Annotated in this window: 57 protein-coding genes and 1 pseudogene (2 of these 58 only partly in view); 37 read left to right on the forward strand and 21 right to left on the reverse strand. The window is 65.6% G+C overall.

What is annotated here, in order from left to right; genetic code table 11:
- Together ACQ86A_RS04090 and ACQ86A_RS04095 are read right to left on the reverse strand one after the other, a co-directional pair.
- On the reverse strand, positions 1-784 hold the 5' portion of the coding sequence (locus ACQ86A_RS04090) for a DHA2 family efflux MFS transporter permease subunit (protein ID WP_431279344.1). 707 nt of this gene lie to the left of the window's left edge; the window shows 784 of its 1,491 coding nt (coding positions 1-784); the start codon lies at positions 782-784; its stop codon lies beyond the left edge, outside the window.
- Positions 785-884: 100 nt separating this feature from the next.
- The gene (locus ACQ86A_RS04095; RefSeq protein WP_431279345.1) at positions 885-1,715 is read right to left on the reverse strand and encodes an alpha/beta fold hydrolase; all 831 of its coding nucleotides are present in this window, start codon (positions 1,713-1,715) and stop codon (positions 885-887) included.
- A gap of 162 nt (positions 1,716-1,877) precedes the next feature.
- On the opposite strand from ACQ86A_RS04095, the gene ACQ86A_RS04100 reads away from it, so the two are divergent.
- From ACQ86A_RS04100 to ACQ86A_RS04120, 5 genes are all read left to right on the forward strand, one after another.
- Positions 1,878-2,474, forward strand: coding sequence for a hypothetical protein (locus ACQ86A_RS04100; protein WP_431279346.1), 597 nt, complete (start codon positions 1,878-1,880; stop codon positions 2,472-2,474).
- Positions 2,475-2,585: 111 nt separating this feature from the next.
- Positions 2,586-3,473 carry an RNA polymerase sigma-70 factor gene (locus ACQ86A_RS04105; RefSeq protein WP_431279347.1) on the forward strand — a complete coding sequence of 296 codons (888 nt, stop codon included), beginning with the start codon at positions 2,586-2,588 and terminating at the stop codon, positions 3,471-3,473.
- Between the two features lie 152 nt (positions 3,474-3,625).
- Positions 3,626-3,886 (forward strand): hypothetical protein, encoded by a 261-nt coding sequence (locus tag ACQ86A_RS04110; protein WP_431279348.1) that lies wholly within the window; start codon positions 3,626-3,628, stop codon positions 3,884-3,886.
- A gap of 336 nt (positions 3,887-4,222) precedes the next feature.
- Complete coding sequence (locus ACQ86A_RS04115; RefSeq protein WP_431279349.1) at positions 4,223-5,176, forward strand: alpha/beta hydrolase; 954 nt, start codon at positions 4,223-4,225, stop codon at positions 5,174-5,176.
- Positions 5,177-5,193: 17 nt separating this feature from the next.
- A complete protein-coding gene (locus ACQ86A_RS04120) occupies positions 5,194-5,931 on the forward strand; it encodes an alpha/beta fold hydrolase (protein ID WP_431279350.1) in 738 nt (245 codons plus the stop codon).
- Positions 5,932-5,995: 64 nt separating this feature from the next.
- On the opposite strand, the gene ACQ86A_RS04125 is transcribed toward ACQ86A_RS04120, so the two are convergent.
- Complete coding sequence (locus tag ACQ86A_RS04125) at positions 5,996-7,669, reverse strand: PucR family transcriptional regulator (RefSeq protein ID WP_431279351.1); 1,674 nt, start codon at positions 7,667-7,669, stop codon at positions 5,996-5,998.
- Positions 7,670-7,810: 141 nt separating this feature from the next.
- On the opposite strand from ACQ86A_RS04125, the gene dnaK reads away from it, so the two are divergent.
- The 8 genes and pseudogenes from dnaK to ACQ86A_RS04165 all read left to right on the forward strand — a co-directional run bounded on the left by dnaK (position 7,811) and on the right by ACQ86A_RS04165 (position 16,629).
- Entirely contained in the window at positions 7,811-9,685 is a 1,875-nt protein-coding gene (dnaK, locus tag ACQ86A_RS04130; protein WP_431279352.1) for a molecular chaperone DnaK, read from the forward strand.
- Positions 9,686-9,698: 13 nt separating this feature from the next.
- Positions 9,699-10,253 carry a nucleotide exchange factor GrpE gene (locus tag ACQ86A_RS04135; RefSeq protein ID WP_431279353.1) on the forward strand — a complete coding sequence of 185 codons (555 nt, stop codon included), beginning with the start codon at positions 9,699-9,701 and terminating at the stop codon, positions 10,251-10,253.
- Between the two features lie 4 nt (positions 10,254-10,257).
- Positions 10,258-11,210 (forward strand): annotated as a pseudogene (locus ACQ86A_RS04140) (DnaJ C-terminal domain-containing protein).
- Positions 11,207-11,524, forward strand: a complete 318-nt coding sequence (locus ACQ86A_RS04145) for a chaperone modulator CbpM (RefSeq protein WP_431279354.1) — start codon at positions 11,207-11,209, stop codon at positions 11,522-11,524. Before ACQ86A_RS04140 ends, ACQ86A_RS04145 begins: the two are co-directional and overlap by 4 nt.
- The gene (gene clpB / locus ACQ86A_RS04150) at positions 11,515-14,160 is read left to right on the forward strand and encodes an ATP-dependent chaperone ClpB (protein WP_431279355.1); all 2,646 of its coding nucleotides are present in this window, start codon (positions 11,515-11,517) and stop codon (positions 14,158-14,160) included. The genes ACQ86A_RS04145 and clpB overlap by 10 nt, the downstream gene beginning before the upstream one ends.
- The gene (trxA, locus tag ACQ86A_RS04155) at positions 14,157-14,663 is read left to right on the forward strand and encodes a thioredoxin (RefSeq protein WP_431279356.1); all 507 of its coding nucleotides are present in this window, start codon (positions 14,157-14,159) and stop codon (positions 14,661-14,663) included. The genes clpB and trxA overlap by 4 nt, the downstream gene beginning before the upstream one ends.
- A complete protein-coding gene (locus ACQ86A_RS04160; RefSeq protein ID WP_431279357.1) occupies positions 14,660-14,923 on the forward strand; it encodes a UBP-type zinc finger domain-containing protein in 264 nt (87 codons plus the stop codon). The genes trxA and ACQ86A_RS04160 overlap by 4 nt, the downstream gene beginning before the upstream one ends.
- Positions 14,920-16,629 (forward strand): FAD-dependent oxidoreductase, encoded by a 1,710-nt coding sequence (locus tag ACQ86A_RS04165; protein WP_431279358.1) that lies wholly within the window; start codon positions 14,920-14,922, stop codon positions 16,627-16,629. The genes ACQ86A_RS04160 and ACQ86A_RS04165 overlap by 4 nt, the downstream gene beginning before the upstream one ends.
- Here the strand turns inward: ACQ86A_RS04165 and ACQ86A_RS04170 are convergent.
- Complete coding sequence (locus ACQ86A_RS04170; RefSeq protein WP_431279359.1) at positions 16,599-17,612, reverse strand: AraC family transcriptional regulator; 1,014 nt, start codon at positions 17,610-17,612, stop codon at positions 16,599-16,601. The genes ACQ86A_RS04165 and ACQ86A_RS04170 overlap by 31 nt on opposite strands.
- A 727-nt stretch (positions 17,613-18,339) precedes the next feature.
- Here ACQ86A_RS04170 and ACQ86A_RS04175 point away from each other — a divergent pair.
- From ACQ86A_RS04175 to ACQ86A_RS04235, 13 genes are all read left to right on the forward strand, one after another.
- On the forward strand, positions 18,340-19,425 hold the full coding sequence (locus ACQ86A_RS04175; RefSeq protein WP_431279360.1) for a nitrilase-related carbon-nitrogen hydrolase: 1,086 nt from the start codon (positions 18,340-18,342) through the stop codon (positions 19,423-19,425).
- Positions 19,426-19,581: 156 nt separating this feature from the next.
- The gene (locus tag ACQ86A_RS04180; protein WP_431279361.1) at positions 19,582-20,682 is read left to right on the forward strand and encodes a sugar ABC transporter substrate-binding protein; all 1,101 of its coding nucleotides are present in this window, start codon (positions 19,582-19,584) and stop codon (positions 20,680-20,682) included.
- Positions 20,683-20,787: 105 nt separating this feature from the next.
- The gene (locus tag ACQ86A_RS04185; protein ID WP_431279362.1) at positions 20,788-22,296 is read left to right on the forward strand and encodes a sugar ABC transporter ATP-binding protein; all 1,509 of its coding nucleotides are present in this window, start codon (positions 20,788-20,790) and stop codon (positions 22,294-22,296) included.
- Between the two features lie 64 nt (positions 22,297-22,360).
- Positions 22,361-23,428: an ABC transporter permease gene (locus ACQ86A_RS04190; RefSeq protein WP_431279363.1), complete on the forward strand. Its 1,068-nt coding sequence runs from the start codon at positions 22,361-22,363 to the stop codon at positions 23,426-23,428.
- Positions 23,429-23,483: 55 nt separating this feature from the next.
- Complete coding sequence (locus tag ACQ86A_RS04195; RefSeq protein ID WP_431280360.1) at positions 23,484-24,497, forward strand: LacI family DNA-binding transcriptional regulator; 1,014 nt, start codon at positions 23,484-23,486, stop codon at positions 24,495-24,497.
- A 12-nt stretch (positions 24,498-24,509) separates the two neighbouring features.
- Entirely contained in the window at positions 24,510-25,451 is a 942-nt protein-coding gene (locus ACQ86A_RS04200) for an aldo/keto reductase (RefSeq protein ID WP_431279364.1), read from the forward strand.
- Positions 25,452-25,497: 46 nt separating this feature from the next.
- The gene (locus ACQ86A_RS04205; protein WP_431279365.1) at positions 25,498-27,147 is read left to right on the forward strand and encodes a GMC family oxidoreductase; all 1,650 of its coding nucleotides are present in this window, start codon (positions 25,498-25,500) and stop codon (positions 27,145-27,147) included.
- A 56-nt stretch (positions 27,148-27,203) separates the two neighbouring features.
- Positions 27,204-27,920 carry a gluconate 2-dehydrogenase subunit 3 family protein gene (locus tag ACQ86A_RS04210; RefSeq protein ID WP_431279366.1) on the forward strand — a complete coding sequence of 239 codons (717 nt, stop codon included), beginning with the start codon at positions 27,204-27,206 and terminating at the stop codon, positions 27,918-27,920.
- 121 nt (positions 27,921-28,041) lie between these two features.
- Positions 28,042-29,061, forward strand: a complete 1,020-nt coding sequence (locus tag ACQ86A_RS04215) for a LacI family DNA-binding transcriptional regulator (protein WP_431279367.1) — start codon at positions 28,042-28,044, stop codon at positions 29,059-29,061.
- 109 nt (positions 29,062-29,170) lie between these two features.
- Positions 29,171-29,752, forward strand: coding sequence for a Dps family protein (locus tag ACQ86A_RS04220; RefSeq protein ID WP_431279368.1), 582 nt, complete (start codon positions 29,171-29,173; stop codon positions 29,750-29,752).
- 13 nt (positions 29,753-29,765) lie between these two features.
- The gene (locus tag ACQ86A_RS04225; RefSeq protein ID WP_431279369.1) at positions 29,766-30,755 is read left to right on the forward strand and encodes an acyl-CoA dehydrogenase family protein; all 990 of its coding nucleotides are present in this window, start codon (positions 29,766-29,768) and stop codon (positions 30,753-30,755) included.
- The gene (locus ACQ86A_RS04230) at positions 30,749-32,014 is read left to right on the forward strand and encodes a PIG-L family deacetylase (RefSeq protein ID WP_431279370.1); all 1,266 of its coding nucleotides are present in this window, start codon (positions 30,749-30,751) and stop codon (positions 32,012-32,014) included. The genes ACQ86A_RS04225 and ACQ86A_RS04230 overlap by 7 nt, the downstream gene beginning before the upstream one ends.
- Positions 32,011-32,685, forward strand: coding sequence for a glycosyltransferase (locus tag ACQ86A_RS04235; protein ID WP_431279371.1), 675 nt, complete (start codon positions 32,011-32,013; stop codon positions 32,683-32,685). The genes ACQ86A_RS04230 and ACQ86A_RS04235 overlap by 4 nt, the downstream gene beginning before the upstream one ends.
- On the opposite strand, the gene ACQ86A_RS04240 is transcribed toward ACQ86A_RS04235, so the two are convergent.
- Positions 32,661-34,007 carry an MFS transporter gene (locus ACQ86A_RS04240; protein WP_431279372.1) on the reverse strand — a complete coding sequence of 449 codons (1,347 nt, stop codon included), beginning with the start codon at positions 34,005-34,007 and terminating at the stop codon, positions 32,661-32,663. The genes ACQ86A_RS04235 and ACQ86A_RS04240 overlap by 25 nt on opposite strands.
- A 168-nt stretch (positions 34,008-34,175) precedes the next feature.
- On the opposite strand from ACQ86A_RS04240, the gene ACQ86A_RS04245 reads away from it, so the two are divergent.
- Both ACQ86A_RS04245 and ACQ86A_RS04250 read left to right on the forward strand, forming a co-directional pair.
- The gene (locus tag ACQ86A_RS04245; RefSeq protein WP_431279373.1) at positions 34,176-35,132 is read left to right on the forward strand and encodes a manganese catalase family protein; all 957 of its coding nucleotides are present in this window, start codon (positions 34,176-34,178) and stop codon (positions 35,130-35,132) included.
- Between the two features lie 79 nt (positions 35,133-35,211).
- Complete coding sequence (locus tag ACQ86A_RS04250; protein WP_431279374.1) at positions 35,212-35,550, forward strand: hypothetical protein; 339 nt, start codon at positions 35,212-35,214, stop codon at positions 35,548-35,550.
- A 147-nt stretch (positions 35,551-35,697) separates the two neighbouring features.
- Here the strand turns inward: ACQ86A_RS04250 and ACQ86A_RS04255 are convergent, their stop codons facing one another.
- Both ACQ86A_RS04255 and ACQ86A_RS04260 read right to left on the reverse strand, forming a co-directional pair.
- Positions 35,698-35,877 carry a hypothetical protein gene (locus ACQ86A_RS04255; protein ID WP_431279375.1) on the reverse strand — a complete coding sequence of 60 codons (180 nt, stop codon included), beginning with the start codon at positions 35,875-35,877 and terminating at the stop codon, positions 35,698-35,700.
- Positions 35,878-35,981: 104 nt separating this feature from the next.
- Positions 35,982-36,410 (reverse strand): Hsp20/alpha crystallin family protein, encoded by a 429-nt coding sequence (locus ACQ86A_RS04260; protein ID WP_431279376.1) that lies wholly within the window; start codon positions 36,408-36,410, stop codon positions 35,982-35,984.
- Positions 36,411-36,546: 136 nt separating this feature from the next.
- Between ACQ86A_RS04260 and ACQ86A_RS04265 the strand changes: the two genes are divergently transcribed.
- The 4 genes from ACQ86A_RS04265 (at position 36,547) to ACQ86A_RS04280 (ending at position 38,703) form a co-directional block, all read left to right on the forward strand.
- Positions 36,547-36,873: a MerR family transcriptional regulator gene (locus ACQ86A_RS04265; RefSeq protein ID WP_431279377.1), complete on the forward strand. Its 327-nt coding sequence runs from the start codon at positions 36,547-36,549 to the stop codon at positions 36,871-36,873.
- A 137-nt stretch (positions 36,874-37,010) separates the two neighbouring features.
- On the forward strand, positions 37,011-37,721 hold the full coding sequence (locus ACQ86A_RS04270; protein ID WP_431279378.1) for a hypothetical protein: 711 nt from the start codon (positions 37,011-37,013) through the stop codon (positions 37,719-37,721).
- Positions 37,718-38,134 (forward strand): phage holin family protein, encoded by a 417-nt coding sequence (locus ACQ86A_RS04275; RefSeq protein WP_431279379.1) that lies wholly within the window; start codon positions 37,718-37,720, stop codon positions 38,132-38,134. The genes ACQ86A_RS04270 and ACQ86A_RS04275 overlap by 4 nt, the downstream gene beginning before the upstream one ends.
- Positions 38,131-38,703, forward strand: coding sequence for a DUF3618 domain-containing protein (locus tag ACQ86A_RS04280; protein ID WP_431279380.1), 573 nt, complete (start codon positions 38,131-38,133; stop codon positions 38,701-38,703). The genes ACQ86A_RS04275 and ACQ86A_RS04280 overlap by 4 nt, the downstream gene beginning before the upstream one ends.
- Positions 38,704-38,781: 78 nt before the next feature.
- Here ACQ86A_RS04280 and ACQ86A_RS04285 read toward each other — a convergent pair whose 3' ends face one another.
- The 3 genes from ACQ86A_RS04285 to ACQ86A_RS04295 all read right to left on the reverse strand — a co-directional run bounded on the left by ACQ86A_RS04285 (position 38,782) and on the right by ACQ86A_RS04295 (position 41,052).
- Complete coding sequence (locus tag ACQ86A_RS04285) at positions 38,782-39,723, reverse strand: DUF389 domain-containing protein (protein WP_431279381.1); 942 nt, start codon at positions 39,721-39,723, stop codon at positions 38,782-38,784.
- Positions 39,724-39,796: 73 nt separating this feature from the next.
- Positions 39,797-40,018, reverse strand: a complete 222-nt coding sequence (locus ACQ86A_RS04290; RefSeq protein ID WP_431279382.1) for a CDGSH iron-sulfur domain-containing protein — start codon at positions 40,016-40,018, stop codon at positions 39,797-39,799.
- Positions 40,015-41,052 (reverse strand): iron-containing redox enzyme family protein, encoded by a 1,038-nt coding sequence (locus tag ACQ86A_RS04295; RefSeq protein WP_431279383.1) that lies wholly within the window; start codon positions 41,050-41,052, stop codon positions 40,015-40,017. The genes ACQ86A_RS04290 and ACQ86A_RS04295 overlap by 4 nt, the downstream gene beginning before the upstream one ends.
- A gap of 93 nt (positions 41,053-41,145) precedes the next feature.
- Here ACQ86A_RS04295 and ACQ86A_RS04300 point away from each other — a divergent pair, with 93 nt between their 5' ends.
- Positions 41,146-42,216, forward strand: coding sequence for a carboxylate-amine ligase (locus ACQ86A_RS04300; protein WP_431279384.1), 1,071 nt, complete (start codon positions 41,146-41,148; stop codon positions 42,214-42,216).
- A gap of 10 nt (positions 42,217-42,226) precedes the next feature.
- Here the strand turns inward: ACQ86A_RS04300 and ACQ86A_RS04305 are convergent, their stop codons facing one another.
- From ACQ86A_RS04305 to ACQ86A_RS04315, 3 genes are all read right to left on the reverse strand, one after another.
- A complete protein-coding gene (locus tag ACQ86A_RS04305; RefSeq protein ID WP_431279385.1) occupies positions 42,227-43,369 on the reverse strand; it encodes a glutathione-independent formaldehyde dehydrogenase in 1,143 nt (380 codons plus the stop codon).
- A 113-nt stretch (positions 43,370-43,482) separates the two neighbouring features.
- Positions 43,483-44,358 carry an NAD(P)H-hydrate dehydratase gene (locus ACQ86A_RS04310; protein WP_431279386.1) on the reverse strand — a complete coding sequence of 292 codons (876 nt, stop codon included), beginning with the start codon at positions 44,356-44,358 and terminating at the stop codon, positions 43,483-43,485.
- Positions 44,345-45,064, reverse strand: coding sequence for a histidine phosphatase family protein (locus tag ACQ86A_RS04315; protein ID WP_431279387.1), 720 nt, complete (start codon positions 45,062-45,064; stop codon positions 44,345-44,347). The genes ACQ86A_RS04310 and ACQ86A_RS04315 overlap by 14 nt, the downstream gene beginning before the upstream one ends.
- A 179-nt stretch (positions 45,065-45,243) precedes the next feature.
- On the opposite strand from ACQ86A_RS04315, the gene ACQ86A_RS04320 reads away from it, so the two are divergent.
- Positions 45,244-46,614: an ABC transporter substrate-binding protein gene (locus tag ACQ86A_RS04320; RefSeq protein ID WP_431279388.1), complete on the forward strand. Its 1,371-nt coding sequence runs from the start codon at positions 45,244-45,246 to the stop codon at positions 46,612-46,614.
- Positions 46,615-46,627: 13 nt separating this feature from the next.
- On the opposite strand, the gene ACQ86A_RS04325 is transcribed toward ACQ86A_RS04320, so the two are convergent.
- The 4 genes from ACQ86A_RS04325 to ACQ86A_RS04340 form a co-directional block, all read right to left on the reverse strand.
- On the reverse strand, positions 46,628-47,833 hold the full coding sequence (locus ACQ86A_RS04325; protein ID WP_431280361.1) for an MFS transporter: 1,206 nt from the start codon (positions 47,831-47,833) through the stop codon (positions 46,628-46,630).
- A gap of 54 nt (positions 47,834-47,887) precedes the next feature.
- Positions 47,888-48,838, reverse strand: coding sequence for a carbohydrate ABC transporter permease (locus ACQ86A_RS04330; RefSeq protein WP_431279389.1), 951 nt, complete (start codon positions 48,836-48,838; stop codon positions 47,888-47,890).
- Entirely contained in the window at positions 48,838-49,824 is a 987-nt protein-coding gene (locus ACQ86A_RS04335; RefSeq protein ID WP_431279390.1) for a carbohydrate ABC transporter permease, read from the reverse strand. Before ACQ86A_RS04335 ends, ACQ86A_RS04330 begins: the two co-directional genes overlap by 1 nt.
- A 145-nt stretch (positions 49,825-49,969) precedes the next feature.
- Entirely contained in the window at positions 49,970-50,275 is a 306-nt protein-coding gene (locus tag ACQ86A_RS04340) for an ATP-dependent DNA ligase (RefSeq protein WP_431279391.1), read from the reverse strand.
- Positions 50,276-50,534: 259 nt separating this feature from the next.
- Here ACQ86A_RS04340 and ACQ86A_RS04345 point away from each other — a divergent pair, with 259 nt between their 5' ends.
- A complete protein-coding gene (locus ACQ86A_RS04345) occupies positions 50,535-51,632 on the forward strand; it encodes a YihY/virulence factor BrkB family protein (RefSeq protein WP_431279392.1) in 1,098 nt (365 codons plus the stop codon).
- 72 nt (positions 51,633-51,704) lie between these two features.
- Positions 51,705-52,223: a GyrI-like domain-containing protein gene (locus ACQ86A_RS04350; protein WP_431279393.1), complete on the forward strand. Its 519-nt coding sequence runs from the start codon at positions 51,705-51,707 to the stop codon at positions 52,221-52,223.
- Here the strand turns inward: ACQ86A_RS04350 and ACQ86A_RS04355 are convergent, their stop codons facing one another.
- Complete coding sequence (locus ACQ86A_RS04355; protein WP_431279394.1) at positions 52,224-52,388, reverse strand: hypothetical protein; 165 nt, start codon at positions 52,386-52,388, stop codon at positions 52,224-52,226.
- Positions 52,389-52,479: 91 nt separating this feature from the next.
- Here ACQ86A_RS04355 and ACQ86A_RS04360 point away from each other — a divergent pair, with 91 nt between their 5' ends.
- Entirely contained in the window at positions 52,480-53,163 is a 684-nt protein-coding gene (locus ACQ86A_RS04360) for a response regulator transcription factor (protein WP_431279395.1), read from the forward strand.
- Here the strand turns inward: ACQ86A_RS04360 and ACQ86A_RS04365 are convergent.
- The 3 genes from ACQ86A_RS04365 to ACQ86A_RS04375 form a co-directional block, all read right to left on the reverse strand.
- Positions 53,160-53,825: an alpha/beta fold hydrolase gene (locus ACQ86A_RS04365; protein WP_431279396.1), complete on the reverse strand. Its 666-nt coding sequence runs from the start codon at positions 53,823-53,825 to the stop codon at positions 53,160-53,162. The genes ACQ86A_RS04360 and ACQ86A_RS04365 overlap by 4 nt on opposite strands.
- A 124-nt stretch (positions 53,826-53,949) precedes the next feature.
- Positions 53,950-54,468 (reverse strand): hypothetical protein, encoded by a 519-nt coding sequence (locus tag ACQ86A_RS04370; protein WP_431279397.1) that lies wholly within the window; start codon positions 54,466-54,468, stop codon positions 53,950-53,952.
- A gap of 348 nt (positions 54,469-54,816) precedes the next feature.
- Positions 54,817-55,793, reverse strand: the 3' portion of a protein-coding gene (locus ACQ86A_RS04375; protein ID WP_431280362.1) for a zinc-dependent alcohol dehydrogenase family protein. 43 nt of this gene lie beyond the right edge of the window; 977 of the gene's 1,020 nt are visible here — the last part of the coding sequence; its start codon lies beyond the right edge, outside the window; it ends in the stop codon at positions 54,817-54,819.

A 55,793-nucleotide genomic window follows, 5' to 3' on the forward strand; every position in this document is an offset into this window, starting at 1 on the left:
CGCGGAAGATGCTCAACGGGAGCATCGGCTGGGGTGTCCTGCGCTCCCACAGGATGAACGCGACAATGCACGCTAGTCCGACAACGAGCGGTCCTTCGATGATCGGCGAACCCCACCCGTAACGCGACTGCTCGATCAGGGCAAAGACGGGCAGCCCGAGGCCGACGATTCCGAGGCTTGCTCCGACCAGGTCGATGCGGGTATTCGCCGGCGCGGCCGCATCCCGCTGCAGTGCCCGTGTTCCGAGCAGCGCGAACGCGATAGGCAACACATTGATGGCGAAGACCCATCGCCACGAGAGGGAGTCGACCAGCACTCCACCGAGCACGGGACCGGCGACACTGGCGACACTCGTGTACGCGGTCCAGGCGCCGATGGCCCGACCCTGGCTGCCTCCGGAGAACGCGTCGAGGATGAGCGCGAGTGAGCTCGGGACAAGGAGCGCCCCCGCGATCCCCTGCACACCGCGGGCCACGATCAGCAGCTCGATCGTCGGCGCGACCGCGCACGCGATCGACGCCGCACCGAAGCCGAGGAGCCCCCACACCAGCACCCTTTTGCGCCCGAATGCGTCCGATAACGACCCGGCGAGCAGGATCACCGACCCGAGGGTGAGCAGGTACGCATCCACGACCCACTGCTGCGAAGCAAGGCCGCCGCCCAGGTCTCGGCTGATGGCTGGCAAGGCGACGTTCACCACGCTGCCGTCGAGGAATGCGATGAAGCTGGCGAGTACCGCCACCGCGAGGACCGCGCGCTGATGCTTTGTGGTCCACCTGGTCAACTCAGATCCTCCTGTCGGCGTGCGGAGAGGGCGGCCACTTCGACGATCGCCGCCGCGAACGCTTCGGGTGCCTCCTGAGGAAGGTTGTGCCCGGCGTCTGTCACCTGACGGTGAACGCGCGGGCCGGTGAAATGCTGGGCGCCCGTCGACCCATCCGTCGCCGGGAAGTTGCCGTCCGCGGTTCCATCGAGGGTGACCGTGGGAACGGGGATCGGGGGGCAGCCGCGAGCATCCGCTCATCCGTGTCATAGACCGCTGCGCCCGGAGCATGGCCGAGGCGATGCCGGTACGAATGGATGACGACATCCACGTAATCCGGGTTGTCGAACGCAGCCACTGTACGTTCGAGCGTCTCCTCGTCGAAGTCCCACCGGGGTGAGTTGCGGCGCCAGATCACTTGGGCGATCCCTCGGCGATCGGCGGTGAGGCCGGCCGTGCCGCGCTCGGTCAAGAAATAGAAGAAGTACCAGAACCCCGCTTCGAGAGCCGGGGCCAGGGGCTTCATCGACGCGGCGATGTCTTGAATCAGGTATCCGTTCACTGCGACGAGCCCCATCACGCGGTCCGGGTGCAGGGCAGCAACGACGCAGGCGGCTCGGCCACCCCAGTCGTATCCGGCCAGGACCGCTTGAGGGATGCGCAATGCATCCATCAGTTCGATGACATCCGCGCCGAGCGCTGCCTGCTGTCCCGTGCGTGGGGAGTCCGGCTCGGCGAATCGGGTGGGACCGTGCCCGCGCAGGTATGGCACGATCACGCGGAACCCGTGCTCGGCGAGGAGGGGTGCGACGTCCGCGTAGCTGTGGATGTCGTACGGGAAGCCGTGCAGGAGCAGCACCGGCTGCCCGGAAGGGTCACCGGTCTCGTAGTAGGCGACATCGAGAGTCGCCGTCCGGATGTGTTTGATCGGCTCGAGCCGTGTGATGGCCATGGGTGTCCGTTCTGGATGGTCGGTTTCGTCGTGCGGGCGGTGCCGCCTTCGTGAGCTATGACCGTGCATCCCCTTCGACTGTGACCGCGCTGTCACGAGAGGGGCCGCTTCCTGGTCTTCCTTATCGAGACCGCCGAGTTCAGGCGGCGCAGAGAGGACGAGATGGAAACCCCGGACGAATCGCCAACACTTCTGGGTGCGCTGAGCAGCGAGCAGTTCATGCTGGAGTCGATCGCTGGCTCCACCATCAGCGAGGGCGGCACGCGCTCGTCGATCTATCTGTCGACGCTGTCCGGTGGACTCGTCGCTATCGGGTTCGCAAGCTCGTCGCCCGACCTGCTGACCGCGTTCGCGCTGACAGTGCTGCCGACGATCTTCGTGCTCGGCTGCTTCACGGTGGTCCGTCTCGTCGACACGAGCATCGAGAACATTGCCGTCAGCCAGCGCATCGAGCGCATCCGCTCGTACTACGCGACTCTCGGGCCGACCGCGGCCATCGTGTTCGCGGCCGAGGATCCCCTCACCAACGGCAAGTTCGGCGTCCGCTACACACGGTGGTCGGTCCTGTTCACGATGGCGAGCATGATCGCGGTGGTGAACTCAGTCGTCGCCGGAGCGATCTGCGCCCTCATCCTCTCGCTCCTCCTGGGCGCGGCGACGCCGCTTGCTGTGCTCGCAGGGGTGGTGTTCGGCGGCATCCTTCTCGCAGCCACTTTGGTCTACCAGCGTCGCCGCATAGCTCAACTCGAGAAATCTTGAGGAGGCTGTCACAAGCCAGTCCCCTGTCCGGTCTCCCTTATGAGGAGTTCTGTGCCCGACGCCTACGCCGAGCGCCCGAACAGCCAGAATCGATGACGGAACGGGGAACGGATGAACGGGAGAACGCACGCTGAGAATGAGTCGCTCGAGATCTTCAACCGCGAGCGGCGGCGCGTTTTCGGCACGGCGTATCGGATGCTGGGGTCGGTGTCCGACGCGGAGGACATCGTGCAGGACACCTGGCTCCGGTGGCAGGCCCTCGACCCCGGCGAGATCGACCAACCGGGCGCCTATCTGACCACCATCGCCACCCGGCTATCCATCAATGTGTTGCAGTCGGCGCGTTCACGGCGAGAGACGTATATCGGGCCGTGGCTACCCGAACCAGTGAACACCGAGGGAGACCCGACGCTGGGCGCGGAGAACACGGAAGCGCTCGAATTCGCCTGCCTCCTCCTGCTGGAGGCACTGACCCCGACCGAACGGGCAGCCTACGTACTGCGCGAGGCCCTGGACTACCCGTACGAGCGCATCGCCGAGGTGATCGACTCCTCGCCGGCGAACGCACGGCAGCTGGTCAGCCGCGCACGCAAGCACCTCGCCTCTGGCCGCACAGAGACGGTTCCGGCGAACGAGTCGCGCCGGCTGCTCGAGGCGTTCCTGGGGGCCGCCCGCACCGGGGACGTCGAGGAGCTGGAGCAGCTGTTCGCCTCAGACATCGTGAGCTACACCGATGGCAACGGTGTGAAGCTGGCCGCCCGCATCCCCGTTGCCGGCCGCACACGCGTGGCTAAATTCGTCTCCGCATTCGCCAGCCACTTCTGGACGGGAAAGCGCATTGGCTGGACAACCCTCAACGGCCAGCCGGCGTTGACGCTGTCACAGGATGGCGAGATCACCACGGTGCTGACGGTCACTGTCTCGCAGCGAGGCATACAACAGCTGCTCTGGGTGATGAGTCCGGACAAGCTCCGCCACGTCGCACCGGTGGGGGCATGACGGGCGGCTCGCCCGGGTCCTGGTTGCATCTCCCTTCCCGATCGACCGCGCAGGCCTACGCTCGGTCGATCGGTGCAGTGCGCACGATCCAGGACGCGTGCGCGTCGGGCGATGTCGCCGGGTTGATCCCCCTGTTGTGCGAGGACGCGAAAGTGATTGTCGACACGGGCGGCCAGGTCTCGGCGCCGGAGTCTGCCTGCGGCCGTACCTCCGCTGTCCAAGCCCTCGCGCTGGTTCTGGAGGGGCAGGGCATCGCCACCACAACCGTCCACTCCATCAACGGCTCTGCCGGCCTCGCCCTCCGGGACGCGGACAACCGGGTGCTCGGGATCATCACCGTCGGTGTCAGCAGGCGCGGCGTCAGCCACATCTGGGTCGTGCTCAACCCCGCCAAACTGCGTCACTGGAACTGAGCTGCGCACAGCGCCCCGAACCTGTGTCGCGGGTTCGGGGCGCTGTGGTCGGTGGCGGGTGGGACCAGCCGCGTCTGCTTGGCGCATACCCACGAGGGGCCGCCTGAAACCCGGTATTCCCGCTCTTACCTCACGGCAGACCGGAGCGCTGCGTCGAGGTCACAACGCTCATCAGGGAAGACCGGACGGCGCATCCGGATGTGACAGTTCTGCATCCAAGGGGCACAGGCCGGCGTCCCCCATACGTGTCACACCGTAGCCCTCGCTGCGGTCGTAGATAAGTGAGGGGTCGAGTGAATGAGGCCTCCGGACCATTCAAGATCGAAGGAGAAAGCAATGAGCAGACCTATTCTCGAGAAGGAGGCACAGGGTATCGTCGACGCCACGTCGACGCCGCCGTTCCTCTACGAACTCGGGCCCGAAGGCGCCAGGAAGGTGCTCGACGATCTGCAGTCCGCGCCGGTCGACAAGCTTGATGTCGACGAGACGTGGATCACCGTTCCCGCGGCGGTCGGAGACGTGCGAGTTCGGATCGTCAAGCCCGTCGGCGCTCCCTCCGGGTTGCCGGTCATCCTGTACATCCACGGCGGCGGCTGGGTCATCGGCAACGCGGGGACACACGATCGACTCGTGCGCGAGCTCGCCGTGGGTGCTCGGGCCGCGCTGGCTTTTGTCGAGTACGACCGTTCCCCGGAGGCGCAGTATCCGGTGGCGATCGAGCAGGCGTACGCGACCGCCCAGTGGCTTACCGCGCACGGCGAGGAGCTCGGCCTGGACGTCTCGCGGCTCGCCGTTGCCGGCGACTCGGTGGGCGGGAACATGACCGCGGCGGTCGCCATTCTGGCGAAGCAGCGCGGAGATGTCACGTTCGTTCACCAGTCCATGTACTACCCGGTGACGGATGCCGCCCAAGACACGGACTCCTACCGCGAGTTCGCCGAGGGTGCGTACCTGACCGCAAAGGCGATGGCGTGGTTCTGGGATGCCTACCTTCCCGACGCCGACCGACGCGGTGAGATCACGGCGTCACCGCTCCGCGCCACGTCGGAGCAGCTCGCGGGTCTGCCGGAGGCCTTCCTGATCGTGGACGAGAACGACGTGCTCCGCGACGAGGGCGAAGCCTACGGGCGCAAGCTCGTCAAGGCGGGAGTGCGCACCACATCCGTTCGCTACAACGGCACCATCCACGACTTCATGATGCTGAACCCTCTGCGACCTTCTGCGGCAGTGACCGCAGCAGTAGAGCAGGCCATCCACATCTTGCGCAAAGCGCTCGGAACCGAGAACTGAGACTAGGAGAAATCGAAATGACTGATCAGAAACCCGCTGTCGTGCTCGTGCACGGTGCGTTCGCAGAATCGGCAAGCTGGAACGGTGTCATCGAGCTCCTCCAGCAGGAAGGAGTCGAGTGCATCGCGGCAGCCAATCCGCTTCGCAGCCTGTCGGGCGACGCGGCCTATGTCCGCGACGTCATCGCGGCAGTCGGCCGTCCCGTCGTGCTCGTCGGCCACTCCTACGGAGGTCTCGTGATCTCTGAGGCGGCCGCCGGCAACGAGTCCGTGGCCGGGCTCGTCTACGTCAACGCGTTCGTGCCCGAGCACGGGCAGACCGCTTTCGACCTCTCGAACGAGTTCCCCGGAAGCACCCTCGGCGACGCGCTCGCCCCGCAGAAGCTGGCCGACGGCAGCGTCGAGTTGCTCATCCAGCCCGCGCTGTTCCGTCACCAGTTCTGCGCCGATGTGCCGGCTGGGGTGGCGGCACTCATGGCTGCCACCCAGCGTCCGGTGACGCAGGCGGCCCTGACCGAGCCGCTGGCTGCTGAGACGCCGGCATGGATGACGATCCCGTCGTGGTGTGTCTTCAGCGACCAGGATCTGAATATCCCCGTCGCCGAGCATCGCGCCGGAGCCGAGCGGGCGAACGCTCGCGTCGCCCGGGAGGTGCAAGGAGGGTCCCATGCCCTGTCCGTCTCCCAGCCGGTTGCCGTCGCCGAGACGATTCTCGACGCCGTCGCCGCAGTGGGAGCTGTCAGCGTCGGCGTGTGAGTTGAGGGCGTCCCCGGCGTCGATCGCCGGGGACGCCCTCACACAATGGTGACGCGGGTGCGAGTCAGCGTGTGTGCTCTCGCAAGGCGGACCGCACCCGGGTCGCGACGTGAAGGTTGAAGCGTGTGTCGGGTTCGGTGATATCGCGGCCGCTCAACTCGCGGATGCGTCCGAGGCGGTACCGCAGAGTGCTCCTATGGATGACCAGCGCTGCAGCCGTGCGATCATAATTGCCGCCGGAATCCAAGTAAACGCCTAAGGTGCGAACCAATTGGGAACCGTGCTCGAGGTCGTGCTCGATCAGGATGCCAAGCCATTCGTCCACGTAGCGTTCGAGTTCGACTCCGTCCTCGGAGGTGTCGAGGATGCGGATCAGACCGAGATCCTCATGATTCGACAGTCCGTATGGCCGACGTGATTCGAGCCGGATCCGCATGGCACGGTTCGCCTCGGCAAGGGAGTCAGCGAGATCCCATGCGCTGCAGGGCCCGCCGACGCCGATCGTGCCTCGGTTGCTGGAGACGGCAGCAGAGAGCCTCTCGTACAGTCCCGAAAGATCATGGCCGACCGCGATAATCGCGAGCGTCGCCTCAGGTCGCCGCGAGATCAGTGCGGGAACGTGCATGGAGGCGAGCTCGTGGCGCACAGCGGCGCCGATGTCGACACCGTTAGGTGTCGGAGAGTCCCACGAGACCAGCACAACACGTTGTGGGCCGCTGAGATCGAAGTGGAGTGCCTCGGCGCGGGCGGGGGCGTCGACGACGTCGCCGGCGGCGACGAGGTCGTCCGCGAGCTCGCGACCCAATCGGATTTCGACCTCGGCCACGTTGCGATGATGCGCGAGTTCGACGGCGATCATCGCGCTGGCATAATCGACAGCGAATCGATCGTCCTCGCTCAGGCTGTCGTCCGGATCATAAATGCCGATGGCCCCGAGCGTCTCCCCGCGGGAGTGGATCAGGACCGGTCGCCAATCGGTTGCGGAAATCCCGGCGGCCGACAGATTGCCGGGAAGTTCAGGGATGCTCGACGGCGCCTCGGAGTCGATGACTCCGGTGAAGGCGCGCTCATTGCCGAAGGAGTCCTGCAGCACGACGGACCGCCCGGTGATGGCGCTCACCGCCTTGACGATCTGAGCCTCGCCATTGCCGGTACCGGCCGCTGCGACGATCGAATCACGGATGTGCTGATGAGCGTTCAGGCGTACGATCGTGGCCGCCATCCTGCGGTTAGTGGCCGCTTGGGCCCGACCGAGTTGGCGGAGTTCGTGACCCTGGCGGCGCTCGCGGTCGATGACTTCAGCCGTGGCCAGCGCGGCCCCGGTTGGTTCTGCCAGGGCGCGAAGCAAGAACATGACTTCGCTCGACGGTTCAGCCGTCGACTGGAGCACGAACGCTCCCTTGACCTTGCCGGCCCCTCGGAAGAACAGCACGTAGCGCCAGCCGTTGCGGGGATCCAGGACCCCGCTGATGCCCATCCGCGCTTCCACCAGCAAATCGAGCCGGTGGTTCGCCTTGCCCGAATAGCGCACGAGATGACTGTCCGCCGTGATGTACACGGCGGGAATGGAGCATCCGGCGATCGCCTTGGCCGAGGCTCGTGCAAGACGCAGAGTTTCTTGAACGGACGGGTGCTCGAACATCTTCGATCCGAGCCGAAAGAGGTCATAGAGACCCGGCTGCATCTCGGTTTCCACTTCGGCAAGCCCGGCGAGTTCTGGATAGTTCGATGCGCGCATCGTGGTTCACTCCCGCGCTCACGTTAGCCCCGTTCGATTAGACCCGACAGTGCAACGCCGAAGGTTTATTTCACCCTGTCGGGTCGATGGAGGAGCCGAGCTTCAGACCACAATCGCGAGTGACCGGAAGGGAAACGTCTCATGGCCAAAGCAGTCGGCATCGACCTCGGTACGACAAACTCGGTGATCGCCGTATGGGAAGGGGGCGAAGCGAAAGTCATCCCGAACGCGGAAGGCGCTCGCACCACTCCGTCTGTCGTCGCCTTCACCGACACCGGTGAGCGACTCGTCGGGCAGCTCGCCCGACGGCAGGCGATCCTCAACCCCAAGGGCACGATCTCCTCAGCCAAACGCTTCATCGGGCGCAACTTCGACGAAATCGAAGAAGAGGCCAAGGCAGTCGGATTCGACATCGTGGCCGGCCCGAACGGCGAAGCAAGGTTCACGATCCGAGAAAAGCTGTACGCACCCGAGGAGATCAGCGCGCTCGTACTGCGCAAACTGGCCGACGACGCCAGCAAGTTCCTCGGCGAGAAGGTGACCGAGGCGGTCATCACAGTCCCGGCGTACTTCAACGACGCCCAGCGCACCGCGACGAAGGACGCGGGCCGCATAGCCGGCCTCGACGTGCTCCGCATCATCAACGAGCCGACCGCGGCGGCTCTCGCTTACGGTTTGGACAAGAAGGAGCACGAGACTGTTCTCGTCTTCGATCTCGGCGGAGGCACGTTCGACGTGAGCCTGCTCGACGTCGGCGACGGCGTGGTCGAGGTGCGTTCGACCGCAGGCGATACCCACCTCGGCGGCGACGATTTCGACCGACGTGTCGTCGACTATCTCGCGGACGAGTTTCAGAAAGACAACGGAATCGACCTCCGCCAGGATCCTCAGGCGTTGCAGCGTTTGTTCGAGGCGGCCGAGAAGGCGAAGGTCGAACTCAGCACCGTCAGTCAGACGCAGGTCAGCCTGCCCTTCATCACGGCGGATGCTGCCGGACCCAAGCACCTGACGACCACGCTCAAGCGCTCGACGTTCGACAACATCACCGCCGACCTGGTCGAGCGTTGTCTCGGCCCGGTACGCCAGGCTATGGAGGACGCCAAGGTTTCCGAGAACGACATCGACGAGGTCATCCTCGTCGGCGGTTCGACGAGGATTCCGGCCGTGCAGAACCTGGTCAAGCGGCTCACCGGCGGCAAAGACCCGAACATGACCGTGAATCCGGATGAAGTGGTCGCCGTCGGCGCCGCCATCCAGGCCGGCGTTCTCAAGGGGGAGGTCAGCGACGTCCTCCTGCTCGACGTGACCCCGCTCTCGCTGGGTGTTGAGACGCGGGGCGGCGTGATGACGACGATCATCGAGCGGAACACCACCATTCCGGCGCGGCGGAGCGAGGTGTTCTCCACCGCCCAGGACAACCAGGACTCCGTCGAGATCGTGGTCTTGCAGGGTGAGCGCGAACGCGCGGCCGACAACCGTGTGCTCGGCCGCTTCTCGCTGACGGGCATCCGTCCGGCGCCGCGCGGCGAGCCGCAGGTGGAGGTCACATTCGACATCGACGCCAACGGCATCCTCAACGTCACAGCGCGCGATAAGGACACAGGAGCCGAGCAGGGCATCACCATCAGCGGCACGACCAACCTCGACCAGGGCGAGATCGAACGCATGGTGCGCGAGGCCGAGCAGCACCGCGCCGAGGATCAGCGTCTGCGCGAAGACATCGATGCCCGAAACGACCTGGATGCTGCCGCCTACCGGGTCGAGCGGACGCTGGCGGAGCGCGGTGAATCGGTGCCGCAGCATGAGCGTTCCCGCGCCGAGATGCTCATCGGGCAAGCGAGGGAGGCTGTGGAACGAGAGGTGTCTGCATCCGAGGCCCGAGAACTGACGAGCGAGCTTCAGCAGGTGGAGGCAGCCCTGTCCGTGGCTCGCGCTACCGAGGCCGCTTCCCCCGAAAGCGCCTCCGATGTCGACGACTCGGATGACGTCGTAGACGCCGAGTTCGATCGGAACTGAGGGGCTGCGGATCATGGACAACGCGGATGTTAGTGCCGCGCAGGCCGATCAGAGTGCCGCTTCCGAGGAGCGCGACGATCCCGTGGAGCGCGACGATCCGGTGGAGAAGCCCTCGACCGACTCCGACAACGATCTGGCCAGGCGTCTCGCCGACGTCGAGGATCGCTGGCATCGGGCGGCCGCGGATCTCGACAACACCCGAAAGCGTGCCGCGCGTGAACTCGCGATGGCGAGGGAGACGGAGCGGGCTCGCGCTGCGGCAGTCTTCCTCCCGGTGGTGGACGGACTCGACGACGCGGTCAGCTACGCCCGTCAGGTGAACGAAGGCCTCGCCGAAGGAATGGAGTCGATCCGCGAACAGGGCATCGTCGCGCTCGAGCGCCTCGGTTATCCACGCATCGACGAGGTGGGCGTGCCGTTCGATCCGCGCATCCACGAGGTGGTGTCGGTCGTGGAGAGAGGCGATCTGGCACCGCGCACCGTCGTGGCCGTCGCTCGACTGGGTTTCGGCGGCCCCGAGCGATTGCTGCGGCCCGCCGGCGTCATCGTCACTGCGGCGGAAGCGTGACGCCGTGGCAGACGACTACTATCAGCTGCTCGGCGTCTCGCGGTCGGCCGACGCCAAGGAGATCCAGCGCGCCTACCGCAATCTGGCCCGCAAGTATCACCCCGACGTGAATAAGTCGTCGGGAGCGGAAGACATGTTCAAGAAGGTCAGCGAGGCGTACCACGTGCTGAGCGACCCTGAGTCGCGCGCCCAATACGACCGATTCGGGCCGGACTTCCGGCAATACGCCGGTGCGGGACCCGAATATGCTTCGCAATCCCGCGGCAGTGCTGGAGCCGGAGCCCGTGGAGGCGGCGGCAGCCGCAATAGAGCTCGTCCCGGGCCGAGCGGCTTCAGTTGGTCGAGTGCGCAGAGCGCCGCCGGACCGGGCGGGGCTTCCGTCGATTGGGACGACCTCTTCGGCGATGTCTTCGGCTCGAGGCGCGGAATGGATAGCGAGGCCGAACTCGTACTGACCGTCGAAGAGGCCTTCCGCGGCGGACCGCGAACGATTGTCCTCTCCGGCCCGGACGGTGATCGTCGGACGTTCGACATCGGCGTCCCACCCGGTGCGATTGACGGGCAGCGAATCCGTGTTTCTGGCGGGGGAGGAGCCGGCAGCCAGGACGGCGGCACCGGGGATCTCGTCATCACGATCAGGATCCGCCCCGATCGTCGATTCCGCCTGGACGGCAAGAACATTGAGATGGACCTGTCGATCTCCCCTGGGAGGCAGCTCTCGGCGCGAGCGTCTCGACCCGCGCGCCGGGCGGCCCGATCACCGTGCGAGTGCCGCCCGGCTCGTCCAGCGGACGTCGCCTGCGGCTCAAGGGCCAAGGGATGCCGCAGCCCGGCGGAAAGCCTGGCGATCTGTTCGCAAGGGTCAAGATCATGGTTCCCTCGCATCTCACCGACCGCGAACGCGAACTGTTCGAGCAGCTGAAGCGCGAATCCTCGTTCGACCCGAGGTCATCATGAGCTCCCCGCTGCTCCCCGTCCTCCCGCCCCGTCTCGACCTCGGCATGGTCGCCGTGGCGTCCGGCGTCCATCCGGAGTTGGTTCTGAGGTTCGTCGAACTCGGACTCGTTCCAACCAGCCGGGACGGGTCGGGTCGACTGTGGTTCACCCCGGCCGCCCCAGAACTTGTGCGTCGCATTGTGCGACTGCACGCAGACCTGTCGCTCAACTATGCCGCCGTCGCTCTCGTCATCGATCTGCTCGCGCGAATCGACGTGCTTGAAAGCCGACAGTGGGAGATCCACTCCGGAAAGGAGAATCGGCAATGGAGATGAACAAGCTGACCCAGAAATCCCAGGAGGCCCTGCAGGATGCTCAGAGCATCGCGAGCCGGAACGGGCAGACAGAGACGGAAAACGAGCACCTCATGCTCGCCCTGCTCATGCAGGAGGGCGGACTTATCCCACGGTTGCTCGAAGCCGCCGGCGTCGATCTGACAGTCCTGCTCAACGAGGTGCAACACGCGATCGAGCGCAAGCCGAGCACGACGGGCCCTGGTGCGACGCCGGGCCAGGTGTTCCTCTCCAAGTCGCTCGCGGCCACGCTTGACCGGGCGGAGCGGGAGGCGGCACGGCTCAAGGACTCGTACGTCTCGGTCGAGCACCTGCTGCTCGCGCTCGCCGACGATCCCGGCGGTAGTGCGGCCGCGCGTCTACTGCAGAGCAACGGCGTGACCAGGGAGAGCTTCCTCAAGGCCCTGACAGCGGTCCGCGGCAACCAGCATGTGAACTCTGCTACTCCCGAACAGACCTATGAGGCGCTGGAGAAGTACGGTCGCGACCTGGTCGCCGACGCCCGTGCGGGTCGTCTCGACCCTGTCATCGGCCGTGACACCGAGATCCGTCGCGTCATCCAGATCCTCTCGCGCAAGACGAAGAACAACCCGGTGCTGATCGGAGAGCCCGGTGTAGGCAAGACAGCCATCGTTGAAGGACTCGCCCAACGGATCGTGCGCACTGACGTTCCCGAAGGACTGCGCGACAAGACGATCTTCCAGCTCGACCTCGCGGCCCTCGTCGCCGGCGCAAAATACCGCGGCGAGTTCGAGGAGCGGATGAAGGCGGTGCTGGCCGAGGTCGTGGCGGCCGAAGGGCGCATCCTGTTGTTCATCGACGAACTCCATACCCTCGTCGGCGCGGGGGCAACCGAGGGCGCAATGGATGCAGGCAACATGCTGAAGCCGATGCTCGCGCGCGGCGAACTCCATCTCATCGGCGCCACCACCCTGGAAGAGTACCGTCAGCACATCGAGAAGGACGCCGCCCTCGAACGGCGCTTCCAGACCGTCATGGTGGATGAGCCGAGCGTCGAAGATGCCATCTCGATTCTCCGCGGGCTGCGGGAACGCCTCGAGGTTTTCCACGGGGTTCGTATTCAGGACAACGCCCTCGTGGCCGCCGCGACGCTCTCGCACCGGTACATCACCGACCGGTTTCTGCCTGACAAGGCCATCGACCTCGTTGACGAAGCTTGTGCTCGGTTGCGCACCGAGATCGACTCGATGCCGGCCGAGCTCGATGAGCTCACCCGGCGCGTGACCCGGCTCGAGATCGAGGAGGCGGCGCTGGAGAAGGAGAAGGACAAGCCGAGCCGGCTCCGCCTCGAGGAACTCCGCCGCGAACTCGCCGACCTGCGCGCGGATGCCGACGCCAAGCGCGCGCAATGGGAAGCCGAGCGTCAGGCGATCCGCAAGGTGCAGGAGCTGCGCAGTGAACTCGAGCGTGTGCGTCGTGAAGCCGAGGACGCGGAACGCAGCTACGACCTCAACCGCGCCGCCGAGCTCCGCTACGGCAAGCTCGCCGAGCTCGATCGCCAGCTCGCTGCCGAGGAGCAGCGGCTTCAATCGAAACAGGGTCAGCAGCGACTGCTGCGCGAGGTCGTGACAGAGGAGGAGATCGCCGAGATCGTCGCAGCCTGGACAGGCATCCCTGTCGCGCGGCTTCAGGAAGGCGAACGCGAGAAGGTGCTGAAGCTCGATGAGATCCTGCGCGAGCGAGTCGTCGGTCAGGAGGAGGCAGTGCGGCTGGTCACCGACGCAATCATCCGCGCTCGTTCGGGAATCCGCGACCCTCGGCGCCCGATCGGATCGTTCATCTTTTTGGGGCCGACGGGCGTTGGCAAGACCGAGCTTGCGAAAGCACTTGCCAGCGCTCTCTTCGATAGCGAATCCGCGATGATCCGCCTCGACATGAGCGAGTACCAGGAGCGGCACACCGTCAGCAGGTTGGTCGGGGCGCCTCCGGGATACGTCGGATACGACGAGGGTGGCCAGCTCACCGAGGCAGTACGACGACGGCCGTACAGTGTGGTGCTCTTCGACGAGATCGAGAAGGCGCATCCGGATGTGTTCAACACCCTGTTGCAGGTGCTCGACGACGGCCGCATCACCGACAGTCAGGGCCGCACGGTCGACTTTCGCAACACCATCGTGATCATGACCTCCAATATCGGGGCTGAACACCTGTTGACGAGTGCCCGCGACGCCGACGGCCGCATATCCGAAGACGTGCAAGAGCTGGTGCTGGCGGAGCTGCGCGGGCGTTTCCGCCCGGAGTTCCTCAACCGGGTCGACGACACCATCATCTTCGCCCCGCTCGGTCTCGAGCAGATCGAGTCGATCGTGGAGCTGTTGATGAGTGACTTGAGACGTCGACTCGCAGAACGTCAGATCATGCTCGAGTTGACCCCCGCTGCCCGGCACTTGATCGCCGAGCGCGGCTACGACCCGCTCTATGGCGCGCGGCCCCTGCGCCGGTACATCTCGCACGACATCGAGACCCGTCTGGGCAGAGCGCTTCTCTCCGGAGCGGTGCTGGACGGCTCCGTCGTTCGCATCGATGCTCGCGACGGTGACCTTGTCGTGGACGTGGTCGACGCGCCAGCGGAGGCCGAAGCCGAGGTTGCGGTTTGACGACACACACCGAGACGACGATCATTCGCTGCCCGAATTGCGGGCGCAAGAACCGTGTCCCACTCGCGGCCGATGGGTGGCCCCGGTGCGCCAACTGTCATAGGGCGCTGCCGTGGATCGTCAATGCTCTCGACGACACCTTCGCCGAGGTCGTCTTGAACGCGGACACACCGGTGATCGTCGACATGTGGGCGGCGTGGTGTGGCCCGTGCCGCATGGTCACTCCGGTGCTGGAGCAGTTGGCTACAGAGCGGGCGGGCGATGTGAAGCTCGTCAAGGTGGATGTCGACCGAGCACCCGGACTGTCGTCGCGGTTCGCTGTGCGAGCTGTTCCGACGCTGCTGATCATGAACCACGGCAACGTCGTTGCAAGGCAGGCGGGTGCAGCACCAGTCGAGGTGTTGCGCCGCTGGTTCGACGACGCGATGGCGAACCAGAGGCGGGATGAGAGGCCGAATGAGAGGAAGGCCGGCTCTGACGCAAAGCGAGGAGATCCGTCATGACCGATCATCCTGACCCCCACCTCGCCTACATTCGCCCTGTGGCTCCGCGCACCCCCGGCGCCTGCGAGGACTGCCTGGCGACAGGCACACCCTGGGTGCATCTCCGGATGTGCTTGACCTGCGGCAAGGTCGGCTGCTGCGACTCGTCCCCGATGAAGCACGCGCGAGCTCACGCGATGCGCGGAGGGCATCCGATCGTCCGCTCGCTCGAACCGGGTGAGACCTGGCGTTGGTGCTACCTCGACGAGAACTTCGTATGATCAGCAGTCCCTCCACAGGGTCTTCGCCGCCAGAGACACCGGACACGCTCGGAGCGTTCCCGCGACTCACCCCGGCGCAGCAGCAGGTCCTGAGCGAAGTGGGTTCGACCGCGTCGGTCTCCGCGGGCCAGGTTCTCGCGCGCGCAGGCGAGCCATTCGGAGTGTTCCTTGTCGTGGTCGAGGGCCGCATCGTGGTCGACTACGGCGACCCGGTTCGTTACCCGACCGCGGAGAAACCAGAACGCGCAAGCCCGGATCAGACGGATGCCCGGGTCGAGATCCACGGACCCGGCCGTTTCGTCGGCGACATCGGACTGCTCGAAGGGCAGCCTTCGTTCGCCACGATCACCGCTCTGGAAGGTGGCACGGTGCTGACTGTGCCCCTCCCTGCCCTCGAGCGGCTCGTCACCCGCAACCAGCTGATCGGCGACGTCATCCTGCGTGCGTATCTCATCCGGCGTTCGATGGCGATCAGCTTCGGCAGTGGGCTGCGCGTCATCGGATCGCGGTTCTCGCCCGACACACGACGGCTGCTCGATCTAGCCGCCCGGAACCGTGTGCCGCACAGGCTGATCGACCTGGAAAGCGATCCCGCGGCCGACGTCATCGTGCGACGGCTCGGGCTGGACGTCGGCGAGCTGCCGGTCGTCATCGTCGGGGGTACCCGTGTTCTGCGGAACCCGTCCGTTGCGGAGGTCTCGGATGCCTTGGGTCTGCGGCGAGCCCGCCCCGGCGCAACCAGCGATCTACTGGTCGTGGGTGCAGGGCCCGCGGGTCTCGCCGCGACGGTGTACGCCGCGTCCGATGGTCTCTCGGTGGTCCTGTCCGATGCAGTGGCGACCGGCGGCCAGGCCGCCCGTTCGGCCAGGATCGAGAACTACCTCGGATTCCCCGCCGGGATCTCTGGCGCAGAGCTAGCCGATCGCGCCACGCTTCAGGTCGCCAAATTCGGTGCCACCCTCTTCGCCCCCTCGACCGCTCAGGAACTCATTCACGAGGCGGGTGCGCTGGAGGTCCGCTTCTCAGACGGAACGAGCCTCACGCCTCGCGCGCTTGTCGTCGCATCCGGCATGGAGTACAACCGTCTCGCTGTCCGGAATCTCGACCGGTTCGAATATGCCAGCGTCTTCTATGCCGCCACGATCAACGAGGCGCGCGAGTGCGGCACAGACCCCGTCGTCGTGGTCGGCGGCGGAAACTCTGCGGGGCAGGCGGCCGTCTTTCTGGCGGACACAGCCGCGCAGGTGCATCTGGTGGCGCGGGGAACCGACCTTACGACGAGCATGTCGCGATACCTGATCGCCCAGGTGGAAGCCCACCCGCGCATTCGCGTGCACCGGGCAAGTGTCGTGGCCGAGGCGATCGGCACCGATCGCCTCGAATCGATCGTGGTCGTCCACCAGCCGTCCGAGACGAGGGAGGAAATCGCCGCGCCATACCTGTTCGTCTTCGTCGGCTCTACCCCTGCGACGTCCTGGCTCGGACCGGGCATCGAGCGCGACGAGCGAGGCTACCTCATCACCGGACCCTCCACAGCATCCCCCGATTCACGCAAGCAGCCCTTCGAGACATCGGTGCCGGGTGTCTTCGCCGTCGGAGACGTCCGAAGCGGGTCGGTGAAGCGCATGTCGGCGGCTATCGGCGAAGGGGCGAGCGCCGTCCGAATGGTGCACGACTACCTCGACACGGGCGGCTGCCGGCTCTGAGTCCCGCGCATCGTGTCGGACGGACGCTCGGCGAACCGGCTCCGGTAGGCCGCGGCGAACCTGCCGAGATGAACGAATCCCCAGCGCAATGCCACTTCCGTCACCGTGACCGCTCCCGGTTCGGCTGTCACGAGCTCTTCACGCACCTTCTCGAGTCTGAGGTTGCGCAGGTACGTCATCGGCGTCGTGTCCAGCGAACGACGGAAGCCCTCCTGCAGGCTGCGCACGCTCACCGAAACCCGAGCCGCGAGCTCGATGACGGTCCACGGATGCGCGGGACTGGCGCGCAGAAGCTCCACCGCCAGGGAGACGGGCCGCGACCCGGCAGCCGGCACAGGACCAGCCAATGCTGCGGAGTGATTGTGCGGTTGAGCGAACAACAGGCTGTGCATCAGAACCTGCTCCAGCCGCTGCATCGCCAGCGGGTGAGTGAGAGGTCCCCCGACCTGGTCCGAAGCGTCGTCGATCACTCTCAATGCCTGCATCAACATCTGCCCTCCCGACGTCGAAACGTCCAACTCGGGGCTGAACTCGAGTGGGCGCCCGGGTTCTTCGCCGAGCAGATTCTCGAGTTCGAGCTGCAGCTCGTCGCGGGGGATCATCAAGGAGAGCTGTGCGAACCGTTCGCCGCAGTCGAGTTCGACCGGCCTCCCCGGCATGAAGACGGCGCCTGTGTCGTGCGTTCCATGAACCGGCCGGCCAAGACTCGCCTTCATGGTGGCACGGCCGCTCATCGGGATGTCGACGTGGTAGTTCTCGGGCTCCGCTGTCTCGATGCGCACAGCATCCCGAAACCGCATGTAGCCGCAGGTGAGCCGACCCACCCTCAAGGCGTTGAGCTGCAGGTCGAGGATGCTCGTCGCCTGCGCCGAGGGGAAGTCGACGGGCAGGAAGACATCGGTGAGGGCCTGGCGGGCCTGGTCGATCCCACGGGAAGACAAGATGCGGTGGCTCGCGAACATCTCGCCCGTGTCTGACCGCATGCCGCGATTGTAAGCACGTCGACGCGACTGGACGTAGCCGGGCGTAGCCGGTGCGCATACCGGACAGTTCTTCGCGCTTGTCGGATCGTGCCACCGCACATTCGTGCATAGCGTGAATGACAGTCGGAGCTCCCCGCCCGGCGGCGCGCGGTGGCCCTTTCCTTCGGGTGGAAAGGGCCACCGCGTCTTCGTGATCGGTGCCCAGCACCACGACAACGGCGGATGGCGGCTGCGGACGATGAATGAGCCGAACGTTTTGACCAGACCCAGGTGGTGTCCGAGGTGCGGGTCCCGCATGCGCATCATCGGCAATCCGTATTACGGCGTGGGCCTGGCAGTCCATCGATATCTCTCCAGCTGTAAGCGCTGCGGTTTCGTCGAGTTCCTCCCGATCACGCCGCGTGCTGACGAAGACCACACCCCGATCGAGGAGTCCGTGGTCCCTTCGCGCTGGCGCCGTGCTCGCGCTCGAATCGTGAGGCTGTTCACTCCGAAAGGTGACAGCGTTCTGATCCTGTGAGTGCGCTAACACAGAGGAACCAGAATGCTCCGAGCTCGCCTCAATATAAGAAATCCCGCAGAAATTCGTGAGCAAAAAAATGCCAGATCAGACGGCTTTTAATGCGAATCCCAGACGAATCAAGGCGCGATGTTCGAAGCGACGCGACTTTGTGACCGGTTGATAGTGCGCTAACGTGACTGCCAACCAAACGACAAAGGAGTTGAAGTGACTGAGCCGTACACCGTGGTAGCCCTATCGCCGCTGCAGATCCCGATCGTCGAGCCGGAAGACGCTCTGGAGAACACCAAGCGCATCATCGGCTTCATGAAGACAGCGGTCGGAGTGGCCTCGACAGAGGGCTACCCCGTGAAGCTCGTCGTCATCCCCGAGATGGCGATCCAGGGCATGCACATGGCCTTCACCGCCGGCAACCGCGAGGCGGAGAAGAAGTTCGCCCGCACCATCCCCGGGCCTGAGACCGACGAGCTCGGCAAGGCGGCGCGCGAGCTGAACACCTACATCGCCGGCGAGCTCTACCTCGTCGCCGACGACGACTTCCCTGACCGCTACTTCAACTGCGCGTTCATGATCGACCCGAACGGCGACGTGATCTACCGTCGCGCCAAGGCGACGAGCGATGGCTTCGAAGGCGGAACCCTCGGCACCACCAACCCGCACGACCTGTGGGACGAGTGGATTCAGAAGAAGGGCGACGGCAACGTGATGGACGCCATCTACCCGGTCGCCAAGACCCCGGACATCGGCAACATCGGCTACGTCATCTGCCACGAGGGCGCATACCCCGAGATCGCTCGCGGCCTCGCCATGAATGGCGCAGAGATCATCATCCGTGCCACCCTCATCGAGCCGCAGACGTCGCAGGGCATGTGGGAAGTGCAGAACAAGGCACACGCTCTCTTCAACAACGCGATCGTGGTCGCGCCGAACCTGGGCCCCGAACTCGGACCGGACGGTGTCATCAACGACCTCTTCGGCGGCCGCTCGATGATCGTCAACCAGCGCGGCAAGATCATCACGGAGACGCCGGGCGTGACCGCCGGCGACACGTTCGTCAGCACGACGATCGACATCGACGCCCTCCGTCGCGACCGCCAGGCCAACGGTGTGTTCAACGGCTTCAAGGATCTGCGCACAGAGCAGTACGCCGCGATCTACGAGAAGCCGATCTACCCGAAGAATCAGTACCTGAACGCCCCTCCCGGCGAGGACTGGCTCGCCCGGGAGCGTGCGACCCGCGCACGCAACATCAAGCTGCTCGAAGAGCGCGGGGTCTTCACCCCGCTCGACTGAGCCACAGGCGTGGCGGCATCCCGGGAGTCCACCGGTCCTCCCCGGGCCCGGGGTGCCGCCGCTCGCAGCGTTCGCTGCACAGCACGATCCGCGTCACCAGACACCAGCATCACTCCGCTGTACCCAGCACCGATCACCTCACAAGGAAGTGGAAAAATGATCAGTCCCAGCAGCACCACGAAGTACACCCGTACCCGGTCCGTCCTCACAGTCGCGGCTATCGCAGCAGCGACAGTCCTCGTTTTCACCGGATGTGCGCGAGGCGGAACCGACGGCCAGGCGGCCGCGAACGACGCCGACAAGAAGACGGGCAAAGGCCTCGTCATCGGATGGAGCCAGCGCGGCATCAGCGGCAGCGACTGGTGGAAGACCCTCGTCGAGGGCGGCCAGGCCGAAGCCAAGAAGCTGGGTGCGACCATCCAGTTGCTCGACGCGAACGGCGACACTGTTCGCCAGAACGCCGACGTGCAGACGCTCATCACGAAGAACGTCGACGTCGTGATCATGAATCCGAACGACCCGATCGGCGTCGGCGCCTCGGTCGCCGCGCTGCAGAGTGCCGGCGTACCGCTCGTCACGGTCAACTCGAACCTCGATCCTTCGCTGGTCAAAGACATGTACTGCTACGTCGCAGAAGACCAGGGCTACACCGGCTCGCTCGCGGGCGAGGTCGCGGCGAAGAAGGCCGTCGCGAAGTTCGGCGAGACCGGCGAGATCAAGGTCGTCGGGATCGGCGGCTTCCCCGGCGATGTCCTCAGCGACCTTCGGTTCAACGGGTTCCTCAAGGGCTACGAGAACGTGATGAAGAACTACCCCGGCATCACGACCAAGAAGCTCGAGACGAAGTACGGCGAGTGGAAGCCTGACAAGGCGCTCGCCCCGATCCGCGACGTCGCGACCGCGAACCCCGATCTCAAGATCGTCTACAGCATGAGCGACGTCATGGAGGGCGGCATCGAGCAGGGCCTCCAGCAGGCCGGCATCTGGGGCGACGGTGTCATCGTCGCCGGGTACGACGGCGGGATGAACGTCGTGAAGGAGATGGTCGACAACCCGACCGGTCCGCTCCAGGCCACCGCCTCCAACCAGCCGTGGGACCAGGGCGTCGCCGCCGTCAAGATGGCCGTCGCCGCCTACAACGAGGACAAGTCCGCGTGCCCGAAGAAGGAGGTCTACATCAAGACCACCGTGGTCACGCCGGAGAACGCCAAGGAGTACTACAAGCCCGAAGACACGTACGTGCGGGCGAACGGCTAGGCGCCGCAAGGCACCACCAGGAGTCGCTGCGCCCGATGTCATCGGTTCGGGCGCAGCGACCGCTTTGAGAAGAAACACATGTCACGAGGAAGTGCAGAGGAACGTATGGACGAGCTTCAGCTCGAAGGCATCACCAAGGGCTACCTCGGTGTGCAGGCGCTCAAAGGGGTGAGCTTCTCGGTCAAGCGGGGGAGCATCCACGCCCTCGCCGGACAGAACGGGGCCGGCAAGTCGACCCTGGTCAAGATCCTCTCCGGCGCCGAGACGCCCGACGGCGGAACGATCCGCTTGGGTGGCGAGGTCATGAAGTTCCGCGAGCCGACGGATGCGCAGGCCGCGGGCATCCACACCATCTACCAGGAGCTGAGCCTCGTGCCGTCGCTCTCGGTGGCCGAGAACATCTTCCTCGGTACGCTGCCCAACAAGGGGAGCATCGTCAACTGGTCCGAGATGCAGGCCAAGTCGCGCGAGGCTCTCGCCCGCGTCGGCTTCGACCTCGACGTTCGACAGCCGGTGTCGAGCTTCTCGGTGGCCGAGCAGCAGGCCGTGGAGTTGGCGAAGGCGCTACACAAGGATGCGCGGGTCCTGCTACTCGATGAGCCTACGTCGACCCTTCCGCTGCCCGACGTCGAGCGCCTCTTCACCGTGCTGCGCCGACTTGCCGCCCAGGGCGTCACCCTGCTCTACATCTCGCACAGGATGGACGAGCTCTACAGTCTGTGCGACGCGGTCACCGTGCTGCGCGACGGTGTCACGGCCGCCGACCTGACGACCGCCGACACGAAGCCGGCCGACGTCGTGACGGCCATGGTCGGCAAGAGCCTCGAGGGTTCGATCGCGGATGCCGCGCTCCGCGGCGAGCGCAGCCCCCGTCTGGGAGCGGGTCGCGGCGACAAGATCCTGATGTCCGCTCGCGGCCTCGGCGAGGAGGACCGGGTCTCCGGCATCGACTTCGACCTCTATCAGGGCGAGGTGCTCGGCATCGCCGGGCTGATCGGATCCGGACAGTCCGAACTCGCCAGCCTGCTCGCCGGCGCTCGGAAGAAGACGGATGGACAGCTGAAGATCGATGACAAGCCGGTCACCTTCAACTCGCCCCGCGACGCCATCCGCCGTGGAATCGGCCTCCTGCCGCAGGACCGCAAGACGCAAGGGTTCATCCCCGACATGGGCGTCGCCGGCAACATCACCCTGGCGAGCATGCCGATGTTCAGCCGACTCGCTGTGATCGACGGCAGACGCGAGAAGCGCGCGGCCCAAGACATGGTGTCGAAGCTCGGCATGAAGGTCTCCAGCGTCAACCAGCCGATGAAGACCCTGAGCGGCGGAACGCAGCAGAAGGGCATCCTCGCCCGCTGGCTGGTGCGTTCCTCCCGTGTGCTCATCTGCGACGAGCCGACCCGTGGCGTGGATGTCGGCGCCAAAGAGGACATGTACGAACTCATCCGCGACTTCGCCCGCTCCGGCGGAACCGTGGTCATCGCGAGTTCGGAGATTTCCGAGGCAATGATGTGCGACCGCGTTCTCGTCATGGCTCGCGGCCGAGTCGTCGCCGAGTTCGACCACGACGAGATCGACCCGCAGGGGCAGAGCATCCTGCAGCTGCTCGCCTGAGGCCGACCTCCGAAACCCAGAACACAAGACAACCCACTGACTGAAACCCATCGAGGGAAAGACAATGTCGAACAACACTTTGCAAGAGCCGGTGAAGCCGACCGGCGACGCCGCTGACGCGCTCCAGCGCACGACTTGGGGAGGGGTGGTGAAGCGCCTCCTGCCGAAGAGCTATCTGCTGCTGGTCCTCGTCGTCATCATCGTCATCGGCTATTACGTCTCGGCTGACTTCCTCACGCTGAGGAACGCGGAGAACGTGATCGCGGCCGCATCCATCGTCGCCGTGCTCGCCGTCGGCCAGTTCTTCGTGATCCTCACCGGCGGCATCGACCTCTCGGTCGGATCGATCCTGGCGATGTCCACGGTGATCGTGGCGCTGACCCTGCAAGCGGGCATGGCGACCGGGCTCTCGGTCGCGTTCACCCTGTTCTGCTGCGGGATCGCCGGGCTCATCAACGGCTTGCTCGTGGTGTGGTTGCGCATCCCGCCGTTCATCGCGACCCTCGCCATGATGAGCGCGGTCAAAGGCTTCAGCTACATCATCCAGTCGACCAGTCTCATCCAGATCACCGACCAGACGTTCATCGACCTCTTCGCCCGCGGCACGACGTTGGGCCTGCAGAACCCGGTCATGATCTTCCTCGTGGTGATGATCCTCGCGGCCATCGTGGCGAAGTTCACGACCTTCGGCCGGTCCCTCTACGCGATCGGCGGCAACCCGGAGGCGGCCCGACTCTCTGGTCTACCGGTGGCCCGCAACCTGCTGATCACGTACACGATGTCAGGACTGCTCGCCGGTCTGGCCGGGCTCATCGCCGCCGCACAGCTCCGACAGGGCAGTTCCCTCATCGGAGTCGGCTACGAACTGGATGCGATTGCAGCAGTCGTCGTCGGCGGTGCATCCCTCATGGGCGGCAAGGGCGACCCGATCAGCGCCGTGATCGGGGTGTTCGTTCTCGCCACCATCATCAACGTGATGAACCTGGTCGGGATCTCCTCCGAACCTCAGCTCGTGATCAAGGGCGCTGTGATCGTGGTCGCCGTCTTCCTCTCCAGTGCCGGCGGCGTTCAGAGGATCTCCGGATTCTTCAAATCGCATTTCGGCCGCCGCACCGCACAGGCAGCGAGCTAGAACGATGACGGCACCTTCGAGCAGAGAGAAGCAGTCGACGACTCGCGGTGCCAGGATGATCGACGTCGCGCGGCTCGCCGGCGTCTCCCAGCAGACGGTCTCCCGGGTGGTCAACGGGAGTCCCAACGTGACCGCAGACATCCAGGAACGTGTGGAGCTCGCTATCCGCCAGTTGCGGTACCGCCGCAACCCCGCCGCCAGGGCGCTCGCAAACGGCCAGACGATGAACCTCGGAATCGTCAGCTTCGGTCTCGCCCAGTACGGTCCGTCGGTCGCTCTGAGTGGAATCGCCGACGAGGCGAGGAAGGCAGGCTACGCAACCAACCTCGTCACTCTCGGCGACGTGGACAGGCACGCCATGAAGGCGGCGCTGGACCACCTGGCGGAGGATTCGGTCGACGGGATCGTCGTCCTGGCGCCGGTGCAAGCGGCACTCGAGGCGATCTCGGGCCTGGAGGCCGACGTGCCACTGGTCTTCTTCGAGCCCGGCGCGGCGGAGGGAACCACGAGTGTGGCGACGGATGAGGTCGGTGGCGCCGCCCTCGCGACCCGCCACCTGCTCGACCTCGGCCACGACACCGTCTGGCAGGTGGCCGGTCCGAGCGGCTGGCTCGGCTCGGAGGCACGTCTGCGCGGCTGGGCGCAGACGCTCGCGTCGAGCAGGAGGGTGACGAACAGGATGATCAGGGGGGACTGGTCCACCCTCTCCGGGTATGCAGCGGGCCGCGAGATCGCCCGGAATCCCGAGGTCACCGCTGTCTTCGTGGCCAACGACCAGATGGCCCTCGGTGTCGTCAAGGCCCTCTCGGAGTGCGGCCTGCGGGTACCCGAGGACATCAGCGTGGTCGGGTTCGACGACGTGCCCGAAGCCCAGTACTACCGGCCCGGACTCACCACCGTGCGGCTCGACTTCGAGGAGGTCGGCCGCCTGGCCGTCGACCGCATCCTGCACCTCATGCGCGGAGGACGGGCCGACCCTCTTCCCCGGGTGCTTCCGCAGCTCGTCGTACGCCAGAGCACGGCTCCCCCTCCCGACTTCCCACGAACCGTCGATCCCCACCTCGAATAGAAAGCGAAGCGCATGACCATCAAACAATTCGGGCGCACCGATCTCACCGTCTCCGACGTCTGCGTCGGGACCAGCGCCCTCGGCAGCTTTCCCGCCCAGTACGGCTATGAAGTCGACACGGAGACGGCCGTCGCCACCATCCGCCGTGTCTTCGAAGGTCCTTTCACCTTCATCGACACCTCCAACGAGTACGGCGGCGGCGACAGCGAGAAGCGCATCGGGCAGGCCATCCGCGACAACGGCGGCGTGCCCGAGGGCTTCGTGGTGGCGACCAAGGTCGACCCCATCCCGGGAACGACCGACTTCTCCGGCGACCGGGTGCGACGCTCAGTGGACGAGAGCCTCGAACGCCTCGGCCTCGACAAGCTCCCGCTGGTCTACCTGCACGATCCGGAGAAGATCAGCTTCGAGGAGGGCGTCGCCCCCGGCGGCCCGCTCGAGGCGCTGATCGCCCTGCGCGACGAGGGTGTCATCGACTACCTCGGCGTCGCCGGCGGTCCGATCGACCTCGAATTGCAGTACCTCGCGACCGAGGCGTTCGACGCGGTCATCAGCCACAACCGGTTCACCCTCGTCGACCAGTCGGCCGAACCTCTGCTCGACGACGCCCAGGCACGAGGGGTGGCGTTCGTGAACGCAGCCCCCTTCGGCGGCGGGATGCTCGTGAAGGGTCCGGATGCGGTACCCACCTATTGCTACGCGCCCGTCAGCGACGAGGTGCTCGAGCGCGTGCGCCGCATGGAAGCGCTCTGCGCGGAGCACGGAGTTCCGCTCGCCGCCGCCGCCCTGCAGTTCTCGCTGCGCGATTCCCGCGTCACCTCCACGATCGTCGGCATGTCCGAACCCAAGCGGGTCGAGCAGACGGCGGTGCTCGCCGGCTACGACATCCCCGACACGCTCTGGGACGCGCTGTTGCCGATCGCGCAACTCGGTCGCGCGGGCGTGCTGGCGTAGGCCGCGCATCCGGAACCCAGAGATCGCCCAGAAGAAAGGACAGAGTATGACCACCCTCAAGAACCCCGATCCCGTCGACGTCGTGATCGTCGGCGCCGGGGCGGGCGGCGCAACCGCCGCCAAGGTGCTGACCGAGGCGGGTCTGCGCGTCGTCGGCCTCGAGCGCGGGCCGTGGCTGAAGCCCGAGCACGCATCAGGAGACGAGCTGAAGTTCCTCAACCGCAACTTCATCTGGCAGGACCCGAAGCTCAAGCCGCGCACATACCGGCAGAACGACAGCGAAGAGGCCGTCATCACCAACTTCTCGGCGACCCCGCAGGTCGTCGGCGGTGGCACGACGCACTGGGGCGGAATGGTGCCTCGGATGACCGTGAACGACTTCAAGCTGCGCTCGCTGCACGGCGACGTCGAGGGTGCGAGCCTCGTCGACTGGCCGATCAGCTACGACGACCTCGAGCCCTACTACACCCGCGTCGAATGGGAGTTCGGTACGTCGGGCCTCGGCGGAGCAAACCGCTGGGAGGGCCGCCGGACCCGCGACTACCCGACCAAGCCGGCGCCGCTCAGCCAGATCGGCCGCAAGTTCGCTACCGCGATGAACAAGATGGGGCACAGCACGTTCCCGATGCCGCAGGGCATGGTCACCGAGCCATACCGAGGCCGCAAACCCTTCAGCGAGAACGGGTTCTGGCAGCAGTACCCCGACCCGGGCGATGGCAAATCCTCGACCTTGATCAGCTTCATTCCGGATGCGATCAATACCGGTCTCTATGACCTGCGCTCGGACTGCTACGTGAGCGAGATCCTCGTCGACAAGACCGGCAAGGCCACAGGCGTGCGGTATCAGGACGAGAACGGCAACGAGTTCGTGCAGAACGCGAAGGCCGTCATCGTCTGCGGAGGAGGAATCGAGACGCCGCGGCTGCTGCTCATGTCGAAGTCGGCACTCTTTCCCGACGGGCTCGGCAACGGCAGCGGGCAGGTGGGCAAGAATGCGACGTTCCACCAGTACTCGTTCTCGGTCGGGCTATTCGACAAGGAACTGCACGACCCGCTGTACGGCTGGTCGGGCCACTACATGAACCTGTGCTCGTTCGACTTCTACGAGACGGACGAGTCGCGGGGTCACATCCTGGGCTCCCTGATCTTCCCGTCGATGCTGGGGCACCCGGTCAACTGGAGCTTCCCCGGTCGCCCGACCTGGGGGCAGGCAGCCAAGGACGCCGATCGCGACCTCTTCAACTACAGCATGAAGATCGGCATCCTGCTGCACGATCTGCCGGTCGAGTCGAACCGCGTGGACCTGGACCCGACGGTGAGGGACGCATGGGGCCTGCCGGTCGCGCGCATCACCCACACGCCGCACGCCAACGACTTCGCCCAGGAGAAATGGCAGGTGAAGAAGAACGGCGAGATCCTCGAGGCAGCAGGTGCATCCAAGATCGTGCCGGTCAACATGGAGCGGATCACAGGGAACACCTCGCACGAGCTCGGCACGGCCCGTATGGGTGACGACCCGGCAACCTCCGTCGTCGACAAGTGGTGCCGTTCGCACGAGGTGCCGAATCTCTACGTCTTCGACGCGAGCTTCTTTCCGACAGCGACCGGAATCAATCCGGCGCTCACGATCATGGCGAACGCCTGGCGCTGCGCCGACCGCATCATCGCCGTGGACCGCCACGGATGGACCGACTGACATCGGGTTCAGAGACTTCAGAGACTTCAGAGACTTCAGAGGAGAACGCGAAAACAATGGGACAGGCAGAATGGGTCACAGTACCGATCTCGACTCGAGACGCGACTGGGCCGCTGTTCTTCACGGAGCACGAGTGGGCGACTGTCGAGGCCGCCACTGCGCGCATCATTCCGACGGACCACCACCCGGGTGCGAAGGAGGCCGGGGTGGTCCGCTTCATCGACCGGATGCTCGCGGGGACGCAGTTCGTCTTCCCCGCGGCAGACGGTAACGGATTCCTGCGGATGGAGGGACTCGAGGAGAAGGCCTGGCAGGAGCGCATCGAGAGCCGTCAGAAGTTCTATCGAGAGGGGATCGTCGAGCTCGACGGTATCGCCGTCGACTCGTTTGGCGCGCCGTTCATCGAGCTCGGCGACGAGCAGCAAGACGCCGCGCTCGAGACGATTTCGAGACGGGAGAAGCCCGCGAAATTCGTCTTCACCGACTCGGATGGCCAGGGCAGCGGGGGAGCGCCCGCCGGCAACCAGCCGGTGAATGAGGACTTTCTCGAGTTCTTCCCACTCCTCGTGCTGAACACCAGGCAGGGCTTCTATGGCGACCCGGTCTACGGGGGCAACGACAACCGAGTGGGCTGGCGGGTCATCGGATTCCCGGGCCCCCTGTCGCTCGCCGCAACGGTGGACGGCAGCTACACGACGCTCGACTACATGATCCCCGAGGCCGAATGGCCATATGAGCAGCACCCCGCAGTACTGCGCTACGGGAACCGCTGACGGAGCCGCATCCACGAAGGGGCCGGCTGGGCGCGGTGTGCCGTCGCCCAGCCGGTCACGGCCATAATTGGGGGATGATTTTCCTTTCCGCGCATCCGTCGACGGCTCGAGGTTTCGATCGATGACGGAGACGAACGAGACTCCGCGCGCGGCGCGCATGGTCGACGTCGCGCGTCTCGCCGGAGTCTCGCAACAGACGGTGTCGCGCGTGGTCAACAGACACACCAACGTCGCTCCCGAGGTACGTGAGCGGGTCGAGAAGGCGATCTCGCAGCTGCGCTACCGCCGTAACTCCGCGGCGCGCAGCCTGGCGACGAGCCGCTCGATGAACCTCGGAGTGCTCAGCTACGCGCTGTCGGTACACGGCCCGGCGCTCGCGTTGTTCGGAATCGCGGAAGAGGCCCGTCGCAGTGGTTATGCGACGAGTCTGGTGAGCATCGCCGATGTGGACCGGGCAAGCATCAAGAAGGGCCTCGACTCGCTCGTGGACGACGGGGTCGATGCGATCGTGGTGCTGGCACCCATGACGGCCGCTATCGAAGTGCTGCACAGGCTCGACTCAGACGTACCGGTCGTGCGATTCGAACAGGGGTCGCCTGCCGGCCCGTGGACCGTCTCCGTCGACGAGACACTCGGCGCTCAGCTGGCGACTCGGCACCTGCTCGACCTGGGACACGACACCGTTCATTTCATCGGTGGTCCCCCCGGGTGGATGGCCTCCGAGGCGCGCCGTCGCGGCTGGCAGGCCGAGCTCGCCCTTGCTGGGCGAGTCACTCCACTCGAATTCGAGTCCCCGGACTGGTCGGCGGAGTCCGGATACCGTGCGGGCGTGAAAATCGCCGCCGATCGCTCGATCACGGCCGTGCTCGCAATCAACGACGTGATGGCGCTCGGCTTGATGAAGGCCCTCGATGACCACGGGCTCTCCGTTCCCGGAGACGTGAGTGTCGTCGGATTCGACGACCGAGACGAATCGGCATACTTCCGTCCCGCCCTGACGACCGTGAGACTCGATTTCACCGAGGTCGGCCGACGTGCCGTCGAGAGTGTCCTCCGCACCCTCCGCGGCGAACCCGCCGAGATCATCCCGCTCATCCATCCTGAGTTGAAGGTTCGAGAGAGCACCGGTCCAGTGCGCTGAGGTGACGTATCTCCTCACTGAGAGGAGAGCCGCTGTCAACCGGGTTGGCCGCATCCCCGTTCGGGTCTACTTTCCGCAGGAGAGACGAGCCGAACGAAGGAGATCTGAGATGGCGACCACGTCCAAGAACGCGAGCAAGACCACGAAGGCTGCGACGACCCCACGCACGTCACGCCCGCGAGGGGCAGCGCCAGGCGAGCACGAGACCCGTCGTGAGAACGCAGAGAACGGGTTCGTGGCATCCGGATCGCTCGCCGGTGACCTGCAGCGTGTGCAGGTCGATCTGATCGAGCTGTCGCTGCAGGGCAAGCAGGCGCACTGGAACATCGTCGGCAAGAACTTCCGGGATCTTCACCTCCAGCTCGACGAGATCGTGGAGGCTGCCCGCGAGTTCAGCGACGCCGTCGGCGAGCGCCTTCGCGCGCTGCACGCGACCCCCGACGGACGGTCGCGTACGGTCGCCGAGCAAACGGCGCTCGCCCAGTTCCCGAATGGCGAGATCGACACGTCGGATGCGGTGGACCTGATCACGGACAGGCTCGAGACGGTCGTGCGCACGATCCGCTCCGTGCATGACGACGTGGATGAGGAGGATCCCACCTCTGCCGACCTGCTGCATCAGATCATCGAACGGTTGGAGCAGCTGGCTTGGATGGTGAGCGCTGAGAACCGCAGGCCAGCCACTCGCTGAGCCCGGCCGTACCGTGGCACTCGACGAGTATCTGGAAGCGGCAGCCGAGTGCGCCGGCCATGTTGCGCCACTTCTCGAGGTACTGTGCCGGACTCCGCCTGCTGAGCTGCTCCCGCCGCCCGGATCGGGCCAGACGGCGCAACGCTTCCGGGGCCTCGCGAAGGTCGCAACCGCGGATGTGACCGCTGCACGCGTGCTGGAACCACACCTGGACGCGGTTGCGATCCTCCACGAGGCGGATGCCCCCCTTCCGAAAACCGGCACCACCTGGGGCGTGTTCGCGGCCGAAGCACCCCAAGCGGAGTTGGTCGCATACCAAGAGGGGCAGAACTGGGTGCTGCGGGGCCGCAAAGCATGGTGCTCGCTCGCTGGCAGCCTCACGAGCGCTCTCGTCACCGCTGCCACTCCGGAAGGCGGGCGGCGAATGTTCGCCGTCTCACTGAAAGCCCCGGGGGTGAGCGTCGAACCGGCCCACTGGGTCGCTCGCGGCCTCGCTGAGGTCGTCAGCGGGCCGATCGACTTCGACGGCGTCCCGGCGGATCCCATCGGTGACGCCGGCTGGTACCTCAGTCGGCCCGGGTTCCGCTGGGGTGCGGTCGGGGTCGCCGCATGTTGGTGGGGAGGCTGCCTTCCTGTGCTGGATGCGCTCGTCACGCGCTGTCGCAAACGACCCGACGACGCGATCCTCGCCGCGGGCACCGGCGAACTCTACCGTAGTCTCGACGCCGGCCGGTTGGCTCTCGAGGATGCGGCGGAGCGGATCGACGGAGGCAGCGCCCCGGACGCGGCCGTGCTGGCCCATTCCGTCCGCGGCACCGTCGCCGATGCCGTCGCGGCGACACTGGATGCCGCTCGAGACGTGCTCGGGCCGGCAGCGCTGGCGTTCGACGAGGGGCTGGCCCGACGGTGCGCAGATCTCGAGCTGTACGTGTCGCAGTATCACCGCGGCCGAGACGACGCTTCGCTCGCCGGTCACCTGGAGGAAGGGCCGCTGGCGTGGTGAGCTTCGACCCGTTCGTCACGACGACACCTTTCGACGTGTGGGAGGGCGAGCCGCGGTGGAACCTTGTACCCACCCGAAGGCGCACCTGGCTCGCCGGCTTCGACAGAGTCGTCGTGTTCTCCGCGCATCCGGATGACGAGACGCTGGGGGTCGGGGGCCTGCTCGCATCGTGCGGCGAGCTCGACATCCCTGTCTCCGTGGTCGTCGCAACCGAAGATTCGGGCGAACGGACAACCGAGCTGGAGACTGCGCTCGACCGTCTCGGCGTACAGGCGGACCTGACGTTCCTCCACCACGTCGACGGCGGGCTCAAATACGCGGCGGATGCGCTGCGAGCTTCGATCGACGCGATGCTCACTTCCCACCGCGGTCCGCGGACACTGGTGCTGGCCCCGTGGCCGGGTGATCGGCACGGCGATCACCGGACCCTCGGACGCGAGGTCGCCGACGCGTGCGCGCTGCACGGCGACACCCTCCTTTTCTATCCGATCTGGTTATGGCAATGGGGTACACCGGAGGACATGCCGTGGCCGCGCGTCAGCGAGGTCGAGTTGACTTCGTCGACGCGCGAGCGCAAGCGGGAGGCGCTCACGGCCTTCGTCACGCAGCTTCAGTCTGAGGCGAACCCTCTGGGTGTGCTCAGCCGTGAATTCCTCGAGCGAGCGATCGGAGGAAAGGAGGTGCTCTTCGAGCCCGAGATCAGCCCGTCGACCGAGCACTTCGAAGCGCTGCATCGGGCGAGCGCCGATCCCTGGGCGGTGCGCACCCGATGGTACGAACGACGCAAACGCGCGTTGAGTTCCGCCGCCCTGCCGAAGGAACGATACGAGCGAGCGTTCGAGATCGGCTGCTCCAACGGTGAGATGTCTGTCCTCCTGGCTGAGCGCTGCGACGCACTGCTCAGCGTGGACAGCGCTTCGAGCGCGGTCGCACTGGCGACCGAGCGGACGGCCGGATGCCCGAACGTCTCCGTCCGACGGATGCGCGTCCCCGACGAGTGGCCGGACGGCGGTTTCGATTTGATCGTGGTGTCGGAGGTCGCCTACTATCTCGCAGCCGATCAGTGGGCAACGGCCGTCGACCGCATCCTGAACTCTCTCGCTGACGGAGGCCACGTGCTGCTCTGCCACTGGACGGGACACGCGGACGACTTCGCTCAGACGGGCCGCGAGGCGCATGCGACGTTCGCGAACAAGTCGGGCATTCACGCCATCGTCCGTCACGTCGAGGAGGAGTTCGTTCTGGAGGTGTTCGGGTGACCGTGAGCCGGTTGCTGATCGTCGTGCCGGCGCGCGACGAGGAATCGACGCTGCAGGACTGCCTGGAGTCGATCGCTGCCGCGCGCGCCGCCGTCCACATCCCCTCGACCGTCGTCGTCGTGCTCGACTCGTGTACGGACAGATCGGGCGAGATCGCCCGAGACTTCCACGATGTGCTCGCGATCGAGAGGGATCACGGAAACGTCGGTCGAAGCCGCCACGACGCTGTTCGTGCGGGGCTGGCCACGATGACGACGCGCGCGAGCCGTGTCTGGATTGCATTCACGGATGCCGACAGCTGCGTGCCGGCGTCGTGGTTGCAAGAGCACCTCGCCGCTGCCGACCACTCGGACGCCTACGTCGGTGCCGTCGTGCCGCACCTGGCCGATCTGGATCCGGAGCGGCGTCGAACCTGGGAGCGCACTCACCCGCCCGGCGCGACGCTCGGCCATGTCCACGGTGCCAACCTCGGTGTCCGAGCCAACGCGTACAGACACGTCGGCGGCTTCCTTCCGCTCTTCGTGGGCGAGGATGTGGACCTCGTCGCTCGGCTCCGCGCGGCCCGTTTCCCGATAACCGAGAGCGAGCGGCACCCCGTGATCACCTCGAGCCGGCTCACCGGGCGCGCGCCGAACGGATACGCCGCCTACCTGCGGGACCTCACCACCTGACGCCGAAGCAGCGTCACCGTGAGTGAGAGCGCGGTGGCGAGTGCGCCCAACGCGGCGATGCTCCAGGCGAGCGCCGTCCCGGGTATCCGCCCGAGATCGAAGGACGCGACCACGACGAGCAGCGCGGTGCCGAGCGCGGTACCGATCTGCGCGCCGGTGTTCAGGATGCCCGAGGCGCTGCCCGCGAGGCTGTCGGAGACGTCCGTTCCGATCGAGGTGGCGCCCACCGAGGCGAGACCGAGGCCGAACCCGGCGATGCCCACCCCGACGGTGATTCCCCACCACGTGCCGTATGTGCACGCGAGCACGATGTTCCCGCCTGCGATGATGCCGAGGCCTGCGATCGCGAGACGCCGCGAATCGAGCCATCGCGAGAGCGTCCGTACCAGCGAGGATGCGACGATGACGGCAATGCTCAAGGCCATGAGGGTGAGCCCGGCGGCGATCGGCGATGCGTCGAGCTGACCCTGCAGAAACAGGGTCGCGATCACTGCGGACGAGCTTGTGGCGGCGGTGTTCACGAACGACACCAGCGTGCCCACACGGATGTTCGACGACCGGAATGCGTCCAACGGGATGAGCGGGTCTGCGGCCAGTCGCTGTCTCACCACGAAGCCGGCGCCGATGAGTGCACCCGCGACGATGCCTGCGACGCCGAGCGCGCGGGTCGACGCGGATTCCAAGAGCGAGCATCCGAACACGATGGCCATCACTGCGCCGATGAGAAGAACCGCGCCGAATGCATCGAGTGAACCCGTTCGCTTCTGCGGAGGCAGCACAGGGATCACGCTGAGGATGCCGGCGGCGAGCAGCGCTCCCACGGGCGCGTTCACCCAGAAGACCGCTTGCCAGCCGAGCGACTGCGCCAGCACGCCGCCGACGAGGAAGCCCGACGCTCCTGCCGCAGCACCCACCGCACTCCAGGCGGCCAGTGCGGTGGTTCGTGCACGTCCTTCCGGTGAGGCGTGGAGGAGGAGCCGCAACGCAGACGGGACGGAGATGGCCGCCGCCGCTCCTTGCGCGGCGCGAGCGATCAGCAGCTGTGCGAGACCGGTCGCGGTGCCGCCGACGATCGAGACGAGAGCGAACATGACGATGCCGGCGAGGAGGATGCGGCGGTGGCCATAGCGATCGCCCAGGCGCGCGCCGAGCACAAGGAATCCACCGAAGAACATCGCGTACATCGTCGCGATCGGTCCGGCCGCGGCCTCATCGAGATTCAGCCCGTCGATGATCGCAGGGATCGCCGTCGTCGCGCTCGTCACACCGAGCACGTCGACGAACTGCACGAGGCAGAGGACGGTCACCACCCATCGGCGCATGCAGAAAAAGTAGCCGCCGCCACCGACAGAACCCTCGCTGACGAGGCGGCACGGGTGAAGCTACCCTCCGATTCGAATTGGTCAATCGGGTGACGAGATCGCCGGATGCGGGTGAGAGTTCGGGTCACGGTAGCGACAAGCGCTACCCGATGACCAACGGAGGTCGACGTGTTCTTCCACGTACAGCACCTGATCAATGAGATCGAACAGGACGAGCCTGATCCTGCCGCCGCGAACGCCTTGCAGGAGGGGCTGGGTGGGCAGTTCGGCGAGATGCGGACGATGATGCAGTACCTCTTTCAGGCGATGAACTTCCGAGGGCCGGCGGCGAAGCCGTATCGGGATCTCATTCAGGGAATCGGCACGGAGGAGATCAGCCACGTCGAGCTGATCGGCACGACGATCGCGCGCCTCGTTGATGGCTCACCGCGCTACCAGGGCAAACTCACCGATCCGCTCGACACTCCTGGCGCCGGCGGTACGATCCCCTTGAACATCGCGTTCTCGGAGGGGAACATCCATCACTATCTGGTGGGCGCCCAGGGTGCTTTGCCGGTGGATGCGGTCGGCAACCCGTGGTCGGGCAGTTACGTATACAACTCGGGCAATCTCGTTCTGGACCTTCTCTACAACCTGATGCTGGAATCGACGGGACGCCTCCAGAAGTGCCGGATCTATGAAATGACGGACAACAAGACGGCCCGGTCGACGATCGCCTACTTGATCGTCCGTGACCAAGCGCACGAGAACGGATACGCGAAAGCATTGGAGACTCTCGGCGTCGAGTGGAACAAGCTTCTTCCGATCCCGAAGACGAACGCCGAGAAGTTCCCTGAGGTCAAACGCCTCACCGATCTCGGGCTCCAGAGCAAGCAGTACACGTTCGACCTGGCCGGCCAGTCTGAGGCGGGGAAGATCTTCCAGGGCTTGTCGCCGTCGAAGGACGGCACCGACCTCGATGCGTCAGAGCAGGCACCCGAGGGCGTCCCTTCCGTCATCGCCGAGGAACGCCTCGAAGAGTTCGCCCCCGGTCTCGACCCCGAACTGCTCGATCTCATTCAGGCGACCGCAGACCTGGAACTCGCCGACGTCGACGCACTGTTCGGACCGGTCGCCAAGAAATGACGCGCGAACAGGGCATGCGTCCGAATCCGTTTCGCGCGAGGGGTGGATTCGAAGCGGAGGTGGGGTGAGAATCCGGCTTATGCGGAAGCTCATCTATGCGGGAACCACCTTTTACACCGGTGATCGTCTCGCGGCCGCCTTGCTTGAATATGCGAGCGCGCTCGCTCAGAACGGCACTGCGCAGACGGTCGTGATTCCGGCAGTCAGCGACTCCGGCGAGCACGGCGACTTCGAGCTCGTCATCGGGCCGGCAAGCCAATTGGTGAGCGAGCCGGCTCATATCGATTGGCCGGAAATCGTCGATGACGCGCTGGCCGAGCATCTCGAGCAGGAGACGTCCTCACTAGCCCCGTCCCGTCCCGAGCTCGGCCCTGAAGAACGGGACGGGACTTGGGGTGACGATTATCTCGGGAATTGAGCGAGGCTCAGTGCACGAGCGTTCCACGCACCTCGTTTCCGGATTCGTCGGTGACGACAAGTCCGCTGGAGCTGGACGCTGAGGTGCCAAGCGCTTCGATCCAGTTGCGGTTGATCGGCGGGGTGGTAGCGCCCGCGTAGGTGAAGATCAGGGGGATGGATGGGTCAAGCCAGATCGTGCAGCGACCGTCGCCGGCGGCTGGGGGTTGCGCCAGTTCATGGCGAATCCTTCGCGTCGACGGAGCTTGTTGATGATCACGACCTCGAGATGCCGGAGGAGACAATCCTCGAAGCTGATCTTCACGCCGTTGTAGTGCAGCTCGCCCATGACGATCCATCCGATCCCTTGACTGGCATGTCCGATACCGTGGCCTGCCGTGCGGGGCGGTCGTCGACGAGGTCCGTCGACAACCGCCCCGAGCGCAGCACGGATCAGGCGGAGATGACCTTCTTGTTCTGCTCCGACATCGATTCGACGGTGATCTTGCGCGGCTTCGCACGCTCAGCAACCGGGATGACCACGCTGAGCACACCATTGTCGTAGGTGGCGCTGATGCCCTCGGCGTTCACGTCGTCGCCGATCGAGAACTGACGCGCATACGAACCGAACGGTCGCTCCTGCGCGAGCCAGCGGGCGCCCTCCCGATTCGCCGCTGACCGTTGCGCGCGGATCGTCAGCAAGTGACCGTCGACATCGACGTCGACAGAGCCCGGGTCCACGCCGGGGAGGTCCGCGTTGAGCACATACTGGTCACCCTCGCGGAAGAGGTCCACCGGCATCATCCTCGGCTGCCTGCTGGTGTCGAAGATGCTCTGCGCGATCCTGTCCAGCTGGCTGAAAGGATCAAATGACATCGACATAATGAGATTCTCCTTCCTCGTCGGGCGGGTGAAGACGCCCGGATTTCGCAGATGATCCAGAAAATCTGGATCTGTTGACGCATATTTTCTACACCAACTGTTGACAGCAAGCAACACCGTTCAGCAAACTTTGGGAATGAACGAAAGTGCCGCGAGCCGCCCGGTCTACAGCATCACGGTTGCCGCGGAACTCGTCGGCTTGCCGCCGGCGTCGCTGCGCCTCTTCGAGCGCAAGGGACTCCTCACGCCTGCCAGAAGCGCGGGTGGCACCCGCCGGTACAGCGCCGACGACATCGAGCGGATACGCCGTGTCGCCGCTCTGCAGGGAGACGGGGTGAATCTGGCGGGCATCGGACGAGTCCTTCACCTCGAGGGCGAGAACGCGGAATTGCGGCGCGAAATCGCCGATGCAGCGTCGCCTGCAGTCATCGAAGACGATGACTCCACGCCCGCGGCCGAGTAGGCCAGGGGCGCCAAGGCGCACGTATTAGACAATTTCTCCCCGCGTTCTGGCTAGGAGTCAATCGGCTGGCGGAGTTCGTTGTGCGGGGTTGAGTTGCGCTACCGCGCGTTGGCGCGCTCGTTCGAGGGAGAACAAGAATGTCCGAAACAACATCGCTGTACGGAGGCTCGGAGGAGCCCCAGGGCAGCACCGGCGGAAACAGTACCGTCGATACAGCTCGCGAACAGGCCGAGCACGTCGCTGGGACGGCTGCTGAAGAGGGACAGCACGTCGCCGAGGTCGCCAAGGAACAGGCCGGTGCTGTTGCCGACGAAGCGAGGTCGCAGGCGAAGGATCTGTTCAAGCAGGCGCAGGACGGCTTGCGAGATCAGGCCGCCCAGCAACAGGAGCGGGTCGCTGCAGGGTTGCAGTCGGTGAGCGAGGAACTCTCGCAGATGGCGCAATCGTCGCAGTCGCAAGGCGTGGCGAGTGACCTGGCGAGGCAGGCGGCCGGGCGCGCGCAGGGGATCGCCTCCTGGCTGGGGCAGCGGGATCCCGGGTCGCTGCTGAGCGAGGTGAAGTCTTATGCCCGTCGCAATCCGGGAACCTTTATCGCCGTCGCGGCCGTGGCGGGTGTGCTGGCTGGTCGCCTGACTCGATCGCTTGCGAGCGGCGATTCCGACTCGGCGCAGTCGTCGAGCGACAACCGGCACGCGCCCGAAGTGTTCGATGCTCCGGATGAGCGGGCACCGATGCGCGCACCGACCGCCCGAATCGTTCCAGCAGACGCGAGCGCCGACGGTGTCACTCCGCCCTCGCATGTGGCGGACTCGCCTGGATTCGACACTCAGGGTGGTGGTTGGCGATGACCGACGAGCAGACGCCGTCGGAGGCGAAGGCCGCGTCGACATCGCTCGGCGATCTGTTGGGCGAGGTCACCCGCGACCTCTCCACCCTCATCAGGCAGGAGGTCGAGCTCGCCAAAGCCGAACTCCGTCAATCGGCCACGCGGGCAGCCAAGGGCGCGGGGATGTTCGGTGGTGCCGGCTACGCGGCCTTGATGGTGTTGTTCTTCCTCTCGGTGGCGCTGTGGTGGGGGCTCGGCTACCTCGTTGGGAACGCGTGGTCGGCGGTGATCGTGGCCGTCATCTGGGCGATCGTCGCCCTGATCCTGTTCCTGCTCGGCCGTAAGCAGCTGGCCGAGGTGAGGGGCTTACCGCAGACGGTGGACTCCGTCAAAGAGATACCCGAAACGCTGAAACGAAATGGAGAGAACCGATGAGTGACGACCCCGACGCGATCCGCGCCGATATTGAGAACACCCGCCGTGAACTGAGTGGCGATGTGGATGCGCTGGCCGACAAGGTGACACCGTCGAAGATCGCGCACCGCCAGACCGAGAAGGTGAAGTCGGCGGTCAGGTCTGTCACCGATCGGGTGATGGGATCGAACGACTCCGGTGTTCACGCCTCGGCTTCGTCGATCGGGAACACGGTCTCCGACGCCGGTCGGGCCGTTGTCGACAAGGCCGAAGGCAACCCGCTCGCGGTCGGCCTGATCGCGTTCGGTGTGGGCTGGTTGGCCGCATCCCTGATACCCGCCAGCCGTAAGGAGCAGCAGATCGCCGCGAACGTGAAGGATGCCGCGCAACCGCTGATCCATGAGGCCGCCGACGCGGCCAAGCAGGTCGCTGAGGATCTCAAGGAGCCGGCCAAAGACGCGGTCACTGCTGTGACCGACACCGCAAAAGACGCTGTCGGGACAGTGAAGGACGAAGCAACCGATTCCGCACAAACCGTCGCTGACGAGGCCAACGAAGCCCGCCACGTCATCGGCGACAGCAACGGCTGACACCAGGAAGATCCCGGGGCGCGGACCGCGCACGCGCACGCGTGCGCACCACGGTTCGCGCCCCGGTGACCTGCCGAGCTATCGCGACGTTACCGTTTGCGCTGCACGCCGAACCTGGTTCAGCCGCTGTACGAGCAGCGTCACCACCCCGCCGAGCGTGATCGCGGCGAGGTTGATGACCAACTGGATGAGTGCGCCGACGGACTGTTCGGTGACCCCGTAAGCGAGAGCGACGGCGGCGTTCGCTGCGGCCGGAACGGTCGTCACCGAGATCAGCACCCCGACGAGTGCGCCCGACTTCGCGGTGGACAGGGAAAGGAGGCCAGCGATCCCGGCGAGGAAACCAACCACCCAGCTGAGCACGTTCGGTCTCCAGATGAAATCGGTCAGAGGCCGGGAGTGCAGCAGGTCCGCGGGTGACATCAGGTGGAGCGCCGTGAGGAGCCAGGTGAACAGGATGGTGATCACGATGGCGGCGCCGAACCCGACGGCGAGTGCGAGGACGGACTGGGCGATCATCCGTCGCCGCCACCGCACGAGGCCCACCGAGAGAGCAGCGAGCGGGCCGAAGTCCGGGCCGACGACCATCGCACCGACGATCAGGATGGGCTCGTCGAAGACCACGCCGATCGCACCGATCATGGTGGCGACCGACATGAACGTCAGGAAGGTGGGGGAGAGGCTGGTCTCCTCATGCGTGCGCTGCTCGATCTCCTGCCACACCACCGCGTCGGCTGCATGACCGGGGGTGGCGCGGCTTGCCCGCTTAGCCGAATCAGAGATCTCGACGCCGATGTCGTCGACCGAGATCGATCCCTCGTGTTGCACGCCGAGCAGTTGAAGCCGGTCGAGAAGGATGCTCAACCCTTCACGCGCGACATCGCAGAGCACCAGGTCGCCGGGAGGTCGGGTGGCGGCTTTCGGGATGCGAACTATGTTGGTCGTCGCGGCGCTGTCCTCGAGGGTGGCGAGCACCCGGTCGACGAGGTCGGCGGGGGCGATGATTCGCAGATGCTGCACGTGGCCAGTGTCGCCGCAAACGAGGCGCGCCCGTGGCGATCGGGGGCGTGTCGGTGAACGCGCCCGAAGGGCTTCAGGGCTCGAGCTGCGGATCGGTCTTGAAGCGGATCAGCTTGTGGGTTCCGTCGCAGAAGGGTTTGATCGTCGATACCCCGCACCGGCACAGTGCGACGGTGCGACGATTCTGGGGGATCGGCTCTCCGTCGGAATCGAGAATCGTGACAGGACCACGCACAAGCAACGGCCCGTCCGTGCACGCGACGATGGTCGGTTGCGATTCGCTGGTGGCGGTCATGCGAGAACCACCGCCGGCTCGCGAAGGGAGCTCCGTCCCGCCTGCCAAGAGTCGAGGATGTGGCGGCCGGCGAGCCCGTCGATGTAGAGGCAGGCACGAGCACCGAAGATGATGTCGGTGAGCAGTTCCGGATGCTCTGCGGCCAGCCCGCCCGCGAGGTCGCGGCCCGCGATCTGCTCGTGCACCGCATCCGCTTCGACATGTTCGTCGTAATAGTCGGTGACCTCTGTGCCGTAGCCGAGCCGTCGGAACCCGTTGCCGTAGAGCCGGTTCGGGATGGAGGACGTCATCTCGAACGCAGCCAGGTGGCCGGCGATCGCCCCGCGCAGACGCCGATTCAGGCCGAACATGGACATCATGTTGAACGAGGCCAGAGTGACTGCGGGAACACGATCGATGTACGTGCCGTAGCTGTCGTCGAGCCCGAGTCCGCGCATGGTCTGCGCGAAGATCGCGGCGTGCATCCGGTCGGGGCGGCCGCCTCCGTATTCGTCGGATTGAACCTCGACGAGCGCAGCCTTCGCTCGGCCGGTCAGCCGTGGGATCGCCCAGGAGTGAGGATCGGCCTCTTTGAGCGTGTAGATCGAGCGTTGGATGACGAATTCGATCGCCTGCTCTTTCGTCGCCTTCTTGGCCAGGTAGCGGGAGATCCTCGGCCCCTCGTCCTCCGAGGTCACGGCGAACAGATAGGAGGCGACCGCTTCGGCTTCTGGCGCGGGAAGTTCGCCGAGGTCGATTCGCTCGCGGAGTTGTTCCTCGAATCGCTCTTCGATGGCGGTGCGCAGCGTCACCTGCGACGGATGCCACTCCCAGCGGTCGTCGGCGTCGACGATCCCGCCGTACGAGAGCCCGTAGCTGAGCAGGAGCGCGAGTTGGAGGTCCTCGTCGGTGATGACGTCCAGGTCGCGATCAAGGGACTGAAGGGTGAGCTCGAGGGCGAGCTCCATGTCGGGGGAATCGGGCGTCGCGGACTGCGCGAGGGCGGTCAGGAGCTGCTCGCTGACCGGTCCGCGCGGGGTGATCGGTACTGTCATGCTCCGACCGTGAGCCGAAGGCGCCGCCGAGTCAAGCCATTGCGCGAGCGTATTCATCATGCGTACGTTGTGCGACGGACTGGAGGTGTTCGGATGCGCACGACGATCGGGATCGAAGAGGAGTTCGTCCTCCTCGACCCGGCGACGCTGACTCCGGTCGAGTGCGCGAAAGGTGCTCAGGATGCGCTTCGCCGCACCGGCGATCGGGCCGGCACGGTCACCCCCGAGTTCTTTCCGTCCCAGCTCGAATTCGCCTCGCCTGTCTGCGAGACGACCGGAGAGGCGGTGACCGCGCTCGCCGCCTTTCGCGAGGAGCTGCGCTGCTGGTCCAACCGAAACGGCGTTCTCGCTGCCGGAGTAGGAGTGCCATACCGTGTCGCCGCCGCCGCACAGGTCACGAATGAGAAGAGGTATCGGGACATCGCCGCCCATTTCGGCGCCATCGTCGCGGACCATCAGATCAACGGGATGCACGTGCATGTCGGGGTCGCTGACCGCGACGAGGCCATCCGGGCGCTGAACCGGCTCCGACCGTGGCTCCCGACCCTGCTAGCGCTGTCGGCCAATTCGCCGTTCTGGCAGGGAGCCGACACCGGTTTCGACAGTTGGCGAGCCATCCACAGTCGTCGGTGGACCACCTTCGGGGTTCCACCACCGTTTCGGAACGGCGACGACTACGATCGCCGGACTGCCGCGTTGCGCGGGGTCGGGGGAACCTCGGACGCGGGCACGCTCAACTGGGTGGTGAGACCCTCCGACCGGTTCCCGACCATCGAAGTGCGGGTGTTCGATGCTCAATTGCGACCCGAGACGAGCGTCGCGCTGGCCGCACTGATCCGCGGTCTGGTGGTTTCGGAACCGGTCCGCGATCTGCCGGTCGGCGAGCCGGAGCTCCTCGACGCCGGGCTCTGGCACGCGGCGCGGAACGGGCTCGCATCCGACCTCGTGGATCCGAGCACCGGTTCGCTCAGTTCGGCCGCTGAAGTCGTCGAAGCGCTCCTCCGTGATGCTTCTGCTGGGCTGGCGGAGCATGGCGACGAGGAGCTGGTCGCATCGACCGTCGAGCGCATCCTGAGTGATGGAAACGGCGCAACCCAGCAGCGGCGCGCGCTCGACCAGGGAGGAACAGCAGCCCTGGCCGAGCTGATAGCGTCGCAGAGCTAGCTGCTACGGGTCACGCCGCTTCAGGATGCAGGACGACCTTGGTCCAACCGGCGTCGCGTGCGTCGAAGTGGGCGAACGCATCCGGAGCATCGTCGATGGACAGCTCGTGGGACACGATCGCGCCCGGTGTCGCCTTGCCGTGGATGATCAGGTCGCGAAGCTCGCGGTTGTAGCGCTTGACCGGGCACTGGCCGGTGCCGATCGAGATGGCCTTCTCGAACGCCGACCCGAAATCGAATCCGATGCGGCCTTCTTTCGCCCCCTCCGTCGCGGCGCCGGGGTCTTCGGGGACGTAGACGCCGACCACGCCGATGCCGCCGGTGGCGCGTACGACGCCGACGAGGTTGTCGAGCACGAGTTCCGGATGCTCGTGGCCGGACGCGTCGTGCGCCTGGTACCCGACCGCCTCCACCCCACGGTCGACGCCGAATCCGTCGGTCGCGTCCATGATCGCCTCGACGACGTCACCGTCTGCGAGGTCGACGACGGTCGCACCCATCGACTGCGCGAGCGAGAGCCGGTCGGTCTCCTTATCAACGACGAACACCTGGGATGCGCCGCGGATCATCGCGCTGTGCGCCGCCATCAGGCCGACCGGTCCGGCGCCGAAGACGGCGACCGTCTCACCAGTGCGGAAGCCGCTGAGCTCGACGCCGTGGTATCCGGTCGGAAAGATGTCGGAGAGCATCGTGAAGTCGTTCTCCCACTGTGTTCCGGCGGGGAGTTCGAGCAGGTTGAAGTCGGCCCACGGCACTCGCAGCAGTTCGGCCTGGCCGCCCCGGTACGGTCCCATCTTCGGGTAGCCGTATCCTGCGCCCGGGTTGCCCGAGGGGTTCGCCCGCAGACATGCCGATGTCCAGCCCCTGTTGCAGTTGCGGCAGGTGCCGCACGCGATGTTGAAAGGAACGGAGACCCTGTCCCCGACGGCGATCCGTTCGACGCCGGCACCGACTTCCACGACGACACCCATGTTCTCGTGGCCGAACACCGTTCCGCTCTCCATATCGGCGCGGCCTTCGTACGGGTGCAGATCTGAACCGCAGATGTTCGCTGTTGTGATCCGGATGACCGCGTCGAGTGGATGCTCGATCTTCGCGTCCTCGACCTCCTCCACGACGACATCCCTCGGACCCTTGAATACGACAGCCTTCATGACTTCACCCTTCCTGTTGTCGGGTCGGACGGTACTCGGACCGATCGATTCGGAAACGGGATTGTCGGCAGCGAGGTTCGAGGGTAGCCGGAGCCCACCTGAACGCTGGCGGCTCAGCTGGAGGTTCGGTCTGCGGCGTTCATCTCCACGGCGAAGCGGTCCACGATCTCGCTCGCGAGGAACCCGAGCGGTGCGTACTCGCGGGCGAGCGTCCGTCCGGCCGCCACGTGCAGGTACGTTCCCCAGACCGCGGCCTGTAGTGGATCGCACCCCCGCGCCGCGAGGCCGGCGATCGCCCCGGCCAGGGCATCCCCGCTGCCCGATGTGCCGAGCCCCGGGCCGCCGTCACCGACCAGGACCAGACGACCGTGCTGGTCGGCGACCCAGCCGTTGCACGACACGACCGCCCGATACCGCCGAGCGATCTTCACCGTGTCTACGGCGGCATCGGTGAACCGCCCGCCGAGCAGAACAGCTGCCTCATCGCTGTTGGGGGTCAGGATGGCGGCCTGACCTGCGACCCGTCTCGGTCGCCCCGCGATGGCGCCGAGAACGTATGCGTCCAGAACAAGCGTGGCGCGAGGTGCGAGCGCCGAATGCAGGCGCCGCACCAGGCGGCGCGTCTCCTCGATGTCGTCCAGGCCCGGACCGACGAGGACGGCGTCGGCCGTTCCGAGATCTCGTGCAACGGCGGCGATCCCTCGTCCGCGGATGCTTCCTGCGGAGGTCTCGGCGAGCGGGACGACACCGGACTCCGGCATCGAGACGGCCGCGGCCGCTGCGACGGACGCCGCGAGCGCGATGGTGAGTCGTCCAGCGCCGACTCGGAGGGCGGCCCGGCCGGCGATCAGCGCGGCGCCCGGAGAACGGGCGGCACCGCCGATGACGACGATCTCGCCGCGGTCCCGTTTCGACGGTCCGGGCGCGGGAAGGGGCCGCGCCACCAGGAACGCCTCCGCCTGTTCGGCCCGGGACTCATTCGGCGACACGAGCGGTTCCCGGATGCTTGGTGGGAGGCAGACCGGCGTCGATGAGGTGCGCGTCGTCGGCGAAGCTCTCGAGCCGCCACCCCGCCCCCTCAGCGACAAGGGTGGTCACCGAGGCGTTGCCGACGACCCGCGTGAGGAGGAATTCGTTCAACTGCTTCTCGTCCCACTGGCACAGGACGTACAGGAACAGGCTGACCACAGCGTCGTGGGTGAACAGCACAAGAGGGCGGTCGCCAGTTGTCTGCCCATCCAGGAAGGAACGGACGCGCAGCGCGACATCCGTCCAGGCTTCGCCGCCCGGCGGCCGATAGTAGAACTTTCCGAGCCATCGCCGCCGCGCGGCTTCAGCCGGCAATCGTGCCTCCACACCCCGCGCGGTCAATGCGTCGATGATGCCCAGCTCCCTGTCCCGGAGCCGTTCGTCAACGCCATAGGTGGCAGCGCCTCCGAGTGCGAGCGTTGCCGTCTCCTGCGCCCTCCGGTATGGCGAGGTGCAGATCAGCGCGTCGCGCAATCGCCCGGCGAGTTCTTCCCGAAGGAGAGGGCCGAGTGACCGCGCCTGCTGTTCGCCGAGGGGCGAGAGCTGCACGTCGGCGTCGCGAGCTTCGACGGGGATCACCTCCCCTCCGGCAGCTTCTGCAGCCGCAGCCGCGACGTTCGCTGTGCTCTCACCGTGGCGGATGAGCAGAATCCTTCCCGCACTCATGGCGCGCACAGTACACCGGGCGCGACGCCCCGCCACCGTCCTCCCGCGATCGCAAAGATCCGCCTGCAAGACCGTCCTGACTGCGCAGGAAGTCAATCCCTTGAGACGTTCCGAGACGGTTCTACTTTGTGGAGCGAAGCCGGTCCGCTGTGGCACCGGCGGAGTCGGAGGGTACAACGATGAGCAAGAGACAAGTCGGCTTGTCCGCAGTGGCCTTGACCGCCATGGTGGCGCTGCTGTCCGGATGCGGGTCCACCGGGAACGCGTCGTCCGACGCTTCCTTCACCAAGGACGCGAAGGGCACCCTGAACGCGTGGGGGTTCGACAACGCCGACGACGTCGGGACGTCGCGTCTCGCCTACGCGAAGAAGCAGCTTTCGGGCCTCACGATCAAGATCGATCAGACCCCTTTCGACGCTCAGAAGTTCACCACCAGGGTCGCAGGCGGCAATGTCCCCGACGTCGTGCAGATGGACCGTCAATTCGTGGCGACGTATGCGGCGCAGGGGCTGATTCTGCCACTCGACAAGTGCTACTCCGCGCACGGCGTCGATCCGTCATCGTCGTACTACCAGTCCGTGCTCGACGACGTCACCTACAAGAGCAACGTGTACGCCGTCCCGCAGTTCTACCAGCCACCCGCGATCATCACCAACGAGCGGGTCATGAAGGCGGCAGGTGTCACGGATGCGGAGATCGACACCTCGAAGCCGGACACTCTCGTCGCAGCGATCACGAAGATGTACAAGGCATCAGGCGGCACCCCCAGTGTGCTCGGGCTCGACCCGCAGGCCACGGGCAACGCCGGACTCTGGCTTCTCGCTTACGGCGGCCAGATCATCGGCTCGGACGGGAAGCCGACCCTCGACGACGCTAAGAACGTCAAGGGTCTCGACGTCCTCAAGAAGATCACGGATGCACAGGGCGGCTACGCCAAGATGAAGAGCTTCAGCGACTCGTTCGACTTCTTCGGCAAGAACAACCAGTACGTGAAGGACCAGGTCGGCGCCGAGGTGGATGCGCAGTGGTACGTCAACGTGCTGACCCCGTTCGTCGATCTGGTCGACATCGGCGCTGTCCCGTTCAAGGGCGCTGACGGGAAGCCGTTCACGGTCGCATCCGGAACCTCGTTCGTCATCCCGGCCGGAGCCAAGAACAAGGATGCCGCGTGCGCCTGGGCGCTCGATCTGACCGGGCTCCCCGCATGGGAGGCTGCGGGCGCTGCCCGGGCGCAGACCCTCGCGAAAACGCCGGGCGCCATCAACACCGGCATCTTCACGGGCTCGCCGAAGGCCGACACGACTCTTCGGGAGAAATACATCAAGCCGAGCGGAAACGCCGGGTTCGATAAGGCGATCTCCACGTTCTACGACGTGGTCGGAAGCGGCAAGTCGTTCGGCGCTTCTCCGGCCGGCCAGCAGATCCAGACGGAGCTTCAGAACGCGGTGTCCTCGGTGCTCCTCGGCAACAAGTCGGCGACGCAGGCGTTGAAGGACGCGCAGGCGTCGGCGATGCGGGCGTACGACCAGTCGACGAAGAACGCGAAGTAGGCGGTAGCCCCGTCTAACTGCCTGTCTCCTGCAGCTCATGGACGTCGCGTACGCCACGGAGCGCCGACCAGAGCACGAACGGGCAGATGAGCAGAGGGACGCCGGCCGCGACGATGGTCCACCGAGCGCCGATGAGGTCGCCGAGCGCGCCGCCGACGATCGCGCCGACGGGGAAGAGTCCCATCACGACCACCTGAAAGGTCGCGTTGACGCGCCCGAGGATGCGGTCGGGGCACAGTTGCTGACGGATGCTCAATTGCGTGATCGCGTAGACGATCTGCCCGAACTCTCCCGCGGCGATCCCGACGACGACGAGCAGCGTCCACCATCCCGGCTGCGCGAACGCGCTCGCGAGGGAGATCGGCGCCGTCACGGCGAGCGAGAGCCACACGATCCTCACCGACCCGACCGCTCGCGCCAGCCTGGTCGTGAACGCTGCTCCGACCATCACGGTCACCGACCCGACCGCGATGACGATGCCGATGAGCGTCGGGGTGAGTTCGAGCGTCCTGGACAGGAACACGATGTTGACGGCAGAAGCCATCGCGAACGAGAAGTTGCTGAGCGCGCTCGCGGTGGCCGTGGCGCGCAACGCAGGGGAGCGGAGCACGAACCCGAAACCTTCGGCGATCTCGGCCGGAATGCGGCGCCGGTTGGTCGGGGTCTCCGGCCGCGGTTCGACGGCCCGGATGCCGACGAGACAGAGCGCCGAGACGACGAAAGTCGCGGCCTGAACGAGCACGACCGTGGCCGCGCCGATCAGCGAGACGAGGACTCCGCCGATCGCGGGCCCCGCCACCTGCCCGGATGCGCGCACGAACTCGAGCGACGAGTTGCCGGCGAGAACACGGTCCCTCCCGATCACGCTGGGAAGGTAGCTGCGATAGCCGACGTCGAAGAACACCCGGGCGAACCCGGTGAGCAGCGACACGACCACGAGCTGCGCCATCGTCAGAAGGCCGAGCACGGCGGCGGCCGGGATCGTGGCCAAGAGGATGGCTCGGGTCAGATCGCTCGCGACGAGGATGGGGCGTCGCCGCATCCGATCGATCCAGGCGCCGGCTGGCAGCCCGATGGTCGCGAACGCGATCGTTGATGCTGCCCCGAGCATCCCGACCTGGAACGGAGTCGCACCCAGGGAGACGACCGCGAGCAACGGAACGGCCACGCCGCTGACCTGCGCGCCGAGCTGGCTCGTCGCCTGGCCGGTGAGGAGCAGGCGGAAGTCGCTGGACGCGAAGAGGGAGGAGACGCATCGGCCACGAGCGGCCGGTCAGCCCTTGCGGCCCTGGCTCGCTACGCCCTCGATGAAGTAGCGCTGGCCGAAGGCGAACAGCAGCAGCATCGGGATGGTGACGATCAGGGCGGCGACCATCACGTACTGGTAGTCGCCGTGTCCGCCATTCGTGGGGCTGAACGTCGTCATGGCGTAAGAGATCCCGAGAGGAACCGTGAATCCTTCGACACCACCGGCATTCAGGTAGATCAGGGCGGCTTGCAGGTTGTTCCAACTCGCCTGGAACTCGAAGAGGAAGATGATGACGAACGACGGGATGCTGAGTGGCATCGCGATCCGCCTGAACAGTCCCCAGTAGCTCGCGCCGTCGAGCCTGGCCGCCTCGAACAGCTCCCGGGGGAGCCCGAGGAAGAATTGTCTCTGCAAGAAGATGTAGAACGCGGAGCCGAACAGATTCATCCCGAACAGAGGCACCCAGGTGCCCACGAGACCCAGGTTCTTCCAGATGAGGTACTGCGGCACCATCGTCACAGCGCCGGGGAGCATCATCGTCGCGAGCACGAGGCCGAACAGAAAGGTGCGGCCCGGGAACCGGAAGTAGGCGAAGCCGAAGGCGACGATCGAGCTCGAGATCGACACCAGGCCGGCCGCCAGAAGCGCGATGACGATACTGTTGCCGATCCAGGAGAGCAGTGGGAGCTTCTCCCACACTTCTGCGTAGTTCTGGGGGCTGAAGGTCTGCGGCCAGAGAGCGTTGTCAAATACTTCGTCGCGCGGTTTGAGACTCGCGGCGAGGAGCCACGCGAACGGGTACAGGAAGAGCAGGCCGAACGCGACGGAGATGATCCACAGGGCTGTTTTGCGGAGAACGGACCGCGGCTTGTACCACCGGTCGCGCGGCGCCCTCGCGATCGGACGGAGCGGCGGCGTCTCGACGTCGTTCGCGAGCGCGGCGGCAGCAGGGGCGGACTGGGTTGCCGACGTCATCACTTGTCTCCCTCGTAGTAGACGAACCGATTGCTGAACTTCACCTGCACGAGTGTGATGATCAGGATGATGACGAAGAGCAACCACGCCATGGCCGCCGCGAAGCCGAAGTTGAACTGCCGGAACGCCTGCTGGAACAGGTAGACGCCGTAGAACAGCGACGATTCGGGGGAGGAGTTGGTCTGGTCGCGCCAGAAGAGCAGGTACGCCTGGTCGAAGACCTGCAGCGCCGCGATGGTGAGAACGATGACGTTGAAGAAGATCGATGCCGAGATCATCGGGATGGTGATCGTGAAGAACTGCCTGATCGGGCCGGCGCCGTCGATGGACGCCACCTCGTAGAGGTCGCGTGGCACGTTCTTGAGTGCCGCCAGGAAGATCACCATCGTGCCGCTCACACCCCACAGGGTCATCAGGACGATGGACGGCTTCACCCAATTCGGGTCGATGAGCCACTGCGGTCCCTGGATGCCGACCGCCGCCAGCGCCTTATTGATCGCCCCGGTGTTGCCGTTCAGCAACAACAGGAAGACGGATGCGGTGGCCACCGCCGGCGTCATCTTCGGCAGGTAGTAGACGGTGCGGAAGACGCCAGCGCCACGGCCGACCCGGTTCAGCAATAGTGCCAGGAACAGCGCGAAGATGATCTCGAGCGGTACCGCCATCACCGCGTAGAACAGCGTGTTGCCCAGCGAGAGGGCGACGCGCGGATCGTTGAACAGCTCGACGTAGTTGTCGACGCCGGCCGGTGACGCCGAGTTCGTCGCCAGGTTGTAGTCGCTGAACGAGATGACCAGGCTGTACGCCATCGCGCCGAGCGTGAAGACCAGGAAGCCGATGATCCAAGGGCTGATGAAGAGGTAGCCGGCGATGGCTTCACGCCTGTTGTACTTCGGCGGTCGTCGGCGCCCGGACCCCGAATTGATCGCGCGGGTGTTCGCGCGCGATCGCGTGTGAACGGCTGTACGAGTGTCGTGGGCAGTCATTCTGACGGTCCCTTCCGTCGCCGCTCACAGGTGCAGTTCGAGCGGGCGACCAGAATCTACGTCCGTGCGATGAGTACATCAACGGAATGTACAGAACCGTTTCGACGGCGTAGGGGTGCGCGGCACAGCCTCCGTCAGCAATGCTTCATCGTGCGGCCGCGAGTGCCTCCTCCTCTTCTAAGAGGTAGAGACCGCGGGAGCTGTTCGAGGCGAGGGTGAGTCGTTCGAGCCATTCCGAGTTCATGTTCGCGTGCTGAGCATCCTGATACCAGAAACGGATCGGGATGGAAGGATCGATCCAGATCGACGTGTAGTGGCCGTCCGCGCTCTGCCAGCTGAAGAAGAAGCCTTCGTGGCGCCGGAGTTTCAACCCGATGACGATCTGCAAGTGCGCGAGAGTTCGGTCGTCGAACCCTTTTTCATAACCCGATCCGTACACCATGGTGCCCATGATCGATCACTTCCCGACCCGTCTGGAGGCGCACACGAACGCTGCTCGTCATCGTCCGGGGTCCGGCGGCGGCGACAGGCTCGCGTTCCGCTGCTACGCGGTGTGGCATCTCAAGTCTGCACCTGTTCCAAGCGTTCGAACCCACGTTCGGCCTTCCCTTTTCCTCCGATTTTCAGCGGCTGTCAATCGCCTGCCGGTCCGCGCGTCCAGGCGTTGTGTGGCGCCAACCACCTCAAAGGGGTGTGAAGGAGGTCCCCAAATGTCTACTATCGGCGCCAGCGAAGAGCTGGCCGACGCGCCATCACCGGAAGACCCGCGCAAGCCCAGCCGGCCGACAAAGCTGCAGAAGCAGTCCTGGAAGCTGGTCATCCGCAAATCGTTCCGCGAGTTCATCACCGATCAGTGCACCGACATCGCCGCAGCGCTGACGTACTACGCCGTGCTGAGCCTGTTTCCCGCACTGATCGCACTCGTCTCACTCCTCGGCGTCTTCGGCCAGGGGAAGAAGGGTGCCGATGCTTTGCTCAGCATTGTGCGTGACGTGGCGCCGGGTTCGACGGCCAACCTCATCCGTGGCCCGATCGAGAGCTTTGCGAGCTCGCCTGCCGCGGGCTTCGCGTTGGTCGCCGGAATCGTGGTCGCCATCTGGTCGGCCTCGGGATACGTCGGTGCGTTCTCCCGCGCGATGAACCGCATCTATGAGATCGATGAGGGGCGACCGTTCTGGAAGCTCAAGCCGCAGCAGCTTCTCGTCACCGTGATCGCGATCGTGCTCGTCTTGATCGTCGCCCTGATTCTCGTGGTCTCCGGACCTGTGACGTCGGCGATCGGATCGACGCTCGGCATCGGCGAGGTGCCCCAGATCGTCTGGTCGATCGTCAAATGGCCCGTGCTGCTTTTCGTGGTGGTATTGATCCTCGCGATCCTGTACTACGCCACGCCGAACGCCAAGCAGCCGAAGTTCAAGTGGATGAGCATGGGCGCTCTCCTCGCGCTGCTCATCCTGGCGATCGCCACCTTGCTGTTCGGTCTGTATGTGGCCAACTTCTCGAACTACGACAAGACCTACGGTTCGCTTGCGGGTGTCATCGTCTTCCTCCTGTGGCTCTGGATCGCCAACCTCGCGCTGCTGTTCGGCGCCGAGTTCGACGCGGAGACGGAACGAGGTCGTCAGCTTCAGGCCGGAATCGAGGCCGAAGAGCAGATCCAACTGCCGCCGCGCGACACCAGACAGAGCAAAAAGGCTGCCGACAAGGAGGAGAAGGATGTCGCTGCGGCGCGCGTACTCCGGGAGCAGCACGACGACGGCGATACACCAGAAGGGAGCGGCAGCCGCACGCGGAGGAAGGAGAAGTGAATCGACCGGAGCCGTCGATCGGGTTCGGGGACTGCCTAGCCGGCCAACCTTTGTTGCTGTCAGACTGGGTGGGTGAGGGAACGGGACGTCGAGGTTGTCGAGGGACCGCGCGTGGAGACGCGTGCTGAGACGCCCACCCTCGGCATCCGGGAGACCGTGCCGTTCCGCACGATGCTCTCGAACCGAGACCGGTTGCTGGGCGAGCTCATCGAGTGGTTGACGGCGCACGACGTCGAACCCACGGGGCCGTTCTTCCTGCGGCTGCATGTCGTTGATATGGCGGGTTCGATGGATATCGAGGTGGGGGTCGTCAGCGCTGCTTCGACCACGGCCGATCAGCGAGTCAGAGCAGGAGTGATTCCCGCTGGTCGCTACGCGCTGCTCGACTACCAGAACACCTCATTGCCCGCGAATCGAATGCTGATCAGGTGGGTGAGCGAGCAAGGTCTTTCATTCGACTCACATGGGTCTTCGGAGGGTGATGTGTTCGCTGCTCGCTGCGAGATCTACGTGACGGATCCACGCACAGAGCGCAGAAAGACGCGCTGGGTCGTGCAACTCGCCTTCCTCCTCCGCGACGGCGCCCCTTAGTCAGACGCGCCTGCTGCCTGTGAACATCCGGACGAGGAAGACGATGGCTGCGATGACGAGGAGCACGATGCCCACCCAGAGCAAGAAATTCAGGGAGGAAACGAAGCCTCCCGTAAACAAGAGGATGACGGCTATCACAGCGATGATGATGAGGAGAATATTCATGAGGGCAAACCTTTCTGATTCCTTATTGATCGTCCAAGGCAACTCTTTGCGGAGCTGAGGCACCACACCCTTGGGGGTGTAATGTGCTCGCATGCCGACGACGGTCGCCGCACCGCGCAAGCCGTTCACGATTGCGCTCGTGGACGACTACGACGTGGTGCTGATCGGGTTGGCGCACATGTTCGACGACTACCACGACAAGGTCGTCGTAGCTGAAATCGACGCGAACGCGCCGCTCGACGAGTCGATCGATATCGTCCTGTACGACGCGTTCGCCCAACCCGAGTCCCGTCACGAACAGATTGGCGAGCTCGTTAAGAATCCGCGTGCTCGTCACGTAGCGGTTTACACCTGGAACTTCCATCCGGAGCTCATTGACAGCGCCCGAAGGCAAGGCGTCCACGGATACCTCTCGAAAAAGCTGTCAGCAGGTGAACTCGTCGCTGCGCTGGAAGCGGTACATGCGGGGGAGATCGTGGTGAGCGAATCGCCAACGCATGTGCGAAGCGCGGAGGGGCTCGATTGGCCGGGAAAGCGTGAAGGGATAACCGACCGGGAGTCCGAGATCCTGGCGTTGATCACGCAGGGCAAGAGCAACGCAGCCGTGGCGGAGCTCACCTACCTCAGCCCCAACACGGTGAAGTCATACATTCGGAACATCTACCGCAAGATCGGCGCCGAAAGCCGGACGCAGGCCGTACTCTGGGGCGTCGACCACGGTTTCACCCCCGATCATCGGCGGATCGAACGCTGGCTTACAGGTGGAAAGCCTTAGCGTGGGAGCGCAGCCGGGGCCGCTGGAAGAGCGGCCGACAGGAACATTTCTATGACGTGTGCAACGCGATCGGGCGCGGTCTGCTGAACAAGATGGTGACCGGGTACTGCTGCGAATGACGACAGCGGTGCACGATCGGCGAGCTCGCGACACCATCCTTCGCTCGAGATCGGATCCTTGTCGCCGCGGAGCACCAGGAACGGTTGGGCCAGGTCGTCGACGCGCTCCTCGATCGCGTAGCCGAGCATCGGACGGAGCTCCTTCAGATACCACCGCGGCCCGCACCGAAGGTAGTCCGTGAACACGATCGCATTCACGGACGGTGGTTCCGCCAGAGTGTCGCGCGCGAGCGCGGCGCTCTGCTGGACGACTGTGCGCCGCGCGCGCTCCACAACCGGTCCGATCACGACCACGCGCGAAACAATGTCTGGCCTCATTCTCGCGAGCTCAACCGCGAACTGCGCGCCCATCGACTGACCGACAACGACGCAGTCCCCGATTCCCAGCGCATCCAGCGCCCGTCCAATCACGTGCGCGTATCTTTCGACCGAAAGCCGCGTTCCTGGCTTCGCCGTTCCCCCGAATCCAGGAAGGTCGAACGCCACGACGTGCCCCCGAACACTCAGAACGCGACACAATTTCGAGAAATAGCGGTGCGACATCCCGATACCGTGAAGGAGCACGAAGACCGGGCCTCCGCTCGCGCCGGCCCGGTGGACCCGGAAGTTCAAGCCGCCTACGTCGGCACGCGCGCGCGGTCTCAAGCTGTGACCTTCAGCTGTCGAATCATCGGCCGAGGCCGACTCTGTCGACCTTGCGGTGGTACCGCATTCCTGCGACCCCGCCGAGCAGAGCTCCCGCAAGACTGATGATGGCGACAGCGATCGCCGTGATGATTCCGGCGACGGTGAGGTCGCCCTCGTTGAGAGGGATGCGCGGGAAGCTGTTGAGGTTGCCGAGCACGTTGAATTGAGCTCCGGCGATCGCTGACAAGATGGCGACGACGACAGCGATGATGACCGCCCACAACCAGACGGCAAGCCCCTGCTTGAGACCATCGAAGCGGGACATCCGGCCGGCGACGTAGCCGCCACAGAAATAGGCGACGAAGAGCACGACCACCACCGCGATGATGCCGATGATGCCGATGGTGTTCGGGTCCTTGGTGGCGGCGTCCGTCGCATCGGATGCCGACGTGTTTGTGGCCAGGCCCGCCGCGGCACCCGCTGCAGCGACCAGCGCGGTCAGGAGCACGGCTGTGCCGGTGGCGGTGAGCCAACCGAAGAACGCCGACCCGAACTTCATGCCACCGAAGCGTTCCTTTTCGCGTTCGACGACGTCATGGCGGAGTGTCGCTTCGCTATCGATCGGGACGGCCGCGCGCGTCTCATCACGTTCGTACACTGGTTCCCCGGGTTGCCGCTGGGGGTTGGGCTGTTGATCGGCGTTGGTCATCGCATTCTCCCTCGGTCGGTACGCGCACGCTCTGAGCGTTATGCGCGCTGGCGGCCGGAGCATTCCGTGTCGGCCGACCTGGGCACTACCGTAGGCGGCGACTTCTCAAAGGAGAGCGGGTTGACTGTCCGGGAATGAATGGTAACCGCGCGAAGCGAGTCAGTCGCCGGCGACTTCTTTCGATTCCTTTCCCGTGATTCAGACGGTGAGCAGGACCTTGGTGGCGCGGCGCTCGTCCATCGCACGGTAGCCTTCGGCCGCATCCTGGAGGGGAAGAGCGAGGTCGAACACCGTACCGGGGTCGATCTCGCGGTCCCAGATCCGCTGGATGAGGTCGGGCAGAAAGCGCCGTACGGGCGCCGGTCCACCGTGCAGGTGCACAGCGGAGAAGAACAGCTCGTCGCCAGCGAGTTCGACGTCGTGAGAGACGCCGACGTAGCCGACGTGCCCGCCGGCGCGGGTCGCGCGGATGGCCTGCATCATCGACTCCTGCGTGCCGACCGCCTCGATCACGGAGTGCGCACCGAGTCCGTCGGTGAGCTCTCGGATCTTCGCGACTCCGGCATCCCCGCGCTCTTCGACGATGTCCGTGGCACCGAATTCCCGGGCAAGCGCCTGCCGGTCGGCGTGACGCGACATGGCGATGATCCGCTCGGCGCCGAGCTGCTTGGCGGCCAGGATGCCGAGAAGTCCGACCGCTCCGTCGCCGACCACTGCGACGGTCTTTCCGGGTGCGGCCTCGGCGGCCACCGCGGCGAACCATCCTGTTCCGAGCACGTCGGATGCGGCGAGGAGGGACGGGATGAGGTCGACATCCGGCTGACCGGGGGTCGCCACCAGAGTGCCGTCGGCCAGTGGGATTCGGGCGTATTCCGCCTGCGTGCCGATGGCGCCCAGAGGCACTGCGTGGATGCAGCGGGACTGGTATCCCGCCTGGCAGATCTCGCAGGTGTTGTCGGATGCGAAGAACGATCCCACAACGAAATCGCCGACCTTGATGTTCTTCACGGCGGAGCCGATCTCGGTGACGGTGCCGACGTACTCGTGGCCCATCGGGTTGTGGTCAACGGGCTCGAGGCCGCGATACGGCCACAGGTCGGAGCCGCAGATGCATGAGGCGGCGAGGCGGATGATCGCGTCGGTGGGCTCGATGATGGTCGGGTTCTCGCGCTCTT

The organism is Leifsonia poae (genome assembly GCF_050632195.1).
Taxonomy (GTDB): Bacteria; Actinomycetota; Actinomycetes; order Actinomycetales; family Microbacteriaceae; genus Leifsonia; species Leifsonia poae_C.

Bases quoted from the DNA above. Each gene is read 5' to 3' on its own strand.
- ACQ86A_RS04095 (WP_431279345.1), bottom strand. From the start codon at position 1,715: ATGGCCATCACACGGCTCGAGCCGATCAAACACATCCGGACGGCGACT.
- ACQ86A_RS04100 (WP_431279346.1), top strand. From the start codon at position 1,878: ATGGAAACCCCGGACGAATCGCCAACACTTCTGGGTGCGCTGAGCAGC.
- ACQ86A_RS04105 (WP_431279347.1), top strand. From the start codon at position 2,586: ATGAACGGGAGAACGCACGCTGAGAATGAGTCGCTCGAGATCTTCAAC.
- ACQ86A_RS04115 (WP_431279349.1), top strand. From the start codon at position 4,223: ATGAGCAGACCTATTCTCGAGAAGGAGGCACAGGGTATCGTCGACGCC.
- ACQ86A_RS04120 (WP_431279350.1), top strand. From the start codon at position 5,194: ATGACTGATCAGAAACCCGCTGTCGTGCTCGTGCACGGTGCGTTCGCA.
- ACQ86A_RS04125 (WP_431279351.1), bottom strand. From the start codon at position 7,669: ATGCGCGCATCGAACTATCCAGAACTCGCCGGGCTTGCCGAAGTGGAA.
- dnaK (WP_431279352.1), top strand. From the start codon at position 7,811: ATGGCCAAAGCAGTCGGCATCGACCTCGGTACGACAAACTCGGTGATC.
- ACQ86A_RS04135 (WP_431279353.1), top strand. From the start codon at position 9,699: ATGGACAACGCGGATGTTAGTGCCGCGCAGGCCGATCAGAGTGCCGCT.
- ACQ86A_RS04145 (WP_431279354.1), top strand. From the start codon at position 11,207: ATGAGCTCCCCGCTGCTCCCCGTCCTCCCGCCCCGTCTCGACCTCGGC.
- clpB (WP_431279355.1), top strand. From the start codon at position 11,515: ATGGAGATGAACAAGCTGACCCAGAAATCCCAGGAGGCCCTGCAGGAT.
- ACQ86A_RS04160 (WP_431279357.1), top strand. From the start codon at position 14,660: ATGACCGATCATCCTGACCCCCACCTCGCCTACATTCGCCCTGTGGCT.
- ACQ86A_RS04165 (WP_431279358.1), top strand. From the start codon at position 14,920: ATGATCAGCAGTCCCTCCACAGGGTCTTCGCCGCCAGAGACACCGGAC.
- ACQ86A_RS04170 (WP_431279359.1), bottom strand. From the start codon at position 17,612: ATGCGGTCAGACACGGGCGAGATGTTCGCGAGCCACCGCATCTTGTCT.
- ACQ86A_RS04180 (WP_431279361.1), top strand. From the start codon at position 19,582: ATGATCAGTCCCAGCAGCACCACGAAGTACACCCGTACCCGGTCCGTC.
- ACQ86A_RS04185 (WP_431279362.1), top strand. From the start codon at position 20,788: ATGGACGAGCTTCAGCTCGAAGGCATCACCAAGGGCTACCTCGGTGTG.
- ACQ86A_RS04190 (WP_431279363.1), top strand. From the start codon at position 22,361: ATGTCGAACAACACTTTGCAAGAGCCGGTGAAGCCGACCGGCGACGCC.
- ACQ86A_RS04195 (WP_431280360.1), top strand. From the start codon at position 23,484: ATGATCGACGTCGCGCGGCTCGCCGGCGTCTCCCAGCAGACGGTCTCC.
- ACQ86A_RS04200 (WP_431279364.1), top strand. From the start codon at position 24,510: ATGACCATCAAACAATTCGGGCGCACCGATCTCACCGTCTCCGACGTC.
- ACQ86A_RS04205 (WP_431279365.1), top strand. From the start codon at position 25,498: ATGACCACCCTCAAGAACCCCGATCCCGTCGACGTCGTGATCGTCGGC.
- ACQ86A_RS04210 (WP_431279366.1), top strand. From the start codon at position 27,204: ATGGGACAGGCAGAATGGGTCACAGTACCGATCTCGACTCGAGACGCG.
- ACQ86A_RS04215 (WP_431279367.1), top strand. From the start codon at position 28,042: ATGACGGAGACGAACGAGACTCCGCGCGCGGCGCGCATGGTCGACGTC.
- ACQ86A_RS04220 (WP_431279368.1), top strand. From the start codon at position 29,171: ATGGCGACCACGTCCAAGAACGCGAGCAAGACCACGAAGGCTGCGACG.
- ACQ86A_RS04240 (WP_431279372.1), bottom strand. From the start codon at position 34,007: ATGCGCCGATGGGTGGTGACCGTCCTCTGCCTCGTGCAGTTCGTCGAC.
- ACQ86A_RS04250 (WP_431279374.1), top strand. From the start codon at position 35,212: ATGCGGAAGCTCATCTATGCGGGAACCACCTTTTACACCGGTGATCGT.
- ACQ86A_RS04255 (WP_431279375.1), bottom strand. From the start codon at position 35,877: ATGGGCGAGCTGCACTACAACGGCGTGAAGATCAGCTTCGAGGATTGT.
- ACQ86A_RS04260 (WP_431279376.1), bottom strand. From the start codon at position 36,410: ATGTCGATGTCATTTGATCCTTTCAGCCAGCTGGACAGGATCGCGCAG.
- ACQ86A_RS04265 (WP_431279377.1), top strand. From the start codon at position 36,547: ATGAACGAAAGTGCCGCGAGCCGCCCGGTCTACAGCATCACGGTTGCC.
- ACQ86A_RS04270 (WP_431279378.1), top strand. From the start codon at position 37,011: ATGTCCGAAACAACATCGCTGTACGGAGGCTCGGAGGAGCCCCAGGGC.
- ACQ86A_RS04275 (WP_431279379.1), top strand. From the start codon at position 37,718: ATGACCGACGAGCAGACGCCGTCGGAGGCGAAGGCCGCGTCGACATCG.
- ACQ86A_RS04280 (WP_431279380.1), top strand. From the start codon at position 38,131: ATGAGTGACGACCCCGACGCGATCCGCGCCGATATTGAGAACACCCGC.
- ACQ86A_RS04290 (WP_431279382.1), bottom strand. From the start codon at position 40,018: ATGACCGCCACCAGCGAATCGCAACCGACCATCGTCGCGTGCACGGAC.
- ACQ86A_RS04295 (WP_431279383.1), bottom strand. From the start codon at position 41,052: ATGACAGTACCGATCACCCCGCGCGGACCGGTCAGCGAGCAGCTCCTG.
- ACQ86A_RS04300 (WP_431279384.1), top strand. From the start codon at position 41,146: ATGCGCACGACGATCGGGATCGAAGAGGAGTTCGTCCTCCTCGACCCG.
- ACQ86A_RS04305 (WP_431279385.1), bottom strand. From the start codon at position 43,369: ATGAAGGCTGTCGTATTCAAGGGTCCGAGGGATGTCGTCGTGGAGGAG.
- ACQ86A_RS04315 (WP_431279387.1), bottom strand. From the start codon at position 45,064: ATGAGTGCGGGAAGGATTCTGCTCATCCGCCACGGTGAGAGCACAGCG.
- ACQ86A_RS04320 (WP_431279388.1), top strand. From the start codon at position 45,244: ATGAGCAAGAGACAAGTCGGCTTGTCCGCAGTGGCCTTGACCGCCATG.
- ACQ86A_RS04330 (WP_431279389.1), bottom strand. From the start codon at position 48,838: ATGACGTCGGCAACCCAGTCCGCCCCTGCTGCCGCCGCGCTCGCGAAC.
- ACQ86A_RS04335 (WP_431279390.1), bottom strand. From the start codon at position 49,824: ATGACTGCCCACGACACTCGTACAGCCGTTCACACGCGATCGCGCGCG.
- ACQ86A_RS04340 (WP_431279391.1), bottom strand. From the start codon at position 50,275: ATGGGCACCATGGTGTACGGATCGGGTTATGAAAAAGGGTTCGACGAC.
- ACQ86A_RS04345 (WP_431279392.1), top strand. From the start codon at position 50,535: ATGTCTACTATCGGCGCCAGCGAAGAGCTGGCCGACGCGCCATCACCG.
- ACQ86A_RS04355 (WP_431279394.1), bottom strand. From the start codon at position 52,388: ATGAATATTCTCCTCATCATCATCGCTGTGATAGCCGTCATCCTCTTG.
- ACQ86A_RS04360 (WP_431279395.1), top strand. From the start codon at position 52,480: ATGCCGACGACGGTCGCCGCACCGCGCAAGCCGTTCACGATTGCGCTC.
- ACQ86A_RS04365 (WP_431279396.1), bottom strand. From the start codon at position 53,825: ATGTCGCACCGCTATTTCTCGAAATTGTGTCGCGTTCTGAGTGTTCGG.
- ACQ86A_RS04370 (WP_431279397.1), bottom strand. From the start codon at position 54,468: ATGAAGTTCGGGTCGGCGTTCTTCGGTTGGCTCACCGCCACCGGCACA.